The following is a 57,274-nucleotide window of genomic DNA, read 5'->3' as shown; positions in this document are numbered from 1 at the left end:
ATCATGATCGGATTTATGTGTTTTCATGCACCATCGGCTTTAGCGCTATATTGGTGTGTTGGAGGAATATTTGTTATTGCTCAAACAGTTATGGTGAAAAGGTATGTAAAATAGAATGTATAGAAGCATGAACTTGTCTGAGAAGATGAGTTCATGCTTTTTTTGTTGAAGATTATAGAGATAAGTAATGATCTTATTCATAAAAAGCCTGAACCCAACATGTTAAGTGTATCTAAAACGTTGGGTTCAGGTTGTTTATACTACGTGCTTCTTAGCTCAAGCGAATGATATCAAGTGTAGCTCCTGCACCAGCAAGTAGTGTAGCAGCTCCTAATAATCCGAATAGTTGTAATTCAATGGTATCTCCGGCAGTTAGGGTAGCAATAACAGCATTGTTAAAGCTACTTAAACCGAGAATAGCATTAATGTCAGAGGCTGGTAGAAGGGCACCATTTAAAGCAATGCGAGAGCTCACTAGTAATGATGCTGTTGTATTAATGGAGTATTCGATATAGTATGTTCCAGTTTGAGTGATTGTAAATATCGTGTTTGCTCCGTTAACTGTGATACCTGATAGTACTTGGTTAAGAGGAAGTGGGATAGCGGTTCCTCCTAGAACAACAGCAACAACGGTACTAGAGGCGTTAGCAAATGCATGTGTAGCTGTGAGAGATGTTCCAGTTACACCAGTGTCGCCGGTAGCGCCAGTAGGTCCAGTGTCACCGGTAGCACCAGTAGCGCCGGTAGCGCCAGTAGCACCAGTGTCGCCGGTAGCGCCAGTAGGTCCAGTGTCACCAGTAGCACCAGTGTCACCAGTAGCACCAGTAGGTCCAGTGTCGCCGGTAGCGCCAGTAGGTCCAGTGTCACCAGTAGCGCCAGTAGGTCCAGTGTCGCCGGTAGCGCCAGTAGCACCAGTGTCGCCAGTAGCGCCGGTAGCACCAGTAGGTCCAGTGTCGCCGGTAGCGCCGGTAGCGCCGGTAGCGCCAGTAGCACCAGTGTCGCCAGTAGCGCCGGTAGCGCCGGTAGCGCCAGTAGCGCCAGTAGCACCAGTAGCACCAGTGTCGCCAGTAGCGCCGGTAGCGCCAGTAGCACCAGTGTCGCCAGTAGCGCCGGTAGCACCAGTAGGTCCAGTGTCGCCAGTAGCACCAGTAGGTCCTGGAGGTCCTCCTGAAGGTCCGGTAGGTCCAGTGTCGCCAGTGTCGCCGGTAGCGCCGGTAGCACCAGTAGCACCAGTGTCGCCAGTAGGCCCAGTGTCACCGGTAGCGCCGGTAGGTCCAGTGTCACCGGTAGCGCCGGTAGGTCCAGTGTCGCCGGTAGCGCCGGTAGGTCCAGTGTCGCCAGTGTCGCCGGTAGCGCCGGTAGCACCAGTAGGTCCAGTGTCGCCGGTAGCACCAGTAGCGCCGGTAGCGCCAGTAGGTCCAGTGTCACCGGTAGCACCAGTGTCGCCGGTAGCGCCAGTAGGTCCAGTGTCGCCAGTAGCGCCAGTAGAACCGATAGGCCCAGTAGATCCAGCAGCACCGGTTTCTCCGGTAGGTCCTGGAGGTCCTGGAGGTCCAGCAGATCCAGTTCCTGGGGGTCCCGGAGGTCCTGGAGGTCCGATTGGTCCCGGAGGCCCTGGAGGTCCTGGGATAGAGAAGAATGGTAGTGGGAATAAGGAGTCATTTAATTTAAAAATAGTCAATTCATTTCGCTCCTTTCGTTAATAAAACACATATCGTAATATGTGCTTTATATTTAGTAAATGATGTGAAGAGTAAAAAGGTTTTAGTCAAAAGGAACATTTTCGAAATATGATGATTTTTTATAGCTTAATATAGGTATTAAATAGGGACTTTGTACTTTATATAATGGAATAAAGTGGTATATTTTTTAAAGAGAACTAAATTAAATATAAGTGAGATGATGGACAGATCAATATATACCAGTAGGAGTGGCTCCACCTAAATCCAGATTCACGGTCAAACCATCTGCTATATAGAAAATTCCCATCACATAAGCAGCTCTTAAGTTAAGATCCTCGCTGATTGTTACTATTCCAGAGCCAAGTATTGCTCATAGAGTGAGAAACAACGCTACGTTCACGTTTGCCAGTTATTAAGTTTGTTGTAGTTGGGGGAAGTTTGGACGGATAACGAATGATGGGTCGATACCAGGACCAAGGGCAATGCTAATTGCTGCGGTTGTGGAGTAGTTAATGGTCATATCATCCGGTCGCAGGAACAGTAAAATTACCAGTTGTAGCATTAAAAGAAGCATCACTGTAATAAGGGCTTGTTGTGCTCCCGTTAGTTAATTTTGAGCTAGCACTAACGCTTAAAGAAGAAACTATATGCATTATTCTTTTTATTTCTATGTTCGAGATTCTGTGCACATGTCTGTAGCCAAGTAGCTGATGTATAAAAGGAACGAGTAGTTTTTTATAAACGTTAGGATAGCTAAAGAAGCATACACCATTTGTTTATAAAAGAGAAAACTAGACGTATAATGGAAGCGAGATACGAGGCTTCTATTATGGAAGAAGTATATATGCTTTGGGGGAGATAAGATGATACATCTATTAATTGCGGATGATGATATACATATTCGAAAGTTACTGCGTCATTATTTACAACAAGAAGGTTATGTACTGTTTGAAGCAGAAAATGGTGATGTTGCATCGGCCATTTTAGAGAAAGAGCGAATACACTTGGCACTTGTTGATATTATGATGCCATATAAAGATGGGTATGAGTTGTGCGAAGAAATCCGAAAGTACTACGATATTCCTGTTATTATCTTATCAGCGAAAGATCAAATCATTGATAAAGAACGGGGATTTGTCGCGGGAACGGATGATTATTTAGTGAAGCCGTTTGAACCGAAGGAAGTATTATTTCGTGTAAAGGCATTGCTTCGACGATATAAAATGATTAGTTCAGAACAAATTGTTCTACATCATACGGTTATTGATCGAAAAAGCTATGAAGTGAAATGCCATGACCATACAATTATGTTGCCACTAAAGGAATTTACACTACTAGCACAGTTAGCAAGCTATCCTGGGCGTATCTTTACTCGTGAGGAACTAATTGAACTTATTTGGGGAGCAGACTTTGAAGGGGATGTGCGAACGGTGGATGTACATATTAAACGATTACGAGAACGTTTTTCGAAACGAACAGATGACTTCTCGATTGTGACAGTTCGGGGAATGGGCTACAAACTTGAGGTGAGAAAAGTGTGAAGACGCTATATGTACGCTTTGTTGTGATAGTTACGCTTATTATTGTAGTAAGTAGTCTATTAGCATTTGTCATTGCAAATGTATATTATCAAGTGAATTTGAAGTCTTATAATGATAAAAAAATGATGGGGATTGCCAATGAAACAGTGGCATTGTTGGAATCTACACCAGAGTTACAGATGAATGATTACTTCCATACGGTTGCTAACATTGGTTATCAATTATATGTAGAAGATGATTCTGGAAGTGCGGTATTCTATGGAAATGCATTTAAGAACGAGTCGTTAGAGAGTGGCGTTGTAAATGCTGTATTAAATGGTGAAGAATATCATGGTATTGCACAGTACCCGAAGAAGCTATTTATTACAGGTTTTTTTGATAACGAACTGCAAAATACAGTGGGAGTACCATTCCAATACGAGGACAAGAAGTATGCGCTATTTATACGTCCAGATATTGTATTACAGTTTGGTGAGATGCGAATTTTCTTTGCACAGTTGTTAATATGTAGTGTGGCAATAACAATTCTTTTTATTTTCATTGGGACAACGTATATTGTACGACCGATACGGAATTTAACAGCTGCGACGAAGAAGATTGCGGAGGGAGAATATAGTATTCAATTAGATGTAGAACGGAAGGATGAACTTGGTACGTTAGCAACATCTTTCACAAGGATGACGGAAAGTTTGAAGCAGATTGAGGAGATGCGACAAGAATTTATTTCAAACGTATCGCATGAAATCCAGTCGCCGCTTACGTCTATTCAAGGATTCTCTCAAGCATTACGAACGGAAAATTTATCGAATGAAGAGAGAGAACATTATTTATCTATCATTGAAGAGGAAAGTAGACGTTTATCTGTGATGAGTAAACAGTTGTTGGTGCTTTCTTATTTAGATAAAGAGCATAATGTTATCGACATCGATACGTTTAATGTATCTGAGCAGATGAAGCAAGTAATAAGAGCAACGGAATGGTATTGGCGAGAGAAAGAGTTGGCGCTTGAGCTAGAGTTATCCCCAGTGTGGATAAAAGGGAATAAGCAATTCATTTATCAAGTGTGGATGAATCTTCTGTATAACAGCATGAAGTTCACAGAAGCAGGGGGAATGATATCTGTTTCGATATGGGAAGATGAACAAGACATGGTACATGTAGTGATAGAGGATACAGGACAGGGAATTACAGAAGAAGACTTGCCATATATTTTTGAACGTTATTATAAAGGTGATAAATCACGTAAGCGTGAGGGTAGTGGTAGTGGCTTAGGGTTATCGATCGTATACAAGATTGTCCAACTACATAAAGGAAGTGTCATGGTACAAAGTGCTGTAGGAGAGGGAACACGCTTTGAAGTCATACTTCCTTCATAAAAAATAAACGAAAAAAAGAGATAACAACATGTTATCTCTTTTTTTCATTCGTAACATGTTGTTCATATTCTGTTCATCTTCATTCTTTAAGATGACATCAGAGCAGATAAGAAAAAAGGAGATGAACACGATGTTTCTTGCGATACGTGAATTGAAACATGCGAAATTTCGTTATTTATTAATTGGATGTATCATGCTTCTCGTTGCATGGTTAACTTTTATTGTTTCAGGATTAGCGAACGGGCTTGCATTAGATAACGCTTCAGCAATGAAAAATATGAATGGAGACTACTTCGTCTTACAAAAGAGTGCGGAACAAAAGCTAGCACGTTCGTCTATACAGACAAATACACTTGATGAGATACGAAAGGAAGACGGTGTAGAAGAGGCAGTACCACTATCTGTTGCAACGATGTCATTCGTTCCTAATGGAGAAGAGAAAAAGGTAGATGTCACTGTTTTCGGTGTTGAACGAACAAGTATGATTATGCCTGATGATGTGGAAGGATCTAGCATCCAGAATGTAGGGGAACATGAGGCAGTTGTAGATGCTTCTTTGAAGAGGCAAGGTATTGAACTAGGGGATACGTTAATAAACGAAGATTTCGGCATAACATTTACTGTTGTTGGATTTGCAGAAGGGCAAATGTTTAGTCATATGCCGGTTTTATATACAGATACAGAAAGCTTTCAAACGATGATGAAGGAGACAGGAAGGCAGAAAGAGCCTGCATACAATGCGGTAGTTGTAAAAGGGGAAACGTCTATTAGTGAGAGTAATACACATGTAGAAGTGTTGACAAAAGACGGTGCAATGCAAGGGATTCCAGGTTACAAAGAAGAACAAGGATCACTGACGATGATGATTGCATTTCTTCTTATTATTGCGGCATTCATTCAGGCAGTATTCTTCTATGTCATTACATTGCAAAAAACAAATCAATTTGGTGTATTAAAAGCAATCGGAGCTAAAACATCCTATTTAGCAAAAAATTTAATTGGGCAAGTACTATTGTTGGCAACGGTAGCGATTGGAATTAGTATTACATTGACGTTTGGTATTAGTGCTTTATTTCCAGAGAGTATGCCATTCGAATTAGGAATTGACGTCATTATAAAGTATGCGTTGTTGTTGATAGGTGTAGCGGTACTTGGTGCTTTGTTATCCTTACGACGCATTGCCAAAATCGATGCCATTGAAGCTATAGGGAGGGTTGAATGATGAAAGAAAAGTTAGTGCTAGAAAACGTTCAAAAAGTATACGGTCAGGGAGAGAATGCCGTAACAGCATTGCATAATGTATCATTACGTGTGAAGGAAGGAGAATTTGTAGCGGTTGTTGGTCCTTCTGGATCGGGGAAGAGTACGTTTTTATCGATTGCAGGTGCGTTGTTATCACCGACTAGTGGGAGAATTTTTATTAATGAGGAAGATGTGACGAATCTTTCGTCAAAGCAATTGCAACAAGCTAGGCTGCACCATATTGGCTTTGTCTTTCAATCTTCTAACTTAGTTCCGTATTTGTCTGTAATAGATCAGCTATTACTTATACCGAAGCTAGCCGGAACAGAAACAGCACAAGTGGAGGAGAAAGCCAAGGGATTGTTGACTCGCCTTGGCTTACGTGATCGAATGAATCATTATCCGGAGAAGTTATCTGGTGGAGAACGTCAGCGTGTTGCGATAGCACGTGCTTTTATGAATGATCCGGAAATTATTTTAGCAGATGAACCGACAGCTAGCCTTGATTCGAAGCGTGGTCGAGATGTTGCAGCGATGTTAGCACATGAAGTGAAGTCCCGCGGGAAAGCTGCGGTAATGGTAACGCATGATGAACGTATATTAGATCTGTGCGATCGTATTGTGTATATGAAAGATGGAACATTAGTAGAATAAGGTGGTTAGTTAAATAGCTGTGTAATAACGTTTGCTACAATAGTTATACCTGTTAGTAATACAAATCCACCTAAACAAATACTCGTTACCAATTGTGAAAATAATAAATCTTGCTTTCTTTCCATTGTTATCCGCTCCTTCTATTTTCTTCTTTTGTTAATGTCAGTTTATCCGAATAGCCAGAATATAAACATCGAATTAACTGACAAAAGAAGAAGTGTATCTTACATTTTTGTAAGGTTATAGGAAATCATTCTGCTCTTAACAAACGCTATATTTCAGGTATAATAGATGGTAGATAGTAAATGTTTTCTGCCGCATGTTGGCATGAGTATATAGTCGAAAGAGAGTGGAACAAGAATGGGTCGTAAATGGAATAACATTAAAGAGAAAAAAGCATCAAAAGATGCAAATACTAGTCGAGTTTATGCGAAATTCGGCCGCGAAATTTTCGTAGCAGCGAAGCAAGGAGAACCAGATCCAGAATCAAACCAAGCGTTAAAAGTTGTACTTGAGCGTGCAAAAACATATAGCGTACCAAAAAATATCATCGACCGTGCAATTGAAAAAGCAAAAGGTGGTTCAGATGAAACGTTTGACGAGCTTCGTTATGAAGGATTCGGACCAAATGGTTCAATGGTCATTGTAGATACATTAACAAATAACGTAAACCGTACAGCCGCAGACGTACGCGCAGCATTTAACAAAAACGGTGGAAACATGGGTGTGAATGGTTCTGTTGCATACATGTTCGATGCAACAGCAGTTATCGGACTTGAAGGAAGGACAGCTGATGATGCATTAGAAATTTTAATGGAAGCAGACGTAGATGTACGTGACATTCTAGAAGAGGAAGATGCAGTTATCGTATACGCAGAGCCGGAGCAATTCCATGCTGTGCAATCAGCATTCAAAGAAGCTGGTGTAGAAGAATTCACAGTTGCCGAATTAACAATGCTTGCACAAAACGAAGTAGAGCTTGCAGAAGATGCAAACGTACAGTTTGAGAAACTGATTGATGCACTAGAAGAGTTAGACGATGTGCGCCAAGTATACCACAACGTAGATTTAGGCGAATAATAGAGATGAAACAGACTTTTTCGGAAGTCTGTTTTTTTATGGCGAAAAAATAATTTGGCATTTTTACTATTTTTTTGAAACCGAATGATATATATACCTCTCTAATAAGTGAGAGGAGGAATAAGATGGATGTTTTGAAGTTAGTAAGTAAAGCCCGAAAAGGCAATGATGAAGCATTTGAACGGTTGATAGGTTTGTATCAACATCAACTTTACCGAACGGCATATATGTATGCGGGAAATCAAGAAGAGGCACTTCGCATCGTACAAGATACGATTTGTGAAGCTTACATATCGTTTAAAGATTTAAAGAAACTAGATTATTTTCTAGCATGGTTAACACGTATTCTTCTCCATCATGCATATAGAGCTAAACAAGAAATAGATGAAATGGAAGGACCGGATAGCCTACAAGGTGTACTGATGCAATTGGATGAAAATTATCAAACTGTTATTCTTTTATCTTATTATTATGATCTTCCAATTGATCACATCGCATGGCATCTTAATGTATCTGAGGTGACTGTTTCGACATATATGAGAAACGTAACAAAATTACTACCGCATCTGGAAGAAGGGGGGATCCTACATGGACAAAAAAAGACTTATTGAAGAACTAAATCAAGTACAAGTTCCAACTTCAGAATTGCATGATGCGATTAAGATCGGTATCGCTAGAGCGAAGAAAGAAAAAGAAGAAAAACCAGCAAAGAACAAGAAGAACTTAATTAGAAGCTCGGGCATTGCAGCAGCGATAACAGTAGGTGTATTAGGATCAGGATTTATTTTCCCTCAGGTGAGTAGTATATTGGCGAACTTTCCATACCTGGGGCAAGTATATGGCTCCCTTGATGATAAAACTGGAGAGGCGCTGGCAAATAAGGATTTATTGACAAAATTAAATGAAGAAGTAGTAAGCAATGGAGTTACGATAAAAGCGACGAGTGCTTATTATGATAATCGGAAAATCGCAATTACCTTTGAAGTGGATAGAGAAGACATGGTTACTGTAGAAGAAGATTTAGAGATGTTTGGAGTAGATTTTAAGGTGCTCGGGGATGGACATAGCTTTAAAAAAGAAGGTTTCAATATGAGCTATGATGAAAAAAAAGGGTATATAATCATTAATTTCATCCCAACTGGCGAAGCTATGTCCTCAAATTATACAATACCAATCGTCTTTACACATATTGCTGGAACAGAAGGAGAATGGAATTTTAATATTCCTGTAGAGAAATTAGAGTATAAAGAAGCAAAAATAGACCAAACATTTAATGATAAAAATGGTGAATATGCAGTAACATTTGACAAGGTAATACATGGTCAAGGTTCAACAAGCTTGGAGTATACGGTGTTATCGGATTATAAGAATGATGATATAACGTTCATAGAGGTATACGATCAGCATGGGAGAAAATACAGAGCGACAGAGTCAGATGTAGAAAACGAGAAGGTGGGTGACTACTTTGAACGTAAGTATAAAAAAGTAGGAGACCGCTTCGAATATAAGTACCGAATGACGATGGAAAAAGTACCAGAGGATATAGAGTTCTTAACGGTGAATATGGAGCATTTTAAAGAGGTATCTAATGTAATAGCTCCATTAAAAACAAAGTTGCCATATGAAGCAAAGAGTACTCGTAGCGATGATAAGGTAGTAATTAACCGTATTGAAAAAAAGGGACGGGAAGTATTGGTAGATTATCAATTTGTAATGGCTAACCCAAATAAGGAATATTTACGAGACACTTTAGATAAGTGGGGATTTAGTTTGCTAGAAATAGAACATATGGAATCAAATAAAGAAATAAAAATTTTTAGTAGCGGAGAACATTTAAGTGGGAATCAGAGATATGAAATTATTGATGAAGATACTTTACAATTTAGAGCAATATTTGATTTAGATGCTGGCGATGGTTTTAATAAGCCTATTAAAGAGTTTGATTTTAAAAATTATGCGGTAGAAATACCAATTCAATTTATGCACAGTAGTGCAGCTAGCGTTCAAGAATTTAAGTTGGATTTAAAGTAGGGTTTGGATTAATAGGGGATAAATCGTCTCTTTTAAATAGCGAACAATTCTACGTAATAAACGAGAGGAGGCGTAACATGGATACGATAGCCTTAGTGAAAAAAGCGCGTAAAGGTGACGACGAAGCATTCGAACAATTAATTAGCATGCATCAAGAGCGATTATATCGAACAGCATATATGTACGTCCAAAACAAAGAAGATGCGCTCGATGTTATACAAGAAACGGTGTACAAAGCGTACATGTCTATAGAGCAATTAAAGAAACCCGAGTACTTTTTAACATGGCTAACACGCATTTTGATTCATCATGCGTACCAAGTATTGAACGAAAAGAAGAAGGTTATGAATATACAGGAGATGCAAGAAGAGAATATTCCTAAAGGAATGTCAGACGAGTTGCATCGTGTGGAACAAAACATGGACTTAAAAGATGCCATCATGCAGCTAGATGAAAACTATCAAACTGTTATTCTCCTATATTATTATTATGACTTGCCGATAAGCCAAATTGCGTGGCAACTTAGTGTACCAGAAGGAACGGTCAAAACGTATTTGCACCGTGCACGAAAGCGACTGAGAAATATATTAGGAGGGGGGAGTGATCCTATATGGATAAACAGTGGTTTAATGACGAAATGAATAAATTAGAAGTGCCAATTGCTGATTTAAATTGTGCTATTAAGAACGGAATTACGAGGGCAAAGCAAGAAAAACCATTGAAAGGTTGGAAGAAGCAGAGAAGATGGAAGGTAGTCGGAATTGCAGCAATTGTATCTATAGGTATTCTTGGATCAGGATTCTTCTCCTCATATATGAATGGAGTATTAGCGGAAATACCTATTATCGGAAACATGTATGCTACATTCCACGATTCAACTGGGGAAAAACTATCAAACCGTAATTTAATTAAGAAATTAGATGAGAAAGTAGTAAGCGCAGGTATTGAAGTAACGGCAACGAGTGCCTATTATGACGGTGGAAAGATAGCAATTACCTTTGAAGTAGATAAATCGAAATTAGCCAAGTTACATGAAGATATTCAGAAGTTTCCATTTGATTTTGAATCGATGAAGGACGGGAAGAACTGGAAATTGGATGCTTCTTTCAATACCGAATATACCGAGGATACAGGGCTTATGATTATTGAGTTCTATCCTTCTGAGGAACAATTACCAGATAATTATACATTACCAATCACGTTAACAGATGTTGGTGGAACAACAAGTGAGTGGAAGTTTGATATTCCTGTTCAACAGTTAGCACATACGTCAGTTGACTTGAAAGAACAGACGTATAAGGATAAAGAGGGTGAATATAGCGTCACATTTGATCGATTGGTAACTGGAGAAGAAACGTCTTTCATTGATATGACAATACGAACAAAATATGAAAAAGATACACTTTATATCAACGATTTCTATACGAATGATGGAAAAGAAGTAAAAATGAATGGTGGGAATGTTATAAGGAAATCGAACAAAGTAGGAGATATGTATAAAATAAGAGTAAGAAAAGGATTAGAGAAAGTGCCAGCTAGTACAAAGGATTTACATATTTATATGAATCAGCAAATAAGGGAAGAGAGTGTACATTTTCCTTTAACAACAAAACTTCCTTTTGAGTTTTCAAGTAAACGGAAAGAAGGAAAAACAATTATTACGGATATTAAGCACAAAGATGGGAAGTTATTTGTTGATTACGAATATAAAATGAATGAAGAAGCGAGAAAAGAGTTCATTATTAATCATATGAACCATCCTGCTTCCCCGTTAGGATTGTATGAAACGGCCTATCTAACTGGAGAAAAAGTATATAATCCAGAAAAGAAAGGTCAGGTAGAACCAGGGACTTTCTTAAACTGGGTGGAGAAAACAGAAACAAGAAGTTTAGATAAGCTACAATTCCAGGCGGTATTTAATTTAGAAGGCCAATTGGATCTAGCAGATGGCACACAAATGTTCCCTCCAATTAAGAAATTTAACATGAATACGTATTCGTTGGAAGTAGATTTACCTAGTGAAATTTACCGCGAAGAAACTCAAGAATTCACATTAAAACTGAAATAAATAGAAGCCGTCATGCTGCGCATGACGGCTTTCCCTATTCACGTAGAAGGACGATTTGGACCTTCTAACTTCTTATCTCCATACCCTGTTTGATTAGCGAATTGGTTGTTATTTTGTTTCTCTTGAATAGTTTGAGCTTTGCTATTGGATGATTTCTTTGCCATATGTATTCACCTTCTTTCATGTATAGGATACGTAGATGGTACTGGAATATGCAGTTTTTTGGTTGGTAATAATATTGAAAAAATTTACATTGACTTTTATTATTATTCAGATAAAATGATTATTAGTTAAGATGTAACGGAATGTCATTAGGAAAGACGAAGAAGGGAAGAAGTAGTAAGAGGAAGTAGTCAAAGCGAGTCAGGGGTGGTGTGAGCCTGATACGATGCCTGTTATGAATAACATCCTGGAGTTGCTGACCGAAATCTTGTAGGGGAGAGAGTAGACTCAGCCGGAAACTTCACCGTTAAAAGAAGTACAGCATCGAGCGGAGTGCTCTGTGCTGATTGAGTGAGCAATTTTTATTGTTAATTTGGGTGGTACCGCGAAACTATGCCTTTCGTCCCTTTTTTTAGGGGATGAAGGGCTTTTTTTATTGTCTTTTTCTCACATTCCAAGCATTTTCAACAGCAAAGCTATATTTTCTTCAAAATGTTAAACACTACACTAAAGGGGCGAATGAACATGAAGCAAGCAAGATTACCATCAATGATAGAAATCATGTTAATGTTAACGATGTTTTTAGGTGTTGTATTCTCGTTTACAGCGATATATGAGTTACCGATTCAACTTGCATTATTTATTTCATGGTTTTTTGTTATTATTCTTGGACTGTATTTAGGACATAAATATGGAGAATTGCAAGAAGCTATTACGAAGGGGATTACGAATGGACTTGAAGCAATTCTTATTCTAATCGCTGTTGGAGCGCTTATCGGTACATGGATTGCTGGTGGAGTTGTACCAACATTAATCTACTACGGATTAGAATTTATCCATCCGAGTATTTTCTTATTAGCTACTCTACTGATTTGTTCGATTACGTCGATTGCGACTGGAACGTCTTGGGGAACGGTTGGAACAGCTGGTATTGCGATGATGGCAATTGGTGAAGGTTTAGGATTCCCACTACCACTTGTAGCCGGTGCGGTTCTTTCTGGTGCATACTTTGGTGATAAGTTATCACCATTATCAGATAGTACGGTACTTGCGGCAACGATGGCAAGAGTTGAGGTAATGGCGCACGTGCGTGCGATGCTTTACTTAGATGTACCTGCGTATATTATTACGGCAATTATGTTCACTGTAGCAGGATTTATGTACGGTGGGGGTAATGTTGATTTAGGAAATATTGAATTCTTGAAGGCGGCATTACAAGATCAATTCACGATTGAAGTATGGATACTAGCGCCAGCAGTTATCGTTATTGGATTGCTTGCATTAAAGCAACCGTCGATGCCAACAATTGCAGCGGGAGCACTACTCGGTGCAATCTGGGCTGTTGTATTCCAAGGTATGGATGTGGAAGCGGCAATTGGAACAGCATATAACGGATTCGCGATTGAGTCTGATATTAAATTTATGAACGATCTATTAAATCGTGGCGGTATTAACGGAATGCTTGGATCTGTTATGGTTATTATCTTAGGTCTTGGTTTCGGTGGTTTATTAGAGAAATTAGGCGTATTAAAAGTAATTGTGTCTAAGTTTGAGAAGAAAATGAACTCAGCTGGAAACGTAACATTATCTACAATCGTAGTTGCTTTCTTAGCGAACGTATTCGGTTGTGCGATGTATGTATCCCTTATTTTAACACCGAAAATCATGCAGGAAAGTTATGACAAACTTCATATCGATCGACGTGTATTAGCACGAAATTCTGAAGTTGGTGGTACGTTAACATCTGGTATGGTGCCTTGGTCAGATAACGGTATTTTCATGGCTGGTATTCTTGGGGTATCGACGTTTGCGTATGTGCCATTTATGTGGTTAAGCTTTGTATCTATTGCACTTGCTATTATTTATGGATACACAGGCAAATTCATTTGGTATGTTAAAGAAAAAGAAGCAGTACAATAATATATATAAATAAGAAAAGGTGGCTCATTGGAGCCACCTTTTCTTATTGGAAAATACTTTCTGCTTGTTGAATGATGTCCTTGATAATATCTTTTGCATGTTTTTCACCTTTTAACAGACGTGTACCTTGTCCAGCCCATAACGACATGTAATTTGCATCGTTTTGTAGGGACGCAGCTTTTCGAATATCGCTTGTAATTGTATTTTGTGATGGGAATGCAAGTGGTGCGATACCAGCAAATTCAAATTGGCGGATGAATTCATTTTTTATTCCGCGTGCAGGACGCCCTGAGAAACTCTTCGTTATAACTGTGCTTTCTTCTGTACTTTGAAGAAGTGCTTCTTTATATTTGGCATGGGCACCAGATTCGACACTTGGTAAGAAAGCTGTCCCCATTTGAACACCTTGTGCACCTAAGGCAAGCGCAGCAACGAGGCCTCTTCCATCCATAATTCCTCCAGCGGCGATAACAGGAACAGAAACATGATCCACTATTTGTGGTACGAGGGAGAAAGTACCGATATTTGCGCCGTTTGGGTGCTTTGTCATATCGAATGTACTACGATGGCCACCAGCATCACTTCCTTGTGCCACGATAATGTCTGTACCTTGTTCTTCTGCATAGATTGCTTCCTCAATTGTTGTCACCATCGTTGTGACGGTTATTCCTCGTTCTTTTGCTAGTTTCATTGTATACGGAGGAAGAACGCCGAATGCAGTACTAATAATAGGCACTGCTTCTTCTATTACAATTTGAAATTGCTCTTCAAACCATTGTTGCGTGTGAATTTGTAAATTGCCGTCAGAGATACCTAATTTCTCACGGAAGCGGTTTAAGATTGGCTGGACACGTTCAATGCCTTTCGTATTGTCTTCCATATTCGTACAAAATAAGTTAACAGCAAAAGGTTTTGATGTTTGTTGCTTAATTTCTTTAGTCGCTTGACGTAGTTGATCTGGTGACATATAAGCAGCCCCCAATGTTCCCAGAGCACCAGCCTCGGAAACGTGTGCAACTAGTTTCGCTGTAGTTGGCCCACCAGCCATGCCTGCTTGAATAATGGGATATGTAATGCCTAGTTTCGTACATAAAGGTGTAAAGATTTTCATTCTTTTCTCCTCCAGTAACTATATATTTTGTTCGTATGTATAAAGTTGACTTTATTATCTATCTAATAATAGTTTATCACTTTCATAAACAAAACAGCGAGTACAATGCTTGTTTTTTTCTTGATTTTTCTATTTTTATAAGTCTATTTTCCTGTTTTTGGACGTAGTTATATTTGTGAAAAGTATAGATTATGAGATTGAAAATATCCATCTATCAATGGTTATTTTATTTAGTTTGTGAATAACGGGACTTTTGACCTGTATAGAAATACAATATAACATTATAATGTTATATTGTATTTCTATTAAGAAAGCGCTATCATAAAGGTAGAAGGGGATGAAATTTACACGCGAAGGGAAGAAACACGATGAACAAATTCATGAAGCTTTTAGAAAAGTACCTCATGCCTGTTGCTCATAAAATGGGTTCACAAAGGCACATGTTAGCCATCCGAAACGGAATTATTTCCACATTACCACTGACAATCGTCGGATCATTCTTTGTTATTTTCTTAAATATGCCAATTGATGGTTATAATGAATGGATTGCTCCATATCGTGCCATCATTGATATTCCGTTCCGCTTTACGTTCGGTATTTTAGCATTATATGCAGCATACGGTGTAGGTTCTTGCTTGGCCCAGTCGTACGGGATAGATCAACTAAGTGCAGGGTTTTTATCTACGTTAGCATTTTTAATTACATGCGTTGTACCGGTTCAAGTAACAGAATCAGTAGATGGTGTTATTAACGCAGGAAGATACATATCTATTAGCCAATTAAGTTCTGCTTCATTATTTGGAGCCATTGTAACATCACTTATTACGGTTGAAATATACCGATTCATGTTAGAAAAGAAGATTACAATCAAAATGCCGGATGGAGTACCACCAGCAGTTTCTAACTCATTCATAGCTTTATTCCCAACAATGGTTGTTGTATTACTGTTCATCGGTATTCGTTACGGCTTAAAGTTTGATATTAACTCATTTATTACAACACTTGTATCACCACTTAAATCATTACTAGTTGGAAATACATTACTCGGTGGATTATTGACGGTATTCTTAATCGTATTCTTCTGGTCGTTAGGTATTCATGGACCGGCTATTTTAGGACCGATTATTCGTCCGATGTGGGATTCTGCAATTGCGGAGAACATGGAAGTATTCGCAGAAACAGGCGATGCTACTAATCTACCATATTTATTCACAGAGCAGTTCTTACAATGGTTTGTTTGGATTGGTGGAGCAGGTTCAACATTAGCGCTAGCTGTCTTGTTCTTATTCTCAAAAGTGAAACATTTAAAAGCCATTGGGAAGCTAAGTTTCATACCAGGTATTTTTAATATCAATGAACCAATTATTTTCGGGGCACCAATTGTAATGAATCCATTCTTAATGATTCCATTCATCGTAACACCACTTGTGACAACAACAGTTGCATACTTCGCAACTGTAAGTGGCATGATACCGATGATTATGGCGAAATTACCATTTACTGTATTAGCACCAATAGCAGCCGTCATTAGTACGAACTGGACAATTATGGCGGGTGTCATTGTAGTGATTAACTTCGCTATCTCATTAGCAATCTACTATCCATTTGTGAAGATGTATGAGAAAGAGTTATTAAAACAAGAAGAGAACGATTTAAAGGAAGCAAGCGCATAAAAGAGTGAAAGAATAGGAGGAATCCTATTCTTTCCTTACACATGTATATAGATAAGAAGAGAAGGAGGAAGAGAAACATGATAGAGGTTATATGTGCCGTTGTAACATTTTTGGCAACACAAGTTTGGTTACACCGCTATCCAATTAAGAGTAAGTTAAGGCCGGTGAGGGATGTTGGTATATGTATTGCTATTATGTTACTTGCTGTTATCTTCGTTGCGATTACTAGTCCGGTGTTGATACCTTTAGTTATTATTGTGACGGTTGCTTGTGGAGCATATATGTCAACAAAATATCGTGGCTTCTTATCTAGCATGAAGAAACCGTACTATCCACAGATTGAAAAAACAAAGAAGTGAGGGAATGACATGACTCGTAGATTAGGTGTTTCTATTTATCCAGAGCATTCAACAGTAGAAAAGGATATCGCGTATTTAACGTTAGCAAGTACACATGGGTTCGATCGAGTGTTCACTTGTTTATTATCTGTGAATAAGCCAAAAGAAGAGATTGTCGCGGAGTTTACAGAAATTATTACACATGCGAAGCAGCTAGGAATGGAAGTTATTTTAGATGTGGCTCCGGCTGTATTTGATCAACTAGAAATTAGTTACGATGATTTAAGTTTCTTTGCAGAATTGGGAGCGGATGGAGTACGGCTTGATGTGGGGTTTGATGGATTGAAAGAAGCACAAATGACCTACAACAAATATAATCTAAAGATTGAATTAAACATGAGTAATGATGTTGACTATCTGGATAACATTTTGACATTCAATGCGAATAAAGGGAATTTACTAGGCTGTCATAACTTTTATCCACAACGTTATACAGGATTACCATATGATTTCTTTATTCGTTGTAGTGAACGTTTTAGAAAGCACGGTATTCGTACAGCTGCTTTTGTCACAGCAAGCGATGCACCACTTGGTCCATGGAGTATTAACGATGGTCTATGTACATTAGAAGAGCATCGTACGTTACCAGTTGATGTGCAGGCAAAGCACCTATGGGCGACAGGTTTAATTGATGATGTCATTATCGGGAATGCATACGCATCGGAAGAAGAGCTTCGCTTATTAGGTTCCCTGCAACGTGACATGATCGAACTAAAAGTAACATTTACAGAAGAAACAACAGAGTTAGAGAAGACAGTAACGTTAGATGAAGTACACCTTCGTCGAGGGGATATTAGTGCGTACATGATTCGTTCCGTAGCAGTACGTAAGAAGTACGCGAAGGAAGATTTTCCAGAACGGGAAAGCAAGGCGCAAGTGAAAGGTGATATTTTCATCGGGAACAATACATTCGGTAAATATAAAGGAGAATTACAAGTTGTCCTGCAAGAGATGCCATTAGATGAACGAAAGAATCTTATTGCGACAGTCGATGAACAAGAGCATTTCTTAATTGACTATATTGCGCCGTGGGGGACGTTCCGTTTACGAGAAAAATAACAGTTGAGGATTAAGGGGAGAAAATAATGAAACTCATTCTAAAACATGCCAGATTAGTAGATGAAACAATTAAAGATATTGTCATAGACGGTCACACAATAATCGATGTCCTAGAAGGATACGAGGGAGAAGGGCATATAATAGATTTGAGGGGAGAAGTATATGTATCGGGTGGATGGATTGATCTTCATACACATGCTTTTCCTAAGTTTCCTCCTTACTTCGCACAACCTGATGTTATTGGCTATCAATCAGGTGTCACAACAGTAGTTGATGCGGGGAGTAGCGGGTGTGATGATATAGCAGATTTTTATCGTATTGCGAAGGCGAGTAAGACGAGGGTATTAGCCTTCTTGAATATATCAAAAATTGGTTTACGACGAATTGATGAACTAGCTGATTTAACGAATGTACAGCATGAACCACTTCGTCAAGCATACGAAAAATATGCACCGTTTCTCGTTGGATTAAAAGCAAGAATTAGTGCAAGTGTCGTGAAAGAAAATGGAATTAAGCCGCTTCAAGTCGCGAGAATATTTGCTGATGAACTACAACTTCCAATTATGGTGCATGTAGGAAGCGAGCCACCATTAATTACAGATATTCTTGATGAACTACAAGAAGGAGACATTCTTACGCATTGCTTCAATGGAAAAAAGAATAATATTTTCCTAAATGAAGAGAAACCTGTTCAACAGTTGTATGATGCATTAAAACGAGGAGTACTTCTTGATATTGGGCATGGGAGAGAGAGTTTTTCGTTTGAAACAGCGCGTAAGGCAAAAGCAGCTAACATTCCATTTCACACGATTAGTACCGATATATATGAAGGGAACCGTGTGAACGGACCTGTGTATAGTATGGCTTCTGTCCTAACAAAGTTTTTATATTTAGGATATGACTTACAGACAATTATGAAGGCAGTAACGGAAACGCCTGCAGAGATTATTAAACAAGAGAAGCTAGGAAAAGTTGAAAAAGGATATATTGCAGATCTGACGCTATTTACAGTAGAAAAAGAAAAGGTAACATTAGTAGATTCTACTGGTGAAACAGTGGAATACGACCGAAAGATTGTTCCAAAATCAGTCGTTTTAGGTGGTGAATACATTGGTATCGAATAAATATGGATTGAAGCGAGTTATTAATGCAAGTGGTCGAATGAGCATACTGGGTGTATCCACAATTCATGATTCTGTTGTGGATGCAATGAAAACTGGGGCACAACAATATATAGAAATGGAACAACTTGTGCATAAGTCTGGAGAGGTTGTTGCGAATTATCTTGGTGCAGAGGATGCGACCATCGTCAATTCAGCATCAAGTGGTATCGTATTAAGTATTGCAGGATTGATTGCAAAGGATAATCGTTATGCAGTAGAAAAGCTATACCAATCTGTACATACACTTCCGAATGAAGTTATTATGGCAAAAGGGCATAATGTTGATTACGGTGCACCAGTAGAAACGATGGTAAACCTTGCTGGTGGAAAAGTGAAAGAGGTTGGCTATGCAAACGGATGTAAGATAGAGCAAATAGAAGCGGCTATTACAAGTGAAACGGTAGCAATCTTGTACATCGTATCGAATCATTGTGTGAAGAAAGGAATGCCAACACTTGCCGAAGTGAAAGAGGTAGCAACGAAGCACAGTATTCCACTTATTGTCGATGCCGCAGCAGAGGAAGACTTACATCATTATATAGAAAATAGTGACCTTGCAATCTTTAGTGGTTCGAAAGCATTAGAGGGACCAACGTCTGGTATTGTTGCTGGGAAGAAGGAGTATATTTCTTACATACGTGCTCATGGCAAAGGAATTGGCCGTGCGATGAAAGTAGGTAAGGAGTCAATCTTTGGTTTATTGCAAGCACTTGAAAATTACAAAGAAAAAACAGATACATCAGCAGAGCAACTGAAACAGCTAGAGAAATTAAATGTGCTAAATGAACTCACTGGTGTGAAGGTAACTGTTCAGCAAGATGAGAGTGGTCGTGCAATTTATAGAGGTCGTATTCATATAGACGGGTCTGTAACGAAGATGAACGCACTAGAAGTTGTCCACATGTTGAAAAATGGTGAAGTAGCGATTTACACACGAGATTATCTTGCGAATATTGGTAGCTTTGATATTGATACAAGACCGCTTCAACAAGGAGATATGGAGATGATTGTGGAGCGAGTACAGGCGATCTTAGGGGGAGAAACGAAATGAATGTAACAGCGAGTTTTTATAAAGAGCGTGTATGTCTAAACGTGTTAGCAAATAGTATCGATAATGCGAAAGAAGTATACGAGGCAGCAGAAGGTCACGTATTAGTAGGAGTATTATCAAAGAACTATCCAACGGTAGAAGAAGCAGTTATAGATATGAAGAAATATGCACAAGAAATTGATAATGCAGTGTCGGTTGGATTAGGTGCAGGAGATCCGAAACAGTGTTATATGGTAGCAGATATTGTACGTACATATAAACCGCAGCATATTAATCAAGTATTTACAGCAGTCGGTTATACACGAGCAACAGTGGATAATAAAGAAACGCTTATTAATTGTTTAGTCTCTCCGTCTGGAAAGCCGGGTCATGTGAAGATTTCGACAGGTCCATTAAGTGAACAAGAAGAGGCGGGTATCGTTCCAATTCATACAGCAATTGCGATGATTAAGGACATGGGTGGGAATTCGATTAAGTTCTTCCCGATGAAAGGATTGGAGACGGTAGAAGAATATAAAGAAGTAGCAAAAGCATGTGCGGAAGAAGATTTCTTCCTAGAACCAACAGGTGGTATTGATTTGCACAACTTTGGAGAGATTGTTGAAATTGCTCTGCAAGCCGGTGTGAAGAAAGTTATTCCACACGTGTATTCATCAATTGTAGATAAAGAAACTGGTGCAACTAACATCAAGGATGTGAAAACACTATTAGCGGTAACAAAAGAGTTGGTGAATAAATATGCGTAACAAGGTAGCGGCATTTGGAGAAGTAATGATGCGTCTCCAAGTGCCAAACTACAAGAAGTTAGAGCAAAGTAGAACATTAGATTATCTTTTTTCTGGTACAGGAGTGAACATTTTAAGCGCGGTAAGTCGCTATGGCCATGGTACAGAATTATTGACGAAGCTCCCAGATAATAATCTTGGTGATGCAGCGTTATCCTATATTCGTTCGTTAGGGGTAGGGACATCTCATGTTCTTCGTGGTGAAGAGTATTTAGGGATTTATTTCTTAGAGAATGGCTTCGGGGTACGAGGAACGAGTGTAACGTATACAAACCGGAAAGACAGTTCTTTCTGCCGAGCTCGTAAAGAAGAATATGAGTATGATACACTGTTAGAAGGTGTTACGTTAATCCATTTTTGTGGAATTAGTTTAGCTGTAACTCCTAATGTACGTGAAACAGTATTAATGTTAGCGCGAGAGGCGAAGAAACGAAATATTACTGTTTGTTTTGATTGTAATTATCGACCGAAATTATGGGATAGTTACGAACAGGCAAAAGCACTGTATGAAGAAATGTTAGAACTTGCTGATATTTGTTTAATGACAGAGAAAGATGCAATACATATTTTAGGCATGGAGACAGCAGAAATAGAACGCGAGAAGCAACTAGAAGATTTATTACCGCAAGTGGCGGCTACATATAACATCCACACGATTGCTGGCACGATGAGAGAAACAATTTCAACAACGGTCCAGAAGCTAACAGGCTTTATCGTGCAAGATGGTGCAATAGCATATTCACAGAGCCATACGTTTGATGTATTTGATCGCATTGGTGGTGGCGATGGATATACAAGTGGTATCATTCATGGGTACATGATGCAATGGCCAAAAGAGAAAATCGCTGAGTTTTCCATTGCTTCAGCCATTCTAGCACATACAACATACGGAGATTCTCCAGTCGCCTCTCTAAGAGAAGTAGAAGCGTTCATGAATGGGGCGTTTCAGGAGCTGGAAAGGTAGATAGAAAATGAAGTTATTACGCAAAAAAGGTCCGATTTATTTACAAATCAAAGATATCTTGAAGGAACGTATTTTATACGGAGAGTATCCTATACACACAAATATTCCGTCTGAATTGCAACTAGAAGAAGAATTCAGTGTGAGCAAAATTACAATTCGTAATGCAGTGGAAGAGTTAGTGAAGGAAGGATATTTGCGAAAACAAAGTGGAAAAGGAACAGAGGTAATTAACAATAACGTCATTACGAAGTTATCAAAAGGACAGAACTTCACCGAACTACTTATGGAGCAAGGATTTACAATTAAGAAGACAAAAGCACACTTAGAAAAGCTTAAAAATGAAGAAGAAACAGTCTTATATGAGAAGTTCGGTGCGACTTGTTACCGTGTTAGTCGTTTGTTGTTATTAGATGGTAAACCTTACATTTATTTCGCTCATTATTTACCAAGCTGGCTTGACTTACCGAAAGAAGAAGAAACATATACAGCCTCTTTGTATCATTTATTAATGAATGAAGGTGTAACATTCAATCGTTTTGTTGATGAATTTGATGTTGTTTCTCCAGATGAAATTGTTCGTGAGCATTTACAAATGGAGAAGCAGCCATTGTTAAAACGTATCCGTTCTGTCTATGATGAAGAGGATAGACTTGTCGAGTATTCGGAAGGATTCTACAATACAGAGATTCATCGTTACGTTGTTAAATTTGATGTGTAACATTCATGAAGAAGACCTTTTCTCCCATATATATGGGAGAAAAGGTCTTCTTTTGTTTATTACAATTATAAGGGGTAATGAATGAACAGAGAGTGGCGTGTTCATAGTCTTCATGTGTCTTTTGTTGATGAATTAGGCTTTTTTAAGGATTAGGAAGGAATTATATGTATGTGTCATGAACATATGAAACAAGAAACGAAAGGGGAATAGCAAATGAAAACAACAGATTTACATGATGAATTTGGAGAACAGTTACAAGTATGTGAGCCGATTTTTCAATCATTTGGTGGCAAGAAGCAATTTCATGGGAACATTCGTACAGTCAGAGTATATGAAGATAACGTATTAGTAAGAAAAGCACTAGAAACAATTGAAGAAGGGGAAGTTCTTATCGTAGACGGCGGTGGGTCCATGCGCTGTGCATTATTAGGAGATAACCTTGCAGCAATTGCACTAACGAGAAAGTTGGGAGGTATTATTATTCATGGATGTGTACGAGATGTTGCGGAACTGTGTAAGATGAACATCGGTATTTATGCATTGAATAAGGTGCCAGTAAGAAGCCAGAAGATTGGAAGAGGTGCGACAGACATGAATGTTATGTTTGGAGGCGTGACGTGGCGAACTGGTGAATACGTGTACGTAGATGAGGATGGCATTATTACTTCGGCAAAGGCATTACATGAAAAATGGTAACAATTTTTAAACTGAAACGTTTGACTGTACAGTTTGGAATCATATATTATTAAGATTAATAGAATGATATAGAGGTGATAAGATGGGGCAGTGTATCGAATTGGTGAGTTAGCGGAGTTAGCAAATGTAACAAAGCGTACAATCGATTATTATACGAAGCTTGGATTACTACAAGCAGAACGTTCTCCTTCTAATTATCGTTATTATACAGAAGATGTATTAGCGGATTTGCGTTACATTGAAGAATGCAAGAAAAGTCATATTCCGTTAGAAGAAATTAAAGAAAAAATTCAATGCCGCAAAGAATGTGTAGGAGAAGAAGATTTATACAACAAAGCAGAACATGTCGAAGCATTAATGAGGCAATTGCATAACGAATTAAGTGAAATAATGCCAGTATTAGAGAAGATTAACCAAGAAAGACAGCGTGTAATCTCCAATAAACTTACTCCACAAAGTAAGACACTTGTTCAGTCGTTGCTTCAGTTCATGTTAGACAAAAAATAAAATTTTTGAAAACCGGGAGGTGATTCCTTACTCGTCTTGACGAGATAAGGAACGTTATTGGACATATTAAACTTAGCATTAGTTGGGCTGTTGATTGCCTTAACTGCGTTTTTTGTAGCATCAGAGTTTGCGATTGTAAAAATTCGTAGCACTCGTATTGATCAGCTAGTAGCAGAGGGAAATAAGAGTGCAGTTGCTGCAAAGAAAGTAATCTCTAATCTTGATGAATATTTATCAGCGTGTCAGTTAGGTATTACCGTTACGGCATTAGGATTAGGTTGGTTAGGGGAACCGACAATTGAGCGATTGTTGCACCCACTTTTAGGACATTTAGCGTTAAGTGATTCGATTGAACGTATTATTTCTGTTGCAATTGCGTTTATTATCATGACATTCATTCACGTTGTTATTGGAGAACTAGCTCCAAAAACAGTAGCAATTCAAAAAGCAGAGAAAGTAACATTATTGCTAGCAAGGCCATTAATGTTATTCTATAAATTAATGTTCCCATTCATTTGGGTATTAAATAACTCTGCACGTCTTATTGTAGGAATGTTTGGATTGAAGCCAGCATCAGAGCATGAATTAGCACATACAGAAGAAGAGTTACGTGCAATCGTATCGGAAAGTTACAAAAGTGGTGAAATCAATCAATCTGAGTTTAAGTATGTAAATAAGATATTTGAATTTGATAATCGTGTTGCGAAAGAAATTATGGTACCACGAACTCAAATTGTCAGCTTAGACAAAAATTGCTCGCTCGAAGAAGCTTTGCATATTATTCGTACAGAAAAGTACACGCGTTATCCAGTTACAGATGGTGATAAAGACCATGTTGTTGGAATGGTGAATATTAAAGAAATATTTACTGATATTATTGCCAATCCAGAAGTAAAAAATCTAAAGATGGATGATTATATTCGTCCAATCATTCAAGTCATTGAATCAATGCCAATTCAAAAGTTATTATTGAAGATGCAGAAAGAACGTATTCATATGGCAGTACTTGTAGATGAATATGGTGGTACGGCTGGTATTGTGACGGTTGAAGATATCGTCGAAGAAATCGTTGGTGAAATCCAAGATGAATTTGACGCAGATGAAATTCCATTAGTTCGTACTGTGAAAGAAGGTCACTACATTATTGATTCAAAAGTTCTTGTAAGCGAAGTAAATGAATTGCTTGGGATAGACATTGATGATAGCGATGTTGATACAATTGGTGGTTGGGTAATGGCCCAGAAATACGATATAAAGAAAGGCCAAATAGTTCAACTGGGATCGCATACGTTTAAAGTATTAGATATGGAAGGCTTGCATATCAAATATTTAGAAGTAATGAAGAAAAAACAAGTACAAGTGGAACAGAGAAAAGATGATTTCTTAGATCCACAAGCGATTTCTTGTTAAGGATGAAAAGATACGGGTTTCCGTATCTTTTTTTCTGTAAGAACGGAAAAAAGTAACATATACTAAAGAGAATGAAGAAGAGGGGGGAGTAAGAATGGAACAAAAATTCCTAGATCAAATGGATGGATTGTTGAATAAGTATACGGAGTTGTTATTAGGTGAGACAAATCCAGAGTTGAAGCAGAAGGTAGAGAAATGGGCGCTCTATTCTGCAATTGCCAAGTCAATGCCAGCGCTTGCGAAGCATTGGAATGAGCAATACCCAGATGCAAAAGGGGAGATGATGAAGATCATCGCAGAAATTAAACAATTAAACGATGCGCATCGTGCAAATAAAAAGCAAGAGAACGTATAATGTTCTCTTGCTTTTTCATGGATAATTATTTAGTTAAGTCTTTCGGTGAAAATCCGCCTGGAAGTAATTCAACAGGTGTTGTTTCTTTCGTCTCACCTTTGAGATTTGTTAAAATAACCGTTGTATCTTCAGCACATAGTTCAAGCATCACTTGTCGACATGCTCCGCAAGGAGAAACAGGTCCGTCTGTATCTGCTACCACAGCAATTGCTTCAATTTCTGTTTCGCCTTCTGAGTAAGCTTTGAATAAAGCAGTACGTTCTGCACAGTTACATAATCCGTACGAAGCGTTCTCTACGTTGCAACCACGATATACTTTGTTACTCTTTGTTAAAACAGCAGCGCCAACTTTGAAGTTTGAATATGGTACGTACGCCATTTCACGCCCAGCAATTGCCTCTTGAATTAATTGATCTTTTTTCATGAATACCGTCTCCCTTTACATTGAGATGTTCAAAAATCATATCAACAGTGATGTGGTGCACTATTGGAAGAATAGGTTACCACTAAATAAGTAGTCCTGCAATAGTTGCTGTCATTAAGTTTGCTAATGTACCAGCAATTACTGCTTTAAATCCTAACTGTGCAATAATAGTACGACGTTTTGGTGCGATACTTCCTAAACCACCTAATAAGATAGCCATAGAAGAAAGGTTCGCGAATCCGCATAAAGCGAATGAGATGATTGCAAGAGTACGATCTGATAATGTACCGTATAATTCGTTACCAGGTAAGTACTTCGCGAAGTCTACATATGCAACGAATTCATTCATTACAAACTTCTGTCCGATGAAGCTACCAGCTGTAACAAGTTCACCTGCTGGAACACCGATAAGGAATGCGATTGGAGCTAATAAGTAACCAAGTATAACTTGTAACGTAATGTCTCCATAACCGAACCAGCCACCGATACCACCAATGATACCGTTAAGTAATGCAATTAAGCTGACGAATGCTAATAACATTGCACCAACATTAAGTGCGATTTGTAATCCGTCTGATGCACCGCGTGCAGCAGCGTCAATTACGTTAGAAGCTTTGTCTTCTTTTGCAGCTTCGTCTAACTCATCTAAATTATCTTTTGGCTCTTCTGTTTCTGGTACAATTAATTTAGCCATTAATAGACCAGCAGGGGCAGCCATGAAACTAGCCGTAATTAAATACTCTAATTTGACACCAAGACCTGCATAACCTGCAAGTACAGAACCGGCAACAGATGCAAGACCTCCTACCATTACAGCGAACATTTCAGAACGAGTTAGAACGTTCATGTAAGGCTTAATTACAAGCGGAGCTTCCGTTTGGCCTAAGAAAATATTTGCTGTTGCAGATAATGATTCTTTCTTACTTGTTCCTAGAAGCTTCTGAATTGCCGCTCCTAAGATGTTAATAACAAATTGCATAATACCTAGGTGGAATAATACTCCAATTAGGGCAGAGAAGAACACAATAACAGGTAATACTTTAAATGCGAAAATAAATCCAAGGTTATTTGTAGCTGGATCAGCTAAACCACCAAATAGGAAGGCGATACCTTCATTTGCGTAGTTGATAACATCTTGTACTTTACCAGAAAACCATGATAATCCTTGACGACCAGCTTCCCATTTTAATACAAGGACACCGATAGTTAATTGGATAGCAAAGGCAACTAGTACTGTACGCCATTTAATTGCTTGTCTATTTTCCGATAATAGATACGCAATCCCAAACAGAGCAATAATACCTAAAATTCCAATAAATTGCATATTTTGTTCCTCCTGATGATATAGTAAGTAATTTGCTAGATTGCAAGTTTGACGTCTAACCACCACCTAATATATACGACTTTGGACCTGAAATCAATCACATAATAGAATATTTTTTCAAAAAATGCATAAAATTTATTTTTCTACCCTTATGTAAGTGGTTACATTTCTTATTCTACGCTTAAAAGAGCGCTTTCATGCAAAATATACAAAAAGGGTGAAAGCGCTTGAAAAAATAGTCCTAAAGGTATAAAATGTAGTTGTCAGACCTCATATCAATGAGACTATTAAAATTATTCAGTTAATTGGAAGCGTTTTATGAAGGGGTTTACAGTGTGTTTTGTATGAATATACATTACTAAAAAATCTGATAATTCAAAGGGGATATTTCAAGATGAAATTTTTCGTAGATACTGCAAATGTAGAACAAATTAAAGAAATCCATGAAATGGGAGTATTAGCAGGTGTAACAACGAATCCATCATTAGTAGCAAAGGAAGGCGTAGACTTCCATGAGCGTATTAAAGAAATTTGTGCAATTACAGATACTCCAGTAAGTGCAGAAGTAATTAGCTTAGAAGCAGAAGGTATGATTGCAGAAGGTAAAGAATTAGCAAAAATTGCACCAAACGTTGTTATTAAAGTACCTGTAACAGCAGATGGCTTAAAAGCAGTAAGTGAGTTCACCAAATTAGGAATTAAAACGAACGTTACACTTGTATTCTCATCAATGCAGGCGCTATTAGCAGCACGTGCTGGTGCAACATACGTATCACCATTTTTAGGTCGTTTAGATGATATCGGTCATAACGGTATGGAATTAATTAAGCAAATTGCAGACATCTTTGCAATTCACGATATTCCAACAGAAATCATTGCGGCATCTGTACGTCATCCAATTCACGCAATTGATGCAGCCTTACATGGTGCACATATTTCAACAATTCCAGCGAGCGTAATTAAACAGTTCTTAAACCATCCATTAACAGATCAAGGTATCGAGAAGTTCATGGCTGACTGGGCGAACGCAAGTAAATAAGACATAAAGAAAATCCAAGGGAACCCCCCTTGGATTTTTTTAATGCTGATAAGGAAATTGTTTAGAGTATCCTGCAAATTGTTGGTGGGCTTGCTGAATTTTTTGTGCTTCAATTGGTTCTAATTTATACCAACCTTTGCGGAACATCAGATTAAATAATTCTCGCTGGCAGTTTTCCGTTGCATCGTAGATTGTTTTAAGATCTGCATACAGTGTTTCGTTACTTGCCTCATGCAAGGCAGTAGCATAGGAAGACGTCATGTACTTCTCTGTTGCAAGCATATCATTTAGGAAGTCACGATCATTCATGTCTGGTGTTTGTGGAAATGGTGTTTCTGGATTTCCGATTTTCATCTTTTTTCCCCCTTTCTAATGTGTTTGTGGTGGTCCAGCATTTTGGTTAACAGGAGTTGATTGCATATGTTGTAGAATGCGCATGTAGTGATCTTGATGCATTTGTCCAACTTTCTCTAATGTACTTTTCACTTCTGCATCTTGAATGTGTCTAGCATAGAAATGTGCCTTCTTCATGGCGATGAAATTCCAGTTCATCATATCTTCTAAATATAGAAAATCTTTCGTTGTAATCATGTTTGGTGGTTGTTGATACGTTTGGTTTTGTTGTTGCATATGTACATGCCTCCTTCATAGTGAGATTCTTTTTTAGCATCCCTTTATTTTTGTTATCTATTCTTTCGATTGTTTCTTACTATTAAAATCACGATTTATCATCAAATTAGGTCATTGGCTGTTTTGAAAAAGGAAGGAAGTTTCATGCAAGTAGCGGAAAGCTGCAGTGCATAGGTCATCCATATCTTTTCGTGAAGAACGAACCTTCTCATTTAAATGTGCTAATTATAAGCTGTTTTGTAAAAAAACAAGAGAACGCTCTCTTAAAATTTTACGATAATTGAAAATAGTTTTATAATTTAAAGTGTAGTTTGTCGTAAAAGGAGAGAAGAGTATGGAACAAGTAATGCGTGATTCATTTTTGTTTTTATCTAAGAATAAAGCGATGACGAAACTGGCGAAAAAGTACGGTTTACGCTTCGGAGCTTCTCGATTTGTAGCAGGCGAAAACGTTAAATTAGCAATGAAAGCAATTCGCGATCTGAATAACAAAGACTTATCGGTAACGTTAGACTACTTAGGTGAGTTTGTAGATAATGAAAGAGAAGCGAATGAGATGGCGGATAATTGTATAGAAGCAATTGAAGCGATTAGTCGTGAAGGTGTCGATGCACAAGTATCACTAAAAATGACCTCTATGGGATTAGACATCTCAGATGAACTTGTGATGCGCAATATGCGACGTATTTTAAACAGTGCAAAAGAAAACAATGTATTTGTAACGATTGATATGGAAGATTACAGTCGTTGCGGAAAGACAATTGATATTTTTAAACAGTTAAAATCTGAGTATGATAATGTTGGAACGGTTATTCAAGCATATTTATATCGTACAGAACAAGATATGCAAGAATTAAACGAGTATAGCCCGAACTTACGCTTAGTGAAGGGCGCTTATAAAGAATCACCTGAAGTCGCATTCCCAGAGAAAAAAGACGTGGATGAGAATTTCAAAAAAATCATTAAAATGCACATGTTGAATGGCAATTATACAGCAATTGCTACACATGATGAGCATATTATTCAATATACGAGACGATTAGCGTGGGAACATAATATTCCACATGATCAATTTGAATTTCAAATGCTTTACGGTATTCGTTCAGAACGCCAAGAAGAAATTGCGAAGGAAGGATACAAAATGCGTGTGTATGTGCCGTATGGTACAGATTGGTACGGATATTTCATGCGACGTCTAGCGGAGCGTCCAGCGAACGTTGCCTTCGTATTAAGAGGCGTATTGAAGAAATAATGAAGAAAAAGATACATTTTTTCAAAAAATGTATCTTTTTTATACAAAGTACCTTGCAATAAACAGTAGCTTATCATATATTATACATATAAGGTAATAAATGTTATTTGGTATCTTGTAATAGATAGTAGTGGAAGGTGGGAAAAGAGTGAACGTTCAATTCAAAAAAGGCGTATTGGAACTGTGTGTATTAGTCTTGTTAAATGATAAAGATCGTTATGGATATGAATTAGTCCAAAAAATTTCGAATAACTTTATGATATCGGAAGGTTCTGTTTATCCATTATTACGGAGATTGACGAAAGAAGGATACTTCACGACCTATTTGAAAGAGTCATCAGAAGGTCCATCACGTAAATATTATCAATTAACAGAGCTAGGAAAAACACAGCTAGACAATTTATTGAAGGACTGGCGTGAGTTCACAGAAGGCGTGAACAAAATTATAGAGGAAGGTGTTGGCCATGAATAAAGAACAATTTTTAGCACGGCTGGAACAACGTCTCGGTGAATTGCCAAATCGAGAGCGGCAAGATATTTTGTACGACTATCAGGAACATTTCCAAGCTGGCTTGGAAGAAGGTAAGACAGAACAAGAAGTCATCGTGGCATTAGGAAGTCCAGAAAGTATCGCACGTGAGCAATTACTTTTGTACGGAATTGAAGGAAGTCACACAACATCATCGCAAGTACATCCACAACGAAGCGGACTTCAGAAAACATTATTAACAATCGGTTTGATCTTCTTAAATCTCATCTTTGTATTAGCACCATTTGTAGCAGCTTTTGCTATTTATCTTTCTCTTTGGATTATTTCCGTTGCTTTTATTATTAGTCCATTTCTTGCATTAATTGGAGAAATTATCTCTGAAGATCCATTTATGTGGTTTGAATTTTTTGCTGGAGTAGCATTAAGCGGTATTGGTATCTTTTTATTCCATGGGATGAAGAAAATTTCACCAGCATGTGGTCGATTAGTGTCTCGTTATGTGAAGGCTAACAAGGCAATCATTAAGGGAGGAAGCAAGCATGTCTAAAGGCTTAAAGTTATTTGCAGTACTTCTTATTGTGATTGGATTAGTAGGTGCATTTTTCACATTTTCTCCGTACTATAAAAGCATTGCTGTCTCGGATGCGAAGACAATCTCTGCTGATAATATAACTGATATTGAAGTCGATTTACGTTTTGGAGAGGTTGTTATTATACCAACAACAAGTAAGGATATTCTTATAGAAATCAAAGGTAAAGTTTCGAATGGCACGAAATCAATTCCTGTAATTGCAGAGAAGGGAAAAATAATTGAGGTAAAGAGCGAGAGTCCATTTCAATTTTTCCAACTAGGTTTCTTTAATCCAGAATTAAAAGTTACACTACATGTTCCGAAGAAGCAATATGAACAAATTCGTGTGAAAACAGAACTAGGCGATATTGACATAGAGCAACTACAAGTGAATACAGTAGAAGCAGCTACTAAGTTAGGTGACGTAGACATGCAAGACGTAAAAAGTACCTCTGTTGTAGCAAAAAGTGATTTAGGGAAGATTGAGTTAGCACAAGTGGAAGGGGATATTAACGCTAGTACAAAGCTAGGAGATGTTGATATCGCAGTACATGAATTCGCTTATCCCATTAATGCGCATACAGATTTAGGTGATGTGGATATTAAGACGAAGGTAGAACCTAAAAATGTACGCTTTGATGTGAGTTCGGAATTAGGAAAAGTAAAAGTATTTAATCAATCTGGAAGTTCCTTTGTATATGGTCAAGGTTCTATCGTGATTAAAGGATTTAGTGAGCTTGGCGATGTAACAGTATCGAAATAACAAGGAAAGAGCTGGTAAAAGTACCAGCTCTTTTTGTACATATTAGAAATTATGCTTTTTAAATTGCTGATTATTACTTTGACGGCCTTTTTCTTCTGGTTGATTGTGAGGACCAGCGTTTCCTTTCACGCTAGTTGCACTTACACCAGCTTTTGAAGGATCTCGTTTTAACTTAGCCATTAGAATCACCTCGAAAATAGTTTCCTCTGTTTGAGTAATTTTATTTATAATTTAATGTTTTATTTATTGCGAAAAGTCAGAAAAAGTCATATAGTGGTAATAGAGAAACTCATTCGTGCATACAAATCATGCACCAAAATTGAATGAGTGTTCATTCAAGATATGAAACAAGGGGGAAACAGAATGATAGGGAGCATTAAAAAAGCTGCAGTTTTAGGCTCTGGGGTAATGGGATCAGGTATCGCTGCACACTTAGCAAACATCGGTATACCGACACTCTTATTGGATATCGTACCGAGAGAAGTAACAGATGAGGAAAAAGCAAAAGGCTTAACGCTAGAAGATAAAGTTGTTCGCAATCGCTTCGTATTGTCTGCGGTAGAAAAGTTAAAGAAACAAAAGCCAGCACCACTTACTTCGAAAGAAAGTTTATCTCTTATTAGTATCGGTAATATGGATGATGATATGGAGTTATTAAAAGATGTAGACTGGATTATTGAAGTAGTTGTAGAGAACCTAGACGTGAAGAAGAAAGTATTTGCACGCGTAGATGAAGTACGTAAGCCAGGTTCAATCGTTACATCAAATACATCTGGTATTTCAGTAGAACGTATGTCAGAAGATTGCTCGGAGGATTTCAAGAAGCATTTCCTTGGGACACACTTCTTCAATCCACCACGCTACTTAAAATTATTAGAAGTTATACCTACACAACATACAAGCGAAGAAGTATTGTCATTCATGAAGACATTTGGTGAAGACGTGCTTGGTAAAGGGGTTGTTCTTGCAAAAGATACACCGAACTTTATCGCGAACCGTATTGGAACATACGGCTTATTATTAACAGTTCAAGAGATGATTAAAGGTGGTTACAGTGTTGGAGAAGTAGATTCTATCACAGGTCCATTAGTTGGTCGTCCAAAGAGCGCAACATTCCGCACGTTAGATGTTGTTGGATTAGATACATTTATCCACGTTGCCAACAACGTATACGATAATGTAACAGATGAAAAGGAGAAAGTAGTATTTGAAATTCCTCCTTTTATGAAAGAAATGGTACAAAACGGCTGGATCGGAAGTAAATCAGGCCAAGGCTTCTTCTTAAAACAAGGCAAAGACATCTTAGAATTAAACCCTCAAACATTGCAATATGAGCCACGCAAAAAATTAAAATCAGCATCGACAGAAATGAGCAAACAAACAAAAGGTTTATCGGCAAAAATGAAAACGCTTCTATATGCAGATGACCGCGCAGGAACATTACTTTGGAATATTATTAGCCCAGTTCTTCTTTATTCTGCAACGTTATACAAGGAAATTGCAGATGATATCGTAGCGATTGATAACGCAATGAAATGGGGATTTGGTTGGGAACAAGGTCCATTTGAAATTTGGGATGCGATTGGCGTTTCAAAATCAATTATGAAGATGGAATCAGAAGGAAAAGAAGTACCAACATGGGTGAAAGAAATGCTTGATAACGGCCATGAGTCATTCTACAAACATGACAATGGTGACGTACATTTCTACCATGACGGCGAGTATAAAGCGCTTCATGAAAACCAGAAGAAAATTTATATTAAGCGTTTAAAAGAGAAGAACGGTGTCATTAAGAAAAATACAGGTGCAAGTTTAATCGATTTAGGAGACGGTGTGGCGGGATTAGAGTTCCACTCTAAGAGCAATGCAATCGGCTTCGATATCGTACAAATGATTAACTATGCAGTAGAAGAAGTAGGAAAGAACTACAAAGGATTAGTAATTGGTAACCAAGCAAAGAACTTCTGCGTAGGTGCTAATTTAGCAATGATTTTAATGGAAGCACAAGATGATAACTATTTCGAAATTGAAATGGTAGTAAAGCATTTCCAAGATGCGATGATGCGTATGAAATATAGCAGCAAACCAGTAGTTGCGGCACCGTTTGGTATGACATTAGGTGGCGGAACAGAAGTGTGTCTACCAGCGGATAGCATTCAAGCATCAATGGAAACATACATGGGCTTAGTAGAAGTAGGTGTAGGGTTAATCCCAGGTGGTGGGGGTAACAAGGAGTTATACATGAAATACTTGAATTCACTACCGAAAGATACGGAGTTCGATCTTCAAAAAGTAGCAAATAAAGTGTTTGAAACAGTTGCGATGGCAAAAGTATCGACATCTGCAAAAGAAGCACTTGAGTTGAACTTCTTAAATAGCAAGGACGGTATTAGTGTAAACGGTGACCACTTAATTCACGATGCAAAGCAAAAAGTCATTTCGTTATATGATGCAGGATACAAAGCACCAGTCCGTAAGAAGGTTCCAGTAGTAGGAGAGTCAGGTTATGCAACATTGCAATTGGGTGCACAAAATATGTTCTACTCAGGATTCATCTCTGAGCATGATTTAAAGATTGCGAAGAAGTTAGCACATGTTATTTCTGGTGGCAAGCTTGCGTACGGAACAGAAGTAGATGAGCAATACTTATTAGACTTAGAAAGAGAAGCATTCTTAAGTTTAATTGGGGAACCAAAGTCACAAGCAAGAATGCAACACATGCTCGTTAAAGGGAAGGCATTACGTAACTAAGGGGGAGAATTCATGAGAGAAGCGGTTATTGTTGCAGGCGCGAGAACGCCTATTGGAAGAGCGAAGAAAGGCTCATTAGCAAATGTTCGTCCAGATGATTTAGGTGCGTTAGTTGTAAAGGAAACATTAAAGCGAGCAAATAATTATGCAGGAAACATCGATGACTTAATTATTGGTTGTGCAATGCCAGAAGCAGAGCAAGGGTTAAATATGGCACGTAACATTGGTGCACTTGCAGGTTTACCAGAGACAGTACCAGCAATTACAATCAACCGTTACTGCTCGTCTGGTTTACAAAGTATTGCATACGGGGCAGAACGCATTATGCTTGGTCATGCAGATGCAGTACTTTCAGGTGGAGCGGAGTCAATGAGTATGGTGCCAATGATGGGCCACGTTGCTCGTCCGAACTTACGCTTAGTAGAGCAGGCACCAGAGTATTACATGGGAATGGGTCATACAGCGGAGCAAGTAGCGAAAGAATATGGCATCTCGCGTGAAGATCAAGATGCATTTGCAGCGCGTAGCCATGAGCGTGCAGCACGTGCGATTCAAGAAGGTAAATTTGTAGATGAAATTATTCCTGTCGAAGTAACAAACCATTACGTTGGTGCAAATAACAAGGCACAAGAGAAAACATTTATGTTCTCGATGGATGAAGGTGTACGTCAAGGAACGACAGTGGATGTACTAGGTAAACTTCGCCCAGCGTTTAACGTGCAAGGCTCTGTTACAGCTGGTAACGCATCACAAATGAGTGATGGTGCAGCGGCAGTATTATTAATGGACCGCGAGAAAGCATTACGAGAAGGGTTAACACCACTAGTGAAATTCCGTTCGTTTGCAGTTGCTGGTGTTCGTCCAGAAGTAATGGGTATCGGACCAATTGAAGCAATTCCAAAAGCATTGAAATTAGCGGGACTAGAACTATCAGATATCGGTTTATTCGAATTGAATGAAGCATTCGCATCACAATCACTCGGTATTATCCGCACGTTAAACTTAGACCAAGAAAAAGTAAACGTGAATGGCGGTGCAATTGCGCTAGGTCATCCACTTGGATGTACAGGCGCGAAGTTGACATTATCATTAATGCATGAAATGAAACGTCGTGGCGAGCAATTTGGTGTTGTAACGATGTGTATCGGCGGCGGAATGGGTGCTGCCGGAGTATTTGAATTAGTGTAAAACAAATAGTTCATATATCGGGAGAAACGAAGGGAGAACGAAACAGTGGAAAAGACAAAAGATATGATTGTTAAAGGTGGAAGCTTTTTAGTTGATGATATTTCATCTGAGTATGTATTTACTCCAGAGGATTACAATGATGAGCACAAAATGATTGCAAAGACGACAGAAGACTTCGTAGCAAATGAAGTATTACCACAAGTGGAACATTTAGAGAACCATGAGTTTGAGCGTTCAGCAACATTATTAAAGCAAGCTGGAGACTTAGGTCTTCTTGGTGTAGACGTACCAGAAGAGTATGGTGGTTTAGGATTAGATAAAGTTAGCTCAGCGTTAATTGCAGAGAAATTCTCTCGTGCAGGTGGATTCTCGATTTCTCACGGTGCACACGTCGGTATCGGTTCATTACCAATCGTATTATTCGGTAACGAAGAGCAAAAGCATAAATATTTACCAGACTTAGCTTCTGGTGCGAAGTTAGCTGCATACGCATTAACAGAACCAGGAAGTGGATCGGATGCATTAGGCGCAAAAACAACTGCGAAATTAAATGCAGAAGGAACGCACTATGTATTAAATGGTGAAAAGCAATGGATTACAAACTCGGCATTTGCTGATGTATTCGTTGTATATGCAAAGATTGATGGAGAGCACTTCTCAGCGTTTATCGTAGAGAAAGACTATCCAGGCGTATCGACTGGTCCAGAAGAGAAGAAAATGGGTATTAAGAGTTCGTCAACTCGTACATTAATTTTAGAAGATGCACTTGTACCGAAAGAGAACTTACTTGGTGAAATCGGTAAAGGTCACAAGATTGCATTCAACATCTTAAACATTGGTCGTTACAAATTAGCAGTTGGAACAGTTGGCGCTGCGAAGCGTGCAATTGAATTATCAGCGGAGTATGCAAATAGCCGTCAACAATTCAAGCAACCAATCGCACGTTTCACATTAATCCAAGAGAAGTTGGCAAACATGGCGTCTAAATTATACGCAGCAGAAAGTTCTGTATACCGTACAGTAGGTCTATTTGAAAATAAAATGGGCATATTCACAGAAGAAGAAGCAAAAGATGGCTTAAAAGTAGCAGATGCGATTGCAGAATATGCAATTGAGTGCTCATTAAATAAAGTATTCGGTTCAGAAGTATTAGATTACGTAGTAGATGAAGGTGTGCAAATCCACGGTGGTTACGGATTCATGGCAGAATATGAAATCGAAAGAATGTACCGTGACTCTCGTATTAATCGTATCTTCGAAGGTACAAACGAAATTAACCGTTTAATTGTACCAGGTACGTTCGTGCGTAAAGCAATGAAAGGTGATTTACCATTATTGCAAAAAGCACAGTTATTACAAGAAGAATTAATGATGATGATGCCAGAAGAAGTAGGCGAAGGTGCATTAGAGCAAGAGAAACATTTAGTGAAGAACGCGAAGAAAATCGGCTTAATGGTAGCTGGCCTTGTTGTTCAAAAATACGGCAAAGCATTAGAGAAAGAGCAAGAGTTATTAGTGAACTTAGCGGATATCGTAAGCAACGTATACGCAATGGAGTCTTGTGTATTACGTACAGAGAAAGCAATCAACAAAGTAGGCGAAGAAAAAGCGAAGCAAAAACTTCTTTACACGCAAGTATTCTGCCAAGAAGCGTTTAATGAAATTGAAGCACATGCGAAAGAAACATTGATTGCAGTAGAAAGTGGGGACTCATTACGTATGTTATTATCAGCGCTTCGTAAATTAACGCGCCATAACCCTACAAATGTTATTCCGAAGAAACGTGAAATTGCTGCTTCTGTATTAGAAGGAGAGCGCTATACAGTATAAGATGAGGTTTTGTTTTTTGAACTCCCCCTCTACTTGTTAGTTCCTATCTAACAAATAGAGGGGGAGTTTTCTTGTGATTAAATATAAAGAAAGGTCTAATGAAGTTTTTTCTTGGGCAACAACTTTACCGTCTAGGTGTAGAGTGTCGAAAAAAGTAAAGAAAATGAAAAACAACTCCAAAATCAGCTTTTATTTGCTGTATCTTTTGGAGTTGTTTTTAGAATATAATATTACGCTACGTTGCGATAATTTTCTTGTTGTTCTTTTTGAAGACTAGGTGTTTGAATGAAAATAGCGATAATAAATGACACAATACATAATACGCCAATCACCATAAATGTTGGTTTGAATCCACCTAGGATTGTACCGATAAAGGAACCTGTTAGTGCTCCAAGACCGAAGCCTTGATACACGATTCCGTAGTTTTTACTATGGTTTTTTAGACCGAAGAAATCACCGATAATGGCTGGGAAAATAGTGATATTCCCACCAAAACAAAAGGCAACGCTTGCTACACAGACAAAGTAAATACCATAATTTAATTCTACGAAACTGAGCACAAAAACAGCTACAGCGATAATGACAAATGTCGCGGAAACAATTTTTAAACGGCTAATTTTATCTGATAATGACCCCAAAATAAGTCGGCCCATTGTATTGAAAATGGCAACCATAGCGACCGCATTTGCTGCTGTTGCTACGCTAAGTCCTACGAGTTGAACACCAAGGTCTAATACGATACTAATTAAATATAAGCCGCTCATACATGATGTGAAGAACATAATAAATAACAGGTAAACTTCTTTTGTACGCAACATTTCTTTTGGTGTGTAGTTATAACTTTTTGTTTCCTGAACGATAGTTTGTTCAGTGGCCGCATGGATTAAAAATGAGCCTGCCACTATCATAACGGTAACAATTAAGCCCCAATATAGAAATGCTTGTGATACGCCAAATGAGTCAATGAACGCTGCGTTAATGTATTTGAAAATTAGGCTACCCATACCATATGCAGATACAGATATACCAGAAATTAAACCTTTACGATTTGGGAACCACTTTATTAAATTAGATAGTGAAGTAATATAGGCTGTACCATCTGCGAAACCTACAACAAATCCTGCTAATACATAAAGCATTGGTAAAGAGGAAACTTGTGAACTAAGCATTAAGCCAATTCCTAAGGCAAATCCAGCTATCATAATGAGCTTACGGATTCCCCATTTCTCTTGTAATTTACTTGCAAACAAAGTTGCAAATGCTAAGGAAAAGCTAGTAATGGAGAACGTTATAGCAACGGCGTTAAGACTCCAGTCATATTTATTTACTAAAGGCTGATTGAATAAGCTCCATGTATATATCGTTCCAAGTCCCATTTGTACAATAATTGTCCCAAGGACAACAAGCCATGGATTAATAGATGATTGTTTTTTCATACCATCCATCCTTCTCTTTGTATTTCAATTCTATTCAGTGGACGTCTAACGACGCTTATTATAAACACAGTTAGAAAATCGTATACGTTTTTGTACTCATTTTTGCCACTTCTTTTGATTTGATAATTTTATTGTATAAGATGTAAGTCATTGTATAAGCAATTGCAATACAGAGCGTCAAATATACGAAATTAGTTACAGAAAAAGAGGGATGAAATGCAAAAAAGCTGCTTGTTAAATACGAAGCAGCTTTTTTAACTCTTTTGCATAAGTACGGCTTACAGGGACTTTAGAATCTTCTTGCATAATTAAATTATACGTAGAGTTAAACCAAGGCTGGATTTCAGAAATGTGATTAACATTTACGATAAAGCTACGATGCACACGAAGAAAATCAACTTGTGCCAATTTTTTTTCTAATATGGCAAGTGTGTCATGTGTCATATACGTATCACAAGTTGTTTTTACAATTACTTTTCCATCCAATACTCCCGCAAATACGATATCTTTTACATTTATTAATACAATCGATTCACCAATCGGTAGTGCTAATTTTGTCATTCTGTTAGATACTTCCGACGCGAGTACTGTTTGTTTCTCTTCTATTTCATGTTGCTTTCGTTTTTGAAACTTTTTAATTGCTTGAACAATGCGCTCTTCGTCAAATGGTTTCAAAATATAATCTAAGGCATCTACTTCAAATGCCTGAAGAGCGTATTGATCATAGGCTGTTGCAAATACAATAGCAGGTGGATTTTTCATCTTTTTTAGTAAATCAGCAATCTCAAATCCATTATCATCGGACAGCTGAATATCTAAAAAAACAAGATCTGGTTTACTCTCTATTAATTTCTCTAATGCTTCTTCTAAACTGTCTGCTTCATCAATTATATCGACTTCTTTTATTCGATATAATAAATATTTTAATTCGTCACGCGCCAACATTTCATCATCAACTACTAATATTTTCAATCGTTCTTCCCTCTTTTCTTTCGGTTGGAATGGTAAAGGATACTTCCGTTCCTCCTTCCAATTGACTAGCAATATGAAGTGTTGTGCCGTCCCCGAATAAACCCATTAATCGTTCGTTAATATTATATAATGCGGTTCCTGTTCCTTTTTTTGATGATACAATTGCTTTTCCCAATTGTTCTAATTTCCCTGGTTCAATCCCTCGACCATTGTCTTTTACTTTGAAATGTACACCATTTTGTTTGGCATAAACATGAATTTCAACTAGACATATGGGCTGTTTTTTAGAAAAAGCATGACAAAGAGCGTTTTCTACTAATAATTGCAATACAAACGGCGGAAGCAAAATAGTATGTAGTTCGTCTTGAATGTGCGTTTTCACTTCATATTTATTCGGAAATCTGGCTTGTTCTAGCGACAAATATGCATGCACATGATTTAATTCTTGTTCTAACGGGATAAGAAGCTGCCTTGCACCTTGTAAATTGCAACGGAAATAAACGCTTAGCTGTAACAATAACTTTCTTGCTTTTTCTACATTTGTTCGGCATAAAGCAGAGACCGTATTAATCGCATTAAAAAGAAAGTGGGGGTTAATTTGTGCTTGTAGCGCCTTTATTTCTGCATCTTGTAATAATTTACTTTGTAGTTCTGCTTCTCCAAGCTCGAGTTGTGTTGAGAAGATTTTTGCTAATCCTTCTGCCAGCTCTTCCTCTACAGGGCTTAATGAATTTGAATCTTTAAAATAAAGTTTCAACGTACCGATTGTCTTTCCACGAGATGTGAGTGGAATAACAATCGCGGCTTGCAATAAACAATCTTCGTGCTTACAATTAATTTCTCCGCGTGACTTAGCTTTCATAATATTCCCAACCTTTAACACCTCTTTTGATAGCTCAGTAATTAAGCTGTGGGAAGGGAGATGGTGGTCGGATCCTAATCCAACATGTGCCAATATTTTTTCTCTATCTGTTAAAGATACTGCATCTGTTCCTGTAAAGTGATAAATGATTTGTGCTACCTGGGTACATGATTCTTCCGTTAGTCCTTGGCGGAAATACGGAAGTGTTTTATCGGCAATGAGTAATACTTTATGTGTTTGTATCGCTTTCGCATGTTCTTCTTGGCGCAAAATAGACTGAATCATCGATAAGAGGATAAAACTTCCAAAACTATTTACAATAATCATTGGGATTGCAATAGTTTTTATAATACTCCAGCCGTTATCGGTTATAAAAAGAATCATAAGCATTTCCAGTGATACCATATAGATACTAAGCATTGCAGAAAATTTAGGAGTTACAACGCGATTCCGTTTTTGATATAAATAGCCAATATAGCCTGTCACAACTCCAGCTAAAATAGAAGAAATGGCACAGCTTAATGCAGTAGTTCCCCCTAGTGCGAAACGATGAATACCAGCTATAAATCCTACCCCTACTCCAACGAGCGGACCTCCAAGTAATCCGCTAATCTCAATTCCCATAATACGTGTATTGGCAATCGTACTAGAAGAAGAGACGCCCTGTAACCAATTATTATTCATAATCGTATTACCAGAAATCTCAATCCCTGTGTAGTTACTTACGATTGTAAATGATGAAAATATGCCAATTAAAATAAAGCTAACTTTGTAGCCGTTTTGCTTATGCAGTAGCCAACGGAACTGCTTAATATGTAAAAGTAAAAATCCTAAAATAACGATTAAACCAACGCGTTCAATCATCATTAATAATAAATCTCCCATGTTATGTCCATCCTTCATGTATTCACTTCAGTTCATTCAATATGTTGTATACCATAAATATGGTTTTTATTATGCCCCAAAGTATACAGTTGAGGTGAAATGAAATGCAGTTGAATAATATTTGAATACAAATGTTTTTTAGTAAAAGCAAGAAAATAAACGAATCGAATCTAAATGATTATAGATAAAAATAGTGAAATCCAGCTTGACTCTATATTGTGTAGGGGCATGAATTCTATCTTTTGAAATAAATAAATTATGAACGATGAAGAGGACTAATGAATAAAGTAAAAAAACTGTAGTAGTAGTAATAGTCTTTGATACATTCTATTTTCTTATATTATTTGGCAATCAAGAGCGAATCTACTATAATTTATAGTAGTTAGCGGTGCGTATCATAGTTGAAGAAGTCTCGTACCATGCTACAATAAATTAGAATGAAATGCGGTGAACAAAATGTTACGTTTTTACACATATCCTAAATGTGGAACATGCCAAAAGGCAAAGAAATGGTTCGAGGAGAAGGGAGTAGCATATGAAGCGATTCATATTGTAGAGCAAACTCCTTCTAAAGAAACATTGAAAGAATTACTTGAGAACAGTGGTCTAGAGTTAAAGAAATTCTTTAACACAAGTGGTGTGCGTTATCGCGAGCTTAATGTGAAAGAGAAAGTGGCTACAGCAAGTGAAGAAGAATTATTAGCATTGTTGGCATCAGATGGTATGCTAATTAAGCGTCCGATCGTAACAGATGGCAAAAAAGTCACGCTTGGTTTTAATGAGGATGTATTTGAGAAAGAATGGTTGTAAACACATAGTGTTTTCATCACATACATAAAAAGTGAGGGGTTAATCAAATGAGTATACCAAAAGAATTACGTTATTCACAGGAGCATGAGTGGGTAAAAGTAGAAGAGGGAAAAGCTTATATCGGTATTACACATTTCGCACAGTCGGAATTAGGTGACATCGTATTCGTTGAGCTTCCAGAAGTAGGGGACGAGCTTTCAACAAACGAGCCTTTCGGAAGTGTAGAATCAGTTAAGACTGTTTCGGAACTTTATGCGCCAGTAAGCGGTAAAGTAGTAGAAGTAAATGCGAATCTTGATGAAAACCCAGAATTCGTGAATGAATCTCCATACGAGAAAGCATGGATGGTTGTTGTTGAATTAAATGATGCATCAGAAGTAGAGGGCTTAATGACTCCTGAGCAATACGAGGAAATGACAAAAGAATAAGGTTAAGATGCAAAGAGTAGAAGGGAGGCATCCTTTTCTACTCTTTTTTTGTACAGTCATTTTTGTGAGAAAAAGGGAAACAAGACGAAAAGAAAGAATATACTAGTAAAAAGAGAAAGGAAGTGACGATATTCGTAAGCAATACAAATAAATTGTATGAACATGAAATGAAAAAAATGTAACAAACTATATAGATAAGAACATGTGAATGTTGGTGATAAATATGGGGATTATGGAAGTGGAAAAAGTAATCATTGTTGAAGGAAGATCAGATAAGAAACAAATTGAGATGCTCATCAAAGAACCTGTTGAGATATTATGTACAAATGGTACGATCAGCTTGGCGAAATTAGACGAATTAGTCGATACATTATATGATAAAGATGTCTATGTTTTAGTGGATGCGGATGAAGCAGGAGAGAAATTGAGGAAGCAATTTCGAAAGGAGTTTCCACAAGCAGAGCACCTGTATATTGATAAATCGTATCGCGAAGTTGCGACTGCCCCGAAACAACATTTAGCAAGTGTACTATTAGGTGCAGATATTGATGTGTATACGGAGTATTTAAGATAGAGAAGGAAGTAATCGATTGATGAAAGAATGGACGTTACAACAAGTACAAGATGTAGTAGAGCAGAAAGAAGTTGTTTTTGTATATTTTTATACAACGATGTGTGGTACATGCCAAGTGGCGAGTAAGATGCTTCGTGTCGTAGAGGAATTACTTCCAGACTTGTGCATTGGCATGAGCAATGTGAATTATGTAGAGCCCATAGCACATGCATTAGAAATTGAAAGTGTCCCATGCCTAGTTGCCTTCCAAGGTGGGAAAATGGTTGAAAAAGTATACGCGTTTCGTTCAGTTGAACATGTATATATGACGTGTAAGCAGTACATGAAAACACCTGAGTAAGGTGTTTTTTTGTGTAATAAGTCGATTTGTACGATTTAATATGTTTTGTTAAAATATGTATGTTGAGGTGCGGTATGGAAAAATATACAAAGATAATCCTCTGTATATGGGGATTTTTGATGATTTTGTGGGTGTGTGCTCTACTAGCCGATATATGGATGCAAGGACTAGTGAATGCGGTAAAAGATAATTATATAAACATATTGGCTATAAGTATGATTGCATTTTGTAACTACATGATTTTCCGTAAGCAGCAAGAGAATTAAGTTTTGATGCTGCAGAGAATAAAGGATGTAAGGGGGGAGATTGAAAACATATGTGAAAATTTTCGCAGGTACGTCTAGTTTATGTATGATTTTTCAGTTCTTTTTTAATATAGGAGAGAAATCAATTGTTGATGTAGGAATTCATGCTGTGATGAGTGGAGGATTATTTGGGCTGTTTATGACGTTATTTGCGATAGCGATGTACAAGGCTATGGGGAAGAAACCTGGGGAGAAAATCGTTGCATCTGAAAGCATAACGATAGAATTACCTTACATAGAAGCGTTTATACAATGTCTTCAATCTGTACAAGTTATAGGGAAACACGAAATGTTAAATAGTGATGAACAGCAAGGGATCATAGAGGTGAAAAGCGCTAATTCCATGGAGTCTTTTGGTGAGATTATCACGTATACATTACAATCAATCGATGAGCATCGTACTCATGTCATCCTAACTAGCAAGCCGTCTTGGTCGAAGACGATAGAAGATTGGGGTAAGAATGAGAACAATGTGAGACAAATTATGAAATACATATACTTACATAAAAGAGAAAAATATAGCGTTTCTTAGCTATTTGTACATAAATCTGTCTGTAAATGTCGAGTGAATGACAAAGGATTCGCCTTTTTTTCATGGAAATTATAGAAGAAAGAGAATGGAAAAGAGGCGAGTGAGGATGATGTTAAAGAATGCGTTGTCTATGCTTATCGATCGGGTACATCAAAGTGCTCATTTACAACCACTATTAGTAAATCAAGATGTGATTGTACAGGTTTCCGCAGAACATGAATCGTACACGGTACATGTTGCAGAAGGGGATATTCATATACGAGAGAAAGAAGGCGTCTTGCCTCATGTTGTCATTCATGGAATTGTGGATGAAGTAATTGAAATGCTCGGAAGTTCATTGAAAATGCGGACGTTATTAAAAATGAATAAGGTCACATTTACAGGTAGTTATCGTCATCTTTTATTATTAGAAGCAATTATTCATTTAACAAAGCCATTCGAAAACAATTTTCTAAAAAAATAATATTTTTAGAAAAAGTAATTGACTTCTTTTTTGTGTACTGATAAAATCACACTTATAACAAATTATTAGAAAACTTAAAACATAAACAATATTACGATACTCTTATCAAGAGTGGTGGAGGGACTGTGCCCTGTGAAGCCCGGCAACCGTCAACAGAAGTTGAAATGGTGCCAATTCCTGCAAAGCGTATGCTTTGAGAGATGAGAGGTAAGGATTTTTCTATTATATATGTGCGATAGAAAAGACCTTCCTACTCATGAGTAGGAAGGTCTTTTTGTTTTAGTGGGAGATATCAAAGAGAAGCAGGTGAGATACCATGATTAAATTAGAACATGTGAAAAAGTTATATAAAGCAAAACAAGGAAATATCGTTGCGGTAGATGATGTAAATGTAGAAATTCAACAAGGAGAGATATTTGGTGTAATTGGTTATAGCGGTGCAGGGAAAAGTTCACTTATTCGATTATTGAACCAATTAGAAAAGCCAACATCTGGAACAGTGACGATTGCAGGAAGAGTTATTTCTTCTATTAGAGGGAAAGAACTTCGCCTAGCTAGACAAGAGATTGGGATGATCTTTCAACATTTTAATTTACTTTGGTCACGTACAGTTCGAGAGAATATTGCATTCCCGCTAGAGATTGCCGGTGTTAGCAAAGAAGAACGTCTGAAACGAGTAGATGAACTAGTGAAGTTAGTTGGCTTAGAAGGAAGAGAAGATGCGTATCCATCTGAGTTGAGTGGTGGACAGAAACAACGTGTTGGAATTGCACGAGCATTAGCAAATAATCCGAAAGTGTTGCTTTGTGATGAGGCGACATCAGCGTTAGACCCAGAAACAACAGATTCTATTTTGGAGTTACTGTTAACGATTAACAAGAGCTTAGGGTTAACAATTGTCTTAATTACGCATGAGATGCATGTTATTCAAAAGATTTGTCATCGAGTGGCAGTTATGGAGAAAGGGAAAATTGTTGAGTTAGGCAATGTATTAAATGTATTTCGTCATCCGAAACAAGATATAACAAAGCGATTCGTTCAACAGTTAACTGGAGAAGAAGGAACAGAAGAGTCGCTTGAACAATTTGCGAAAAAGTATCCAGGCGGGTGTATTGTGAAGCTAACGTTTGTTGGCGAAAAAGCGGAGCAACCACTTGTAACGCATTTGATTCGACATTTCCAAGTAGATGTAAGTATTCTTCAAGGGAAAATCTCACCAACAGCGCAAGGCGCATATGGAACACTTGTTATTCACCTAGTTGGTGCACAAGCAGAAATAGAAAAGGCAACGACCTATATTCGAAATCAAGAAGTAGAACTAGAGGTGATAACAAATGAGTAGCTTATTTCCAAATGTAGATTGGAGTAAAATGTGGGAGGCAACCGAGCAAACTGTCTATATGACAACAATTGCGACGGTTGCGACATTCATATTAGGAACAGCATTAGGTCTTTTATTATTTTTAACATCGAAGGAGAACGTTTGGGAGAACAAAGTTATTCATGCGATTGTCAGTATATTTGTTAACGTATTCCGGTCGATTCCGTTTATCATTCTCGTTATTTTATTAATACCATTTACGAAAGCACTGGTAGGTACAATTATTGGTGCAAATGCGGCACTACCAGCGTTAATCCTCGGAGCAGCTCCGTTCTATGGGCGTATTGTAGAGCTGGCATTAAAGGAAATTGATAAAGGAGTTATTGAAGCAGCAAAAGCAATGGGGGCGAGAACAAGCACGATTGTGTGGAAAGTACTTCTCCCAGAGTCATTGCCAGCATTAATTTCTGGCATTACGGTAACGGCGATTGCATTAGTTGGCTTCACTGCAATGGCTGGAATCATTGGTGCTGGAGGATTAGGAAACTTAGCATTCTTACAAGGTTTCCAACGCAGCCGTGAAGATGTCACGTTAGTAGCAACAATTATTATTTTGATAATTGTGTTCATCATACAATTCGTAGGAGATTATGCTACGAAAAAGATAGACAAACGATAATTAAGGGGGAAAATAAAATGAAAAAAATTATTTTTATCGTGTTAACAGCCATACTTGCATTATCATTAGCAGCTTGCGGACAAAAGAAAGAAGACGCAGCGACAAAGGAAACAAAAACAATCAAAATCGGTGCATCTTCTGTGCCACATGCCGCTATTCTTGAAAAAGCAAAACCAGCTTTAAAAGAAAAAGGGATTGAGTTAGAAATTACAGAGTTCCAAGATTATGTATTACCAAATAAAGCGTTAGCGGATAAAGAAATTGATGCGAACTTCTTCCAGCACATCCCGTATTTAAATAAGCAGATGGCGGAGCATGGCTATAAGTTTGAAAATGCTGGAGGCGTACACATTGAACCAATCGGGGTCTATTCAAAGAAATACAAAACATTAGAAGAACTTCCAGAAGGTGCAACGATTTTAATGAGCAGTTCAGTAGCGGACCATGGTCGTATGCTTTCATTATTAGAAAAGGCAGGCCTTATTAAATTAGAAGCTGGTGTAGATAAAACGAAAGCAGAGCAAAAGCACATTGTTGAAAACAAAAAGAATTTAAAGTTTGCGACAGATTATGAAGCGAGTTTCTTACCGAAAGCATTTGAAAATAATGAAGGTGATGCAGTATTAATTAACTCTAACTTTGCGATTGATAATGGTATTACTCCGACGAAAGACGCAATTGCATTAGAGGAATCAAATTCACCTTACGTAAACATTATTGCGGTACGTGAAGGCGATAAAGAAAAAGCAGAAATTAAAACATTATTAGAAGTATTACGTTCAAAAGAAATTCAAGACTTCATTAATGAAGAATATAAAGGTTCTGTAGTCCCAGTCAAGAACTAAGCTACTAATGAGAATCGAAGAAGCTAGTATAGTACGTTATACTACACTAGCTTTTTTTATTTAAAATTATTACTTCGATATAATTTTAATATGGTTAATTTTACATAAATATAGTAATAAATACATTTGTGTATAAAGAAAGGGGTGTTAGAAGGTATGAATTGTCCTTCTTGTCAATCGGTTAATACCGAAAATGCGAAGTTTTGCGGGAAATGTGGTGCAAAACTTCAGGAAAGTAACACAGGAGCTTCACCATCTTCAGTAGAGCAACAAGTGAATGTAGAGCGTGAAGTATCAGCGGTGCAACATGAACAAAACATTCAAGTAGAGAAAGCAAAAAAACTTGCAGGAAATTATGTTGAATTTTGTAAAGAGGTAATGATTTCTCCGCAACGCTTCCTACAAAATAAAGCACTATAAGTTAACAATGGTATCATTAGTTTAATTTTAATTTCTTTCTTCTTTTCAGCATTATTTTATCGTTTGATGAGCGGTCTTCGTTCATCGGTGAGTGAGTTTGGCTTTGGAATGCCAAGAAATGTAGGACCATCACCAATTGGAGTATCATTTAAACTATTTTTAATGCTATTAATCTTATTCGCTATTATTGCTGGAATCATCTTCCTTTGTGGGAAACTAATGAAGACACAACATACATTTTTAGAAACATTGGCGATTTGGGGAACAATAGCAACTCCTGTCGTTGCTATGTTAGCAGTTGCATTTGTCTTAAGTTTCTTAACAGCTGTGTTAACAACAATTTTCCTTATTCTTGGAATGTTAGCAATTAGTATGAGTTTTACATTAGCACTTATTCGTCTATATCGTGGTGGACTGGATCCGCTATATACTGTTTTAATCGCCAATATAGCGGTCGTTATTGTGTACTGGATTATATTAGCTTCATATATAGAATCTATTGCAAGAAGTATTAAGGTATTTTAGTGATTGTTTAATAGAGTAAATAGTATGTCCTGTTAGTACAGGGGAAGGAAAGAACTAGAGTCATAGCAACATGAATCTAGTTCTTCTTCATGTAGAATAAAGAATGGCATAGGGGGCGCAGCATGAGTTTTTGTCAAGAATGTGGAAATAAGATGACAGAAGATGTTCAGTTTTGTCAGGAATGTGGTACAAAAATAGAAACAACACAGAAAGAAAGTGAAATTCTTACAACGGAAAAAGTACAGAGACAGCCATTATCAAAAAAGAACAAAATAGTACTTGGAATTGGATTAGGGGTTGCTATTTTATTCGGTGGCTTATACATGTTAGGTTCTAGCTATTACAGCCAAGAGAAGGTGATGGAGCGCTTTATGACAGCGATTCAGGAAGAAGATACCGAAACAATCGTGGACTTAGCAATGACTGAGGATCCTAACTTGAAGATTGATGAAGACGGGATACAGCCTCTTCTATCTTATATTAAAGAAAACCCTTCGTACTTAAATGGATTACAACAAACATTTGTCTATCATACTAACGGAGAGAATCTTGGATTAAGCGAAGAAATTGAGTTAGTGAAAGATGGGAAAAAATTCGGGATTTTTGATAAGTATGTATTTAAATTGAAACCGTATTATGTAGAAGTTACAACAAATGGAAAAGGAACGGTTGTTTATAACGGAGAGCAGGAAATAGCTACATCTGATGAAAGTGAGTTCTCGAAAGAGTTAGGTCCTTTCTTGCCAGGTGTGTATCAATTTAAAGCGGCGTTTAAGGACGACTTAGTGACATTAGATACGGAAAAAGAAGTAGTCTTAATGAATTATTCAGATACACCAAGGAAGGTCGATTTACAATTAAAGGGGCACTATATTACGGTACAATCGAACGTAGATGATGGGATACTGTATGTAAATGGCGAGGAAAAAGGGAAATTAGAGGACGGCGCCATGGAATTAGGTCCTATACCGAATGATGGTAGTGTAGAAATTCACTTAGAAAAAGAATTCCCTTTCGGAAAAGTTCAGACAGAGAAAGTAAAGGTTAAGAAAAATACTCGGTACAAGTTAGAATTTAAGAAAGAAGTATCTGAGGACGACTTAGAGAGATTTATTACAGATCATTTAGAAGCAGCGATAAGTGCAATTAACTCAGGAATTTTCTCTTATGTGGAGCCTGATTATGACGAGAGTGGGCCTGCCTATAAACAAGATAAAGATTATATGAAGTCGTTATATGATCGGAAAATTAAAGAAGAGCTAGTAACAGCGAAGCTGGAAAAAACAGAACGTGTGAATGAGACGCAATATAAGTTATACACGTACGAAGAATTTAACATTATAAAACCAGATAGCGAACCTGTATTGAAGAAGTTTAACAACGTTTATTTGGTTACAGTTACAGAAAACAATCGAATTGGTTTACATTCGTTGGTAGAGAACAAGGAAATAAAATAGAGGATATGAAGAATCTTCCGAAATAGTTTTTTGGAAGGTTCTTTTTTTCTATTAATAAGGAAGAAAGTAGTTTTTTATGAAAAAGCACACGTTCTTCTTTGGGAACATATACACTATTATAATGCTATTTTCTTGAAAGTTGGTTATAATGGATAACTATGCTATACGTATTACATATTGTTCTCCCGACCGTATAATTTTAACAAAACTGTGAAGTTGCGAAGACTTTATATTTGTATTAAGATTAGAATGAGAATAAAATGAGAATTAATATTGTAATAATTATTAAGTAAAAAAAATTACATTCTAGATATATTGGAGGTATTATGATGTCAGGTTCTACTTTAACAATTAAGGACTTACACGTATCCATCGAGGACAAAGAAATTTTAAAAGGTGTTAACCTTGAAGTAAAAGGTGGAGAAATCCATGCAATCATGGGGCCAAATGGTACAGGTAAATCTACACTTTCTTCAGCAATTATGGGTCACCCAAAATATGAGGTAACTAGCGGTTCAATTACGTTAGATGGTGAAGATGTATTAGAAATGGAAGTAGATGAGCGCGCTCAAGCTGGTCTGTTCTTAGCAATGCAATACCCAAGCGAAATTGCTGGTGTTACAAACGCAGACTTCTTACGTTCGGCTATTAATGCACGTCGTGAAGAAGGCGATGAAATTTCATTAATGAAATTCATCCGTACGTTAGATAAGAATATGGAATTCTTAGATATGGATCCAGAAATGGCACAACGTTACTTAAATGAAGGTTTCTCTGGTGGAGAAAAGAAGCGTAATGAAATCCTTCAATTAATGATGTTACAACCAAAATTAGCGATCTTAGATGAAATCGATTCTGGTCTAGACATCGACGCATTAAAAATCGTTTCTAAAGGTATCAATGAAATGCGCGGCAGTGAGTTCGGTTGCTTAATGATCACTCACTACCAACGCTTATTAAACTATATCACTCCTGACTTCGTTCACGTAATGATGAACGGACGTATCGTGAAATCTGGTGGTCCAGAATTAGCACAACGCCTAGAAGCAGAAGGATATGACTGGATTAAGAAAGAGCTTGGTATCGAAGACGAAGCAGTTGAAGCGTAAGCGGAATAGGAGGAGTAAGGATGACAATCGGTACAACATTACCATTTGATCAAGAATACGTTCGTAAGCTTTCAGTAGAACGTAATGAGTCAGCTTGGATGGCTGAGCTTCGCTTACAAGCCCTTGCGAAGGCTGCTGAAGTAGCGATGCCAACACCTGACAAAACAAAAATCGATAAATGGGACTTCTTCGGAAAAGGTCCTGTTGCGGTTGTAAGTGAGCCAGTTCGCTCATTAGATGAGTTAAGTGACGATGTGAAAAAAGTTATTAACTTAGAGGACAACAAAAACGTATTAGTACAACGCCACGGTTCAAAAGGATTTGTTGCATTATCTGAAGAGGCTACTTCAAAAGGTGTTATCTTCACAGATATGTTAACAGCTATTAACGAGCACAGTGACTTAGTACAAAAGTACTTCATGAAAGACGGCGTAAGCGTTGATGAGAACAAATTAACAGCTTTACACGCAGCATTAGTTAACGGTGGTTCATTCGTGTACGTACCGAAAAATGTTGTGTTAGAAACGCCACTTCAAGCTGTATTCATCATCGAAGGTAGCGAAGCAAACTTATACAACCACGTATTAGTTGTTGCAGATGATAACAGTGAAGTAACATACGTAGAAAACTACATTGCAGAAGATACAGTTGCAGGTATCGCGAACATCGTAACAGAGGTTATCGTTGGCCAAAACGCAAAAGTATCATTCGGTGCAGTAGATACATTAGCAAAAGGTATTACAACATACGCAAATCGTCGTGGTATTGTAGGTCGTGACGGTAAGCTTGAGTGGGCACTTGGATTAATGAACGAAGGTGACACAGTGTATGAAAATATCACGAACTTAATGGGTGACAACTCATTCGCTGATACGAAAACAGTAACAGTAGGTCGCGGTGATCAAACACAAAACTTCACAACAAAAATCGTTCACTACGGTAAAGCTTCAGAAGGCTACATCTTAAAGCACGGTGTACAGAAGGATAGCGCAACGTCTATCTTTAACGGCATCGGTTATATTAAGCAAGGTGCTTCTAAGTCGAACGCAGAACAAGAATCACGCGTATTAATGTTAAATGATAAAGCACGCGGAGATGCAAATCCAATTCTTCTAATTGACGAAGACGATGTAACAGCAGGACACGCAGCATCAGTAGGTCGCGTAGATCCAATGCAGTTATACTATTTAATGAGCCGTGGTATTAAGAAGACTGAAGCAGAGCGCTTAGTTATTCATGGATTCTTAGCTCCAGTAGTTAACGAGCTTCCAATTGAAGAAGTAAAAACACAATTAATCGAGGTAATTGAAAGGAAAGTTCGCTAATGAATGTGAATGAAATCCGTAAGTATTTTCCGATTCTTGACCAAGAAGTCAATGGGAAAAAGCTTGTGTATTTGGACAGTTCAGCGACTTCCCAAAAGCCTATTCAAGTAATAGAAGCATTAGATAATTATTATCGTTCATACAATTCAAACGTACATCGTGGTGTTCATACGTTAGGCACGAAAGCAACGGATGCATATGAAGGTGCACGTGAGAAGGTTAGAAAGTTCATCAATGCAGACAAAGTGGAAGAGGTAATCTTCACACGAGGTGCAACAACATCGTTAAACATGGTAGCACAGGGGTATGCTCGTCATAATCTTTCTGAGGGTGACGAAATAGTTATCACATATATGGAGCATCATAGTAATATTATTCCGTGGCAGCAAGTAGCGAAAGCGACAGGCGCAACGTTAAAGTATTTAAACTTAACACCAGAAGGTACAATTGACTTAGCAGAAGCAGAGAAAACAATTACACCGAATACGAAAGTTGTTTCTATTATGTACGTATCAAATGTACTTGGAACAATTAACCCAATTAAAGAGTTGGCTGCAATTGCACATAAAAATGGTGCAATTATGGTTGTAGACGGTGCACAAAGTACACCTCATATGAAAGTAGATGTACAAGATTTAGATTGTGATTTCTATGCTATTTCAGGCCACAAAATGTGTGGACCGACTGGAGTAGGTGTTCTATACGGTAAAAAGTCTCTTCTAGAGAAAATGGAACCGGTAGAGTTTGGTGGAGAGATGATTGATTTCGTTGATCTATACGATTCTACATGGAAAGAGCTTCCGTGGAAGTTTGAAGCTGGCACACCAATCATTGCGGGAGCAATTGGTTTAGGTGCAGCAGTCGATTTCTTAGAAGAGATTGGTATGGATAATATTTCACGCCACGAGCACGAGTTAGCTGCGTATGCACTAGAGCGTCTAAGTGAAGTGGATGGTGTAACAATTTATGGGCCGAAGCACCGTGCAGGCCTTGTAACATTTAATATTGAAGATGTGCATCCTCATGATGTCGCGACAGTATTAGATATGGAAGGTATCGCAGTACGCGCAGGACACCACTGTGCACAACCATTAATGAAATGGTTGAATGTATCTTCGACAGCACGTGCAAGTTTCTATGTGTATAACACAAAAGATGAAATTGATACGTTTGTAAGTGGGCTAATTAAAACGAAGGAGTACTTCACAAATGTCTTTTAATAACAATCTAGATACACTATATCGCCAAGTTATTATGGATCATTACAAAAATCCGCGTAACCGTGGATCACTTGATGATGGAAGTGTAACAATCGATTTAAATAACCCAACATGCGGTGATCGTATTCGTCTTCAAATGAAAGTAGAAGACAACATTGTTGTAGAAGCAAAGTTCCAAGGTGAAGGTTGCTCTATTTCAATGTCATCTGCTTCAATGATGACACAAGCTATCAAAGGAAAGAAATTAGAAGAGGCACTGAAGCTATCTGATATTTTCTCGAATATGATGCAAGGGAAAGAATACGATGACAGTATTGATTTAGGAGATATTGAAGCACTACAAGGTGTTGCAAAGTTTCCAGCACGTATTAAATGTGCAACGTTAGCATGGAAAGCGATGGAGAAGGGTATTAACGAATAAGCCCTTCTGCCCCTGCTTTCTTCATTAAAATGGTAAGTATTGGCTTTTGGTTGATATTTATCGGAATAAGGGAGGACAGGTTAATGGCAAAGAAAATGCCTGATATCGGTGATTATAAATATGGATTTAAAGATAAAGACGTGTCCATTTTCCGTTCAAAGCGTGGTTTAACGAAAGAAATCGTTGAAGAAATTTCACGCATGAAGGAAGAACCACAATGGATGCTTGATTTCCGTTTGAAGTCATTAGATCTTTTCTACCAAATGGCGATGCCACAATGGGGTGGAGATCTATCTGACTTAAACTTCGATGAGATTACGTACTACGTAAAACCATCTGAGAAGTCTGAGAAATCATGGGATGAAGTACCTGAAGAAATAAAAGCGACATTTGACAAATTAGGTATCCCAGAAGCAGAGCAAAAATATCTTGCTGGTGTATCTGCACAGTACGAATCTGAGGTAGTATACCACAACATGCAAGAAGATCTTGAGAAGCTAGGAATCATCTTCAAAGATACAGATTCAGCTTTAAAAGAAGATGAAGAAATCTTCCGTGAGCACTTTGGAAAAGTAATTCCACCAACAGACAACAAATTCGCAGCGTTAAACTCTGCAGTATGGTCTGGTGGATCATTCATCTACGTACCAAAAGGAATCAAAGTAGATACGCCGCTTCAAGCTTACTTCCGTATCAACTCTGAGAACATGGGTCAGTTCGAGCGTACATTAATCATCGTTGATGAAGGCGCACACGTACACTACGTAGAAGGATGTACAGCTCCTGTGTACACAACGAACTCACTACACTCTGCAGTAGTAGAAATCATCATCAAGAAAGATGCTTATTGCCGTTATACTACAATCCAGAACTGGGCAAACAACGTTTATAACTTAGTTACAAAGCGTGCTGTTTGTGAAGCGAATGCGACAATGGAATGGATTGATGGTAACATCGGTTCTAAGTTAACGATGAAATACCCTGCAGTTATCTTAAAAGGTGAAGGCGCTCGTGGTTTAACACTATCAATCGCTATCGCTGGTAAAGGACAACACCAAGATGCTGGTGCGAAGATGATTCACTTAGCACCTAATACGTCTTCTACAATCGTTTCTAAATCGATTGCGAAGCAAGGTGGTAAAGTAACATACCGTGGTATCGTTCACTTCGGCCGCAAAGCAGAAGGTGCACGTTCAAATATCGAGTGTGATACGTTAATCATGGATAACCAATCAACATCTGATACAATTCCATACAACGAAATGCTTAATGACAAAATTTCATTAGAGCATGAAGCGAAAGTATCGAAAGTATCAGAAGAGCAGTTATTCTACTTAATGAGCCGTGGTATTTCTGAGCAAGAAGCGACAGAAATGATCGTAATGGGCTTCATTGAGCCGTTCACTCGTGAACTTCCAATGGAATATGCAGTAGAGATGAACCGTCTAATCAAGTTTGAGATGGAAGGTTCTATCGGTTAATAATAGAAAACCTTTGGATATGAAAGGTTTAAAGGAAGAAGGCGAACTGTTGAAGTTCGCCTTCTTTTATTTTTTATGAAAAAGGAAGATCCCCCTTGCTTTATATTTCGAATATTAGTCCCAGTTTCTTTCTATGAATCTTACTGTTGACTTCAAATCGGCTTTATCCGCAATTTTAAGGAGAGCAGGAACGACGGAAGGGTCAGTCTTAGAAAAGTTAGGGATACGAGGATCCAATCGAAAAAAACGATTTCCTAGAAGAAGAGAGCTGACCATCGATTCATAATAGCCACTTTCATTACTAACAAGTTGAAGAAATGGTAGTAACGGCTCATTTTGTTTGTGATCGAAAAGAACTCCCCAATTTGGAGGTAGTTTCTCTAGATTTTTTGGACGTAGATTATCTGCACTTATTATTCCCCATCCATCTGTATCTCTTCTTAATTGAAGTGGGAGCTCCCCTGTTCCAATAGATAATACAGCAATTTCATCTAATGACTTTTTCTCTTTATCTACTGCAAATGCAATACTAGCTGTACTAGGGTTCGTTGTGACAACAAATCCATCTACATAATTTTGATAGGCTTGTTGTGTTGCCGGAGCAGCGCTGCTTCGTAAGATGATATCACTCGCTTTCTCGTTTAAATAAGGGGAGTCAGGAAAGTTGTGGAATAGGACAGGTGTCCAACGATCTAACTCTGGTGAGTATAAGTGAAAGGAGGGGACAACAATTCGTTTTTTTAAGTTTTTGAGACGAAGGTTCGGTGGGAAGAATGTTTCGATTGCTTCGATAAAACCGGAATATGGAAGTTGTTGATTAAACACTGGCCCACCTGGTAGGGAGATACTGAATGCAGGTAAAATGTGATCTTTAAAAAAGCGAAGTGTTTCTTTTGGTGATCTGCCACTTGCTAGCGCAAGCGCAGTAAATGAACCGATGGAGTTTCCTGCGAAAA

The 57,274-nt window shown here is 37.9% G+C and carries 62 protein-coding genes, 1 pseudogene, 1 riboswitch and 1 other annotated feature (2 of these 65 running past the window's edge); of the genes and pseudogenes, 49 read left to right on the top strand and 14 right to left on the bottom strand.

The annotated features are described in order from the left end of the window. Positions 1-114 carry the 3' portion of a membrane protein insertase YidC gene (yidC, locus tag IEV41_RS16615; RefSeq protein WP_229722276.1) on the top strand. It extends 654 nt beyond the left edge of the window, so 114 of the gene's 768 nt are visible here — the last part of the coding sequence; the start codon falls outside the window, past its left edge; its stop codon occupies positions 112-114. Positions 115-271: 157 nt separating this feature from the next. On the opposite strand, the pseudogene IEV41_RS20415 reads toward yidC, so the two are convergent. Beyond that, a pseudogene (locus tag IEV41_RS20415) lies at positions 272-1,432 on the bottom strand (BclA C-terminal domain-containing protein); the annotation flags it as partial. Between the two features lie 662 nt (positions 1,433-2,094). Further along, a complete protein-coding gene (locus IEV41_RS16605; protein ID WP_188389626.1) occupies positions 2,095-2,244 on the bottom strand; it encodes a hypothetical protein in 150 nt (49 codons plus the stop codon). 301 nt (positions 2,245-2,545) lie between these two features. Here IEV41_RS16605 and IEV41_RS16600 point away from each other — a divergent pair, with 301 nt between their 5' ends. The 4 genes from IEV41_RS16600 to IEV41_RS16585 all read left to right on the top strand — a co-directional run bounded on the left by IEV41_RS16600 (position 2,546) and on the right by IEV41_RS16585 (position 6,495). After that, positions 2,546-3,223 (top strand): response regulator transcription factor, encoded by a 678-nt coding sequence (locus IEV41_RS16600; RefSeq protein WP_188389625.1) that lies wholly within the window; start codon positions 2,546-2,548, stop codon positions 3,221-3,223. Next, complete coding sequence (locus tag IEV41_RS16595; protein WP_188389624.1) at positions 3,220-4,599, top strand: sensor histidine kinase; 1,380 nt, start codon at positions 3,220-3,222, stop codon at positions 4,597-4,599. Before IEV41_RS16600 ends, IEV41_RS16595 begins: the two co-directional genes overlap by 4 nt. A gap of 130 nt (positions 4,600-4,729) precedes the next feature. Then, on the top strand, positions 4,730-5,821 hold the full coding sequence (locus tag IEV41_RS16590; RefSeq protein WP_188389623.1) for an ABC transporter permease: 1,092 nt from the start codon (positions 4,730-4,732) through the stop codon (positions 5,819-5,821). Then, entirely contained in the window at positions 5,818-6,495 is a 678-nt protein-coding gene (locus IEV41_RS16585) for an ABC transporter ATP-binding protein (protein WP_188389622.1), read from the top strand. Before IEV41_RS16590 ends, IEV41_RS16585 begins: the two co-directional genes overlap by 4 nt. A gap of 5 nt (positions 6,496-6,500) precedes the next feature. Here the strand turns inward: IEV41_RS16585 and IEV41_RS16580 are convergent, their stop codons facing one another. After that, on the bottom strand, positions 6,501-6,620 hold the full coding sequence (locus IEV41_RS16580; protein WP_188389621.1) for a DUF4027 family protein: 120 nt from the start codon (positions 6,618-6,620) through the stop codon (positions 6,501-6,503). A gap of 235 nt (positions 6,621-6,855) precedes the next feature. Between IEV41_RS16580 and IEV41_RS16575 the strand changes: the two genes are divergently transcribed. From IEV41_RS16575 to IEV41_RS16555, 5 genes are all read left to right on the top strand, one after another. Continuing rightward, positions 6,856-7,575 (top strand): YebC/PmpR family DNA-binding transcriptional regulator, encoded by a 720-nt coding sequence (locus tag IEV41_RS16575; protein ID WP_188389620.1) that lies wholly within the window; start codon positions 6,856-6,858, stop codon positions 7,573-7,575. 125 nt (positions 7,576-7,700) lie between these two features. Further along, positions 7,701-8,186 (top strand): sigma factor-like helix-turn-helix DNA-binding protein, encoded by a 486-nt coding sequence (locus IEV41_RS16570; protein WP_188389619.1) that lies wholly within the window; start codon positions 7,701-7,703, stop codon positions 8,184-8,186. Then, entirely contained in the window at positions 8,164-9,606 is a 1,443-nt protein-coding gene (locus tag IEV41_RS16565) for a DUF4179 domain-containing protein (RefSeq protein ID WP_188389618.1), read from the top strand. The genes IEV41_RS16570 and IEV41_RS16565 overlap by 23 nt, the downstream gene beginning before the upstream one ends. Positions 9,607-9,683: 77 nt before the next feature. Then, positions 9,684-10,247 (top strand): sigma-70 family RNA polymerase sigma factor, encoded by a 564-nt coding sequence (locus tag IEV41_RS16560; protein ID WP_188389617.1) that lies wholly within the window; start codon positions 9,684-9,686, stop codon positions 10,245-10,247. Continuing rightward, the gene (locus IEV41_RS16555) at positions 10,217-11,674 is read left to right on the top strand and encodes a DUF4179 domain-containing protein (RefSeq protein WP_188389616.1); all 1,458 of its coding nucleotides are present in this window, start codon (positions 10,217-10,219) and stop codon (positions 11,672-11,674) included. The genes IEV41_RS16560 and IEV41_RS16555 overlap by 31 nt, the downstream gene beginning before the upstream one ends. A gap of 38 nt (positions 11,675-11,712) precedes the next feature. Here the strand turns inward: IEV41_RS16555 and IEV41_RS20210 are convergent, their stop codons facing one another. Beyond that, complete coding sequence (locus IEV41_RS20210; RefSeq protein ID WP_268235150.1) at positions 11,713-11,838, bottom strand: hypothetical protein; 126 nt, start codon at positions 11,836-11,838, stop codon at positions 11,713-11,715. Between the two features lie 150 nt (positions 11,839-11,988). Then, positions 11,989-12,247: a binding site (T-box leader), on the top strand. Between the two features lie 114 nt (positions 12,248-12,361). Between IEV41_RS20210 and nhaC the strand changes: the two genes are divergently transcribed. Continuing rightward, positions 12,362-13,756, top strand: a complete 1,395-nt coding sequence (gene nhaC / locus IEV41_RS16550) for a Na+/H+ antiporter NhaC (protein ID WP_188389615.1) — start codon at positions 12,362-12,364, stop codon at positions 13,754-13,756. A gap of 43 nt (positions 13,757-13,799) precedes the next feature. Here nhaC and IEV41_RS16545 read toward each other — a convergent pair whose 3' ends face one another. Beyond that, on the bottom strand, positions 13,800-14,867 hold the full coding sequence (locus tag IEV41_RS16545; RefSeq protein WP_188389614.1) for an NAD(P)H-dependent flavin oxidoreductase: 1,068 nt from the start codon (positions 14,865-14,867) through the stop codon (positions 13,800-13,802). Between the two features lie 368 nt (positions 14,868-15,235). On the opposite strand from IEV41_RS16545, the gene IEV41_RS16540 reads away from it, so the two are divergent. The 12 genes from IEV41_RS16540 to IEV41_RS16485 all read left to right on the top strand — a co-directional run bounded on the left by IEV41_RS16540 (position 15,236) and on the right by IEV41_RS16485 (position 25,646). Then, positions 15,236-16,540 carry a PTS sugar transporter subunit IIC gene (locus tag IEV41_RS16540; RefSeq protein ID WP_188389613.1) on the top strand — a complete coding sequence of 435 codons (1,305 nt, stop codon included), beginning with the start codon at positions 15,236-15,238 and terminating at the stop codon, positions 16,538-16,540. Positions 16,541-16,617: 77 nt separating this feature from the next. Beyond that, a complete protein-coding gene (locus tag IEV41_RS16535) occupies positions 16,618-16,899 on the top strand; it encodes a hypothetical protein (RefSeq protein WP_188389612.1) in 282 nt (93 codons plus the stop codon). A gap of 9 nt (positions 16,900-16,908) precedes the next feature. Continuing rightward, positions 16,909-17,997: a DUF871 domain-containing protein gene (locus IEV41_RS16530; protein WP_188389611.1), complete on the top strand. Its 1,089-nt coding sequence runs from the start codon at positions 16,909-16,911 to the stop codon at positions 17,995-17,997. A 26-nt stretch (positions 17,998-18,023) separates the two neighbouring features. Further along, positions 18,024-19,121 carry an amidohydrolase/deacetylase family metallohydrolase gene (locus IEV41_RS16525; protein ID WP_188389610.1) on the top strand — a complete coding sequence of 366 codons (1,098 nt, stop codon included), beginning with the start codon at positions 18,024-18,026 and terminating at the stop codon, positions 19,119-19,121. Beyond that, positions 19,099-20,211 (top strand): DgaE family pyridoxal phosphate-dependent ammonia lyase, encoded by a 1,113-nt coding sequence (locus IEV41_RS16520; RefSeq protein WP_188389609.1) that lies wholly within the window; start codon positions 19,099-19,101, stop codon positions 20,209-20,211. Before IEV41_RS16525 ends, IEV41_RS16520 begins: the two co-directional genes overlap by 23 nt. After that, a complete protein-coding gene (gene dagF, locus IEV41_RS16515) occupies positions 20,208-20,957 on the top strand; it encodes a 2-dehydro-3-deoxy-phosphogluconate aldolase (RefSeq protein WP_188389608.1) in 750 nt (249 codons plus the stop codon). Before IEV41_RS16520 ends, dagF begins: the two co-directional genes overlap by 4 nt. Continuing rightward, positions 20,950-21,960 (top strand): sugar kinase, encoded by a 1,011-nt coding sequence (locus IEV41_RS16510; RefSeq protein WP_188389607.1) that lies wholly within the window; start codon positions 20,950-20,952, stop codon positions 21,958-21,960. The genes dagF and IEV41_RS16510 overlap by 8 nt, the downstream gene beginning before the upstream one ends. 7 nt (positions 21,961-21,967) lie before the next feature. Then, on the top strand, positions 21,968-22,678 hold the full coding sequence (locus IEV41_RS16505; RefSeq protein ID WP_188389606.1) for a GntR family transcriptional regulator: 711 nt from the start codon (positions 21,968-21,970) through the stop codon (positions 22,676-22,678). Between the two features lie 213 nt (positions 22,679-22,891). Continuing rightward, positions 22,892-23,374, top strand: a complete 483-nt coding sequence (gene rraA, locus IEV41_RS16500; RefSeq protein WP_188389605.1) for a ribonuclease E activity regulator RraA — start codon at positions 22,892-22,894, stop codon at positions 23,372-23,374. A 90-nt stretch (positions 23,375-23,464) separates the two neighbouring features. Then, a complete protein-coding gene (locus IEV41_RS16495) occupies positions 23,465-23,881 on the top strand; it encodes a MerR family transcriptional regulator (RefSeq protein WP_188389604.1) in 417 nt (138 codons plus the stop codon). A 57-nt stretch (positions 23,882-23,938) separates the two neighbouring features. Beyond that, positions 23,939-25,291, top strand: coding sequence for a hemolysin family protein (locus tag IEV41_RS16490; protein ID WP_188389603.1), 1,353 nt, complete (start codon positions 23,939-23,941; stop codon positions 25,289-25,291). A gap of 94 nt (positions 25,292-25,385) precedes the next feature. Next, positions 25,386-25,646: a YusU family protein gene (locus tag IEV41_RS16485; RefSeq protein WP_188389602.1), complete on the top strand. Its 261-nt coding sequence runs from the start codon at positions 25,386-25,388 to the stop codon at positions 25,644-25,646. 25 nt (positions 25,647-25,671) lie between these two features. Here the strand turns inward: IEV41_RS16485 and IEV41_RS16480 are convergent, their stop codons facing one another. Together IEV41_RS16480 and IEV41_RS16475 are read right to left on the bottom strand one after the other, a co-directional pair. Further along, a complete protein-coding gene (locus tag IEV41_RS16480; protein WP_188389601.1) occupies positions 25,672-26,070 on the bottom strand; it encodes a cytidine deaminase in 399 nt (132 codons plus the stop codon). Between the two features lie 82 nt (positions 26,071-26,152). Beyond that, positions 26,153-27,394 (bottom strand): NupC/NupG family nucleoside CNT transporter, encoded by a 1,242-nt coding sequence (locus tag IEV41_RS16475; RefSeq protein ID WP_188389600.1) that lies wholly within the window; start codon positions 27,392-27,394, stop codon positions 26,153-26,155. A gap of 394 nt (positions 27,395-27,788) precedes the next feature. Between IEV41_RS16475 and fsa the strand changes: the two genes are divergently transcribed. Continuing rightward, positions 27,789-28,433, top strand: a complete 645-nt coding sequence (gene fsa, locus IEV41_RS16470; protein ID WP_188389599.1) for a fructose-6-phosphate aldolase — start codon at positions 27,789-27,791, stop codon at positions 28,431-28,433. 39 nt (positions 28,434-28,472) lie between these two features. Here the strand turns inward: fsa and IEV41_RS16465 are convergent, their stop codons facing one another. Together IEV41_RS16465 and IEV41_RS16460 are read right to left on the bottom strand one after the other, a co-directional pair. Beyond that, positions 28,473-28,787 (bottom strand): spore coat protein, encoded by a 315-nt coding sequence (locus IEV41_RS16465; protein ID WP_188389598.1) that lies wholly within the window; start codon positions 28,785-28,787, stop codon positions 28,473-28,475. Between the two features lie 15 nt (positions 28,788-28,802). Further along, complete coding sequence (locus IEV41_RS16460) at positions 28,803-29,063, bottom strand: hypothetical protein (RefSeq protein ID WP_188389597.1); 261 nt, start codon at positions 29,061-29,063, stop codon at positions 28,803-28,805. A 334-nt stretch (positions 29,064-29,397) separates the two neighbouring features. Here IEV41_RS16460 and IEV41_RS16455 point away from each other — a divergent pair, with 334 nt between their 5' ends. From IEV41_RS16455 to IEV41_RS16440, 4 genes are all read left to right on the top strand, one after another. Next, complete coding sequence (locus IEV41_RS16455; protein WP_188389596.1) at positions 29,398-30,315, top strand: proline dehydrogenase family protein; 918 nt, start codon at positions 29,398-29,400, stop codon at positions 30,313-30,315. A gap of 148 nt (positions 30,316-30,463) precedes the next feature. Continuing rightward, positions 30,464-30,787, top strand: coding sequence for a PadR family transcriptional regulator (locus IEV41_RS16450; protein WP_188389595.1), 324 nt, complete (start codon positions 30,464-30,466; stop codon positions 30,785-30,787). Then, positions 30,780-31,352, top strand: a complete 573-nt coding sequence (locus IEV41_RS16445) for an HAAS signaling domain-containing protein (protein WP_188389594.1) — start codon at positions 30,780-30,782, stop codon at positions 31,350-31,352. Before IEV41_RS16450 ends, IEV41_RS16445 begins: the two co-directional genes overlap by 8 nt. After that, positions 31,345-32,139: a DUF4097 family beta strand repeat-containing protein gene (locus IEV41_RS16440; protein WP_188389593.1), complete on the top strand. Its 795-nt coding sequence runs from the start codon at positions 31,345-31,347 to the stop codon at positions 32,137-32,139. The genes IEV41_RS16445 and IEV41_RS16440 overlap by 8 nt, the downstream gene beginning before the upstream one ends. Positions 32,140-32,181: 42 nt before the next feature. Here IEV41_RS16440 and IEV41_RS16435 read toward each other — a convergent pair whose 3' ends face one another. Then, positions 32,182-32,319: a YuzL family protein gene (locus IEV41_RS16435; protein ID WP_188389592.1), complete on the bottom strand. Its 138-nt coding sequence runs from the start codon at positions 32,317-32,319 to the stop codon at positions 32,182-32,184. 186 nt (positions 32,320-32,505) lie between these two features. Between IEV41_RS16435 and IEV41_RS16430 the strand changes: the two genes are divergently transcribed. Genes IEV41_RS16430 through IEV41_RS16420 form a run of 3 tightly spaced genes read left to right on the top strand, consistent with a single transcriptional unit; the run spans position 32,506 to position 37,908 of the window. Then, the gene (locus IEV41_RS16430; RefSeq protein WP_188389727.1) at positions 32,506-34,890 is read left to right on the top strand and encodes a 3-hydroxyacyl-CoA dehydrogenase/enoyl-CoA hydratase family protein; all 2,385 of its coding nucleotides are present in this window, start codon (positions 32,506-32,508) and stop codon (positions 34,888-34,890) included. A gap of 12 nt (positions 34,891-34,902) precedes the next feature. After that, a complete protein-coding gene (locus IEV41_RS16425; RefSeq protein ID WP_188389591.1) occupies positions 34,903-36,078 on the top strand; it encodes an acetyl-CoA C-acetyltransferase in 1,176 nt (391 codons plus the stop codon). A gap of 45 nt (positions 36,079-36,123) precedes the next feature. Beyond that, positions 36,124-37,908 (top strand): acyl-CoA dehydrogenase FadE, encoded by a 1,785-nt coding sequence (locus tag IEV41_RS16420; protein WP_205181524.1) that lies wholly within the window; start codon positions 36,124-36,126, stop codon positions 37,906-37,908. Positions 37,909-38,138: 230 nt separating this feature from the next. On the opposite strand, the gene IEV41_RS16415 is transcribed toward IEV41_RS16420, so the two are convergent. The 3 genes from IEV41_RS16415 to IEV41_RS16405 all read right to left on the bottom strand — a co-directional run bounded on the left by IEV41_RS16415 (position 38,139) and on the right by IEV41_RS16405 (position 42,063). Continuing rightward, complete coding sequence (locus tag IEV41_RS16415) at positions 38,139-39,344, bottom strand: L-lactate MFS transporter (protein WP_338091023.1); 1,206 nt, start codon at positions 39,342-39,344, stop codon at positions 38,139-38,141. A gap of 234 nt (positions 39,345-39,578) precedes the next feature. Continuing rightward, on the bottom strand, positions 39,579-40,289 hold the full coding sequence (locus tag IEV41_RS16410) for a LytR/AlgR family response regulator transcription factor (RefSeq protein WP_229722275.1): 711 nt from the start codon (positions 40,287-40,289) through the stop codon (positions 39,579-39,581). A gap of 7 nt (positions 40,290-40,296) precedes the next feature. Beyond that, positions 40,297-42,063 (bottom strand): sensor histidine kinase, encoded by a 1,767-nt coding sequence (locus IEV41_RS16405; protein ID WP_188389589.1) that lies wholly within the window; start codon positions 42,061-42,063, stop codon positions 40,297-40,299. A 456-nt stretch (positions 42,064-42,519) separates the two neighbouring features. On the opposite strand from IEV41_RS16405, the gene IEV41_RS16400 reads away from it, so the two are divergent. The 18 genes from IEV41_RS16400 to sufB all read left to right on the top strand — a co-directional run bounded on the left by IEV41_RS16400 (position 42,520) and on the right by sufB (position 56,318). Then, positions 42,520-42,873, top strand: a complete 354-nt coding sequence (locus IEV41_RS16400; RefSeq protein WP_188389724.1) for an arsenate reductase family protein — start codon at positions 42,520-42,522, stop codon at positions 42,871-42,873. Positions 42,874-42,920: 47 nt separating this feature from the next. Then, positions 42,921-43,301, top strand: a complete 381-nt coding sequence (gcvH, locus tag IEV41_RS16395) for a glycine cleavage system protein GcvH (RefSeq protein WP_188389588.1) — start codon at positions 42,921-42,923, stop codon at positions 43,299-43,301. Between the two features lie 229 nt (positions 43,302-43,530). Beyond that, positions 43,531-43,875: a toprim domain-containing protein gene (locus IEV41_RS16390; protein ID WP_188389723.1), complete on the top strand. Its 345-nt coding sequence runs from the start codon at positions 43,531-43,533 to the stop codon at positions 43,873-43,875. 19 nt (positions 43,876-43,894) lie between these two features. After that, on the top strand, positions 43,895-44,215 hold the full coding sequence (locus IEV41_RS16385) for a thioredoxin family protein (RefSeq protein WP_188389722.1): 321 nt from the start codon (positions 43,895-43,897) through the stop codon (positions 44,213-44,215). Positions 44,216-44,334: 119 nt separating this feature from the next. After that, a complete protein-coding gene (locus tag IEV41_RS16380) occupies positions 44,335-44,481 on the top strand; it encodes a hypothetical protein (RefSeq protein ID WP_188389587.1) in 147 nt (48 codons plus the stop codon). A 40-nt stretch (positions 44,482-44,521) separates the two neighbouring features. Continuing rightward, positions 44,522-45,052, top strand: coding sequence for a hypothetical protein (locus tag IEV41_RS16375; RefSeq protein WP_188389586.1), 531 nt, complete (start codon positions 44,522-44,524; stop codon positions 45,050-45,052). Positions 45,053-45,158: 106 nt separating this feature from the next. After that, positions 45,159-45,515, top strand: coding sequence for a hypothetical protein (locus tag IEV41_RS16370; RefSeq protein ID WP_188389585.1), 357 nt, complete (start codon positions 45,159-45,161; stop codon positions 45,513-45,515). Between the two features lie 99 nt (positions 45,516-45,614). Then, positions 45,615-45,722, top strand: a riboswitch (SAM riboswitch). 109 nt (positions 45,723-45,831) lie between these two features. Then, complete coding sequence (locus IEV41_RS16365; RefSeq protein ID WP_188389584.1) at positions 45,832-46,857, top strand: methionine ABC transporter ATP-binding protein; 1,026 nt, start codon at positions 45,832-45,834, stop codon at positions 46,855-46,857. Next, positions 46,850-47,515 (top strand): methionine ABC transporter permease, encoded by a 666-nt coding sequence (locus IEV41_RS16360; protein ID WP_188389583.1) that lies wholly within the window; start codon positions 46,850-46,852, stop codon positions 47,513-47,515. Before IEV41_RS16365 ends, IEV41_RS16360 begins: the two co-directional genes overlap by 8 nt. A 17-nt stretch (positions 47,516-47,532) precedes the next feature. Further along, a complete protein-coding gene (locus IEV41_RS16355) occupies positions 47,533-48,360 on the top strand; it encodes a MetQ/NlpA family ABC transporter substrate-binding protein (RefSeq protein ID WP_188389582.1) in 828 nt (275 codons plus the stop codon). A 156-nt stretch (positions 48,361-48,516) separates the two neighbouring features. After that, entirely contained in the window at positions 48,517-48,780 is a 264-nt protein-coding gene (locus tag IEV41_RS16350) for a zinc ribbon domain-containing protein (RefSeq protein ID WP_188389581.1), read from the top strand. A 12-nt stretch (positions 48,781-48,792) separates the two neighbouring features. Beyond that, on the top strand, positions 48,793-49,305 hold the full coding sequence (locus IEV41_RS16345; RefSeq protein ID WP_505891279.1) for a hypothetical protein: 513 nt from the start codon (positions 48,793-48,795) through the stop codon (positions 49,303-49,305). Between the two features lie 122 nt (positions 49,306-49,427). Then, on the top strand, positions 49,428-50,762 hold the full coding sequence (locus IEV41_RS16340) for a zinc ribbon domain-containing protein (RefSeq protein ID WP_188389579.1): 1,335 nt from the start codon (positions 49,428-49,430) through the stop codon (positions 50,760-50,762). 329 nt (positions 50,763-51,091) lie between these two features. Then, positions 51,092-51,871, top strand: coding sequence for a Fe-S cluster assembly ATPase SufC (sufC, locus tag IEV41_RS16335; protein ID WP_188389578.1), 780 nt, complete (start codon positions 51,092-51,094; stop codon positions 51,869-51,871). Positions 51,872-51,891: 20 nt separating this feature from the next. Next, positions 51,892-53,196, top strand: a complete 1,305-nt coding sequence (sufD, locus tag IEV41_RS16330; protein WP_188389577.1) for a Fe-S cluster assembly protein SufD — start codon at positions 51,892-51,894, stop codon at positions 53,194-53,196. Next, complete coding sequence (locus IEV41_RS16325; protein WP_188389576.1) at positions 53,196-54,416, top strand: cysteine desulfurase; 1,221 nt, start codon at positions 53,196-53,198, stop codon at positions 54,414-54,416. The genes sufD and IEV41_RS16325 overlap by 1 nt, the downstream gene beginning before the upstream one ends. Next, positions 54,406-54,837, top strand: coding sequence for a Fe-S cluster assembly sulfur transfer protein SufU (sufU, locus tag IEV41_RS16320; protein ID WP_188389575.1), 432 nt, complete (start codon positions 54,406-54,408; stop codon positions 54,835-54,837). The genes IEV41_RS16325 and sufU overlap by 11 nt, the downstream gene beginning before the upstream one ends. A gap of 83 nt (positions 54,838-54,920) precedes the next feature. After that, complete coding sequence (gene sufB, locus IEV41_RS16315; RefSeq protein WP_188389574.1) at positions 54,921-56,318, top strand: Fe-S cluster assembly protein SufB; 1,398 nt, start codon at positions 54,921-54,923, stop codon at positions 56,316-56,318. A gap of 114 nt (positions 56,319-56,432) precedes the next feature. Here the strand turns inward: sufB and cotR are convergent, their stop codons facing one another. Then, on the bottom strand, positions 56,433-57,274 hold the 3' portion of the coding sequence (gene cotR, locus IEV41_RS16310) for a sporulation hydrolase CotR (protein ID WP_188389573.1). It continues 115 nt past the right edge of the window; 842 of the gene's 957 nt are visible here — the last part of the coding sequence; its start codon lies beyond the right edge, outside the window — the gene reads right to left on this strand; the stop codon is at positions 56,433-56,435.

Origin of the sequence: Priestia taiwanensis, from assembly GCF_014638355.1 — a bacterium.
Taxonomy (GTDB): Bacteria; Bacillota; Bacilli; order Bacillales; family Bacillaceae_G; genus Priestia_D; species Priestia_D taiwanensis.
The sequence above is the reverse complement of the archived record's forward strand: the minus strand, read 5'-3'. Positions and strand labels throughout refer to the sequence as shown.

What these genes read in the sequence shown, in the direction of transcription:
- IEV41_RS16605 (WP_188389626.1), bottom strand. Translation starts at nt 2,244, where the DNA reads ATGCTACAACTGGTAATTTTACTGTTCCTGCGACCGGATGATATGACC.
- IEV41_RS16600 (WP_188389625.1), top strand. Translation starts at nt 2,546, where the DNA reads ATGATACATCTATTAATTGCGGATGATGATATACATATTCGAAAGTTA.
- IEV41_RS16590 (WP_188389623.1), top strand. Translation starts at nt 4,730, where the DNA reads ATGTTTCTTGCGATACGTGAATTGAAACATGCGAAATTTCGTTATTTA.
- IEV41_RS16585 (WP_188389622.1), top strand. Translation starts at nt 5,818, where the DNA reads ATGATGAAAGAAAAGTTAGTGCTAGAAAACGTTCAAAAAGTATACGGT.
- IEV41_RS16580 (WP_188389621.1), bottom strand. Translation starts at nt 6,620, where the DNA reads ATGGAAAGAAAGCAAGATTTATTATTTTCACAATTGGTAACGAGTATT.
- IEV41_RS16575 (WP_188389620.1), top strand. Translation starts at nt 6,856, where the DNA reads ATGGGTCGTAAATGGAATAACATTAAAGAGAAAAAAGCATCAAAAGAT.
- IEV41_RS16570 (WP_188389619.1), top strand. Translation starts at nt 7,701, where the DNA reads ATGGATGTTTTGAAGTTAGTAAGTAAAGCCCGAAAAGGCAATGATGAA.
- IEV41_RS16565 (WP_188389618.1), top strand. Translation starts at nt 8,164, where the DNA reads ATGGACAAAAAAAGACTTATTGAAGAACTAAATCAAGTACAAGTTCCA.
- IEV41_RS16560 (WP_188389617.1), top strand. Translation starts at nt 9,684, where the DNA reads ATGGATACGATAGCCTTAGTGAAAAAAGCGCGTAAAGGTGACGACGAA.
- IEV41_RS16555 (WP_188389616.1), top strand. Translation starts at nt 10,217, where the DNA reads ATGGATAAACAGTGGTTTAATGACGAAATGAATAAATTAGAAGTGCCA.
- IEV41_RS20210 (WP_268235150.1), bottom strand. Translation starts at nt 11,838, where the DNA reads ATGGCAAAGAAATCATCCAATAGCAAAGCTCAAACTATTCAAGAGAAA.
- nhaC (WP_188389615.1), top strand. Translation starts at nt 12,362, where the DNA reads ATGAAGCAAGCAAGATTACCATCAATGATAGAAATCATGTTAATGTTA.
- IEV41_RS16545 (WP_188389614.1), bottom strand. Translation starts at nt 14,867, where the DNA reads ATGAAAATCTTTACACCTTTATGTACGAAACTAGGCATTACATATCCC.
- IEV41_RS16540 (WP_188389613.1), top strand. Translation starts at nt 15,236, where the DNA reads ATGAACAAATTCATGAAGCTTTTAGAAAAGTACCTCATGCCTGTTGCT.
- IEV41_RS16535 (WP_188389612.1), top strand. Translation starts at nt 16,618, where the DNA reads ATGATAGAGGTTATATGTGCCGTTGTAACATTTTTGGCAACACAAGTT.
- IEV41_RS16530 (WP_188389611.1), top strand. Translation starts at nt 16,909, where the DNA reads ATGACTCGTAGATTAGGTGTTTCTATTTATCCAGAGCATTCAACAGTA.
- IEV41_RS16525 (WP_188389610.1), top strand. Translation starts at nt 18,024, where the DNA reads ATGAAACTCATTCTAAAACATGCCAGATTAGTAGATGAAACAATTAAA.
- dagF (WP_188389608.1), top strand. Translation starts at nt 20,208, where the DNA reads ATGAATGTAACAGCGAGTTTTTATAAAGAGCGTGTATGTCTAAACGTG.
- IEV41_RS16510 (WP_188389607.1), top strand. Translation starts at nt 20,950, where the DNA reads ATGCGTAACAAGGTAGCGGCATTTGGAGAAGTAATGATGCGTCTCCAA.
- IEV41_RS16505 (WP_188389606.1), top strand. Translation starts at nt 21,968, where the DNA reads ATGAAGTTATTACGCAAAAAAGGTCCGATTTATTTACAAATCAAAGAT.
- rraA (WP_188389605.1), top strand. Translation starts at nt 22,892, where the DNA reads ATGAAAACAACAGATTTACATGATGAATTTGGAGAACAGTTACAAGTA.
- IEV41_RS16485 (WP_188389602.1), top strand. Translation starts at nt 25,386, where the DNA reads ATGGAACAAAAATTCCTAGATCAAATGGATGGATTGTTGAATAAGTAT.
- IEV41_RS16480 (WP_188389601.1), bottom strand. Translation starts at nt 26,070, where the DNA reads ATGAAAAAAGATCAATTAATTCAAGAGGCAATTGCTGGGCGTGAAATG.
- IEV41_RS16475 (WP_188389600.1), bottom strand. Translation starts at nt 27,394, where the DNA reads ATGCAATTTATTGGAATTTTAGGTATTATTGCTCTGTTTGGGATTGCG.
- fsa (WP_188389599.1), top strand. Translation starts at nt 27,789, where the DNA reads ATGAAATTTTTCGTAGATACTGCAAATGTAGAACAAATTAAAGAAATC.
- IEV41_RS16465 (WP_188389598.1), bottom strand. Translation starts at nt 28,787, where the DNA reads ATGAAAATCGGAAATCCAGAAACACCATTTCCACAAACACCAGACATG.
- IEV41_RS16460 (WP_188389597.1), bottom strand. Translation starts at nt 29,063, where the DNA reads ATGCAACAACAAAACCAAACGTATCAACAACCACCAAACATGATTACA.
- IEV41_RS16455 (WP_188389596.1), top strand. Translation starts at nt 29,398, where the DNA reads ATGGAACAAGTAATGCGTGATTCATTTTTGTTTTTATCTAAGAATAAA.
- IEV41_RS16445 (WP_188389594.1), top strand. Translation starts at nt 30,780, where the DNA reads ATGAATAAAGAACAATTTTTAGCACGGCTGGAACAACGTCTCGGTGAA.
- IEV41_RS16440 (WP_188389593.1), top strand. Translation starts at nt 31,345, where the DNA reads ATGTCTAAAGGCTTAAAGTTATTTGCAGTACTTCTTATTGTGATTGGA.
- IEV41_RS16435 (WP_188389592.1), bottom strand. Translation starts at nt 32,319, where the DNA reads ATGGCTAAGTTAAAACGAGATCCTTCAAAAGCTGGTGTAAGTGCAACT.
- IEV41_RS16425 (WP_188389591.1), top strand. Translation starts at nt 34,903, where the DNA reads ATGAGAGAAGCGGTTATTGTTGCAGGCGCGAGAACGCCTATTGGAAGA.
- IEV41_RS16415 (WP_338091023.1), bottom strand. Translation starts at nt 39,344, where the DNA reads ATGAAAAAACAATCATCTATTAATCCATGGCTTGTTGTCCTTGGGACA.
- IEV41_RS16410 (WP_229722275.1), bottom strand. Translation starts at nt 40,289, where the DNA reads ATGTTGGCGCGTGACGAATTAAAATATTTATTATATCGAATAAAAGAA.
- IEV41_RS16405 (WP_188389589.1), bottom strand. Translation starts at nt 42,063, where the DNA reads ATGGGAGATTTATTATTAATGATGATTGAACGCGTTGGTTTAATCGTT.
- IEV41_RS16400 (WP_188389724.1), top strand. Translation starts at nt 42,520, where the DNA reads ATGTTACGTTTTTACACATATCCTAAATGTGGAACATGCCAAAAGGCA.
- gcvH (WP_188389588.1), top strand. Translation starts at nt 42,921, where the DNA reads ATGAGTATACCAAAAGAATTACGTTATTCACAGGAGCATGAGTGGGTA.
- IEV41_RS16385 (WP_188389722.1), top strand. Translation starts at nt 43,895, where the DNA reads ATGAAAGAATGGACGTTACAACAAGTACAAGATGTAGTAGAGCAGAAA.
- IEV41_RS16380 (WP_188389587.1), top strand. Translation starts at nt 44,335, where the DNA reads ATGATTTTGTGGGTGTGTGCTCTACTAGCCGATATATGGATGCAAGGA.
- IEV41_RS16370 (WP_188389585.1), top strand. Translation starts at nt 45,159, where the DNA reads ATGATGTTAAAGAATGCGTTGTCTATGCTTATCGATCGGGTACATCAA.
- IEV41_RS16365 (WP_188389584.1), top strand. Translation starts at nt 45,832, where the DNA reads ATGATTAAATTAGAACATGTGAAAAAGTTATATAAAGCAAAACAAGGA.
- IEV41_RS16360 (WP_188389583.1), top strand. Translation starts at nt 46,850, where the DNA reads ATGAGTAGCTTATTTCCAAATGTAGATTGGAGTAAAATGTGGGAGGCA.
- IEV41_RS16355 (WP_188389582.1), top strand. Translation starts at nt 47,533, where the DNA reads ATGAAAAAAATTATTTTTATCGTGTTAACAGCCATACTTGCATTATCA.
- IEV41_RS16350 (WP_188389581.1), top strand. Translation starts at nt 48,517, where the DNA reads ATGAATTGTCCTTCTTGTCAATCGGTTAATACCGAAAATGCGAAGTTT.
- IEV41_RS16340 (WP_188389579.1), top strand. Translation starts at nt 49,428, where the DNA reads ATGAGTTTTTGTCAAGAATGTGGAAATAAGATGACAGAAGATGTTCAG.
- sufC (WP_188389578.1), top strand. Translation starts at nt 51,092, where the DNA reads ATGTCAGGTTCTACTTTAACAATTAAGGACTTACACGTATCCATCGAG.
- sufD (WP_188389577.1), top strand. Translation starts at nt 51,892, where the DNA reads ATGACAATCGGTACAACATTACCATTTGATCAAGAATACGTTCGTAAG.
- IEV41_RS16325 (WP_188389576.1), top strand. Translation starts at nt 53,196, where the DNA reads ATGAATGTGAATGAAATCCGTAAGTATTTTCCGATTCTTGACCAAGAA.
- sufU (WP_188389575.1), top strand. Translation starts at nt 54,406, where the DNA reads ATGTCTTTTAATAACAATCTAGATACACTATATCGCCAAGTTATTATG.
- sufB (WP_188389574.1), top strand. Translation starts at nt 54,921, where the DNA reads ATGGCAAAGAAAATGCCTGATATCGGTGATTATAAATATGGATTTAAA.